Here is a 57671-nt window from a genome sequence, read left to right on the forward strand (position 1 = left end):
GCGGACCACCTCGGCAGGACCTTCGTACCCCGTATTCGACGAGATCGAGCTCTGGGCGCCCTCGCCCGTACCCACCTGGGTGGTGCTGCTGGAGGCCGCGACCGAGGCCGACCGGGACGCCCTGGAGCAGCTCGCCGCGGACGCCGGATTCGCCGCAGAGGACTGGTCCTCCTCGGTGCGGCTGCTGTGCCGGTCCTGTTCCGAGAGCCGGATGCCGAGTGCCGAGGGCGAGGGCGAGCACCTCGACCCGCACGACCACAGCGAGCCGGGCCATCCGGGGCCCCTCGGCCACCGCACCGCGGGCGATCTGTGGTCACCGGAGCGCGAGTGCGGCATCGCTGCGCCCGCCGGGCTTGTCCGTGGGCTGCTGGACGGCTGGGTCGCCGACAGCCCGGACTCCCGTGAGTGGCGGGATCTCGAGGAAGTCTGCTGATCCCTGGCCTTAGGCTGTACGGGATCGGATTCGGGATTTCAGGAAGGCGCAGAAGCGGACATGGCGCAGCAGCAGGCGGGCGAGCAGGTGAACGACGACTTCGTCGTCGACACGGAGGACTGCGAGGAGCGTGAGCTGGCGCACCGCGAGCGAGGTACGGCGCGCCCGATCACGGTCGTCGGCAACCCGGTGCTCCACAAGGAGTGCAGGGACGTCACCGAGTTCGACGGCAAGCTGGCGGCGCTGATCGACGACATGTTCGCGAGCCAGAAGGCGGCGGAGGGCGTGGGCCTGGCCGCCAACCAGATCGGCGTGGACCTCAAGGTCTTCGTGTACGACTGCCCGGACGACGACGGCGCACGGCACACCGGTGTCGTCTGCAACCCGGTCCTGGAGGAGCTGTCGCCGGAGCTGCGCGTCCTCGACGACTCCAATGAGGGCTGCCTCTCGGTGCCGACGGCGTACGCCTCGCTGCCTCGTCCCGACTACGCGGTGGTGCGCGGGCAGGACGCCGAGGGCAAGCCGATCCGGGTGCGCGGCACGGGGTACTTCGCCCGCTGCCTGCAGCACGAGACGGATCATCTGTACGGGTACCTGTACATCGACCGGCTCTCCAAGCGGGACCGCAAGGACGCGCTGCGGCAGATGGAAGAGGGCACGCCGCGCTACGAGACCGTGCCGAACGACTGAGTTCCGGATGTGCCGAGGGGCCCGCTCACGCCGAGCGGGCCCCTCGGCGTGTTCGCCGCCATTGGGCGGACAAATGACGCCGGACCGGGGCCTGTTGACGCGCGTCGACCGTCCCGTCAGTCTCTGCCGTACACCGCACACACGGTATGGAGGCTCGATGTTCCGTCGTACCGCACGACTTCTGTTGTCTCTTGTCATGGTCATGGCCGCCGCCTTGGCGGGGGTCGTGGCGACGGCCGGCACCGCCCAGGCGGACGGCTGCTACACCTGGTCCCGCACGCTCTCCCAGGGCGCGTCCGGCGCCGACGTCACCCAGCTGCAGATCCGGGTCGCCGGATATCCCGGCTACGGCGGGGTGCTCGCCATCGACGGCGACTACGGCCCGGCGACCACCGCGGCGGTCAAGCGGTTCCAGTCGGCGTACGGGCTCGGCGCCGACGGCGTCGCGGGGTCCGCCACCTTCTCCAAGCTCTACGCCCTCCAGGACGACGACTGCACGCCCGTCCACTTCACCTACGCAGAGCTCAACGACTGCAACAGCACCTGGGCCGGCGGTGCCGTGAGCGCCGCGACCGCCAAGTCCAACGCGCTGCGCACCATGTGGAAGCTGGAGGCCATGCGGCACGCACTCGGCGACCAGCCGATCACCGTCACCAGCGGCTTCCGCTCGCACGCCTGCAACGACGCGGTCGGCGGCGCGGCGGGCAGCCGGCATCTGTACGGTGACGCGGCGGATCTGGGCGCGGGCCCGCACTCCCTGTGCAAGCTGGCTCAGCAGGCCCGCAACCACGGCTTCAACGGGATCCTGGGCCCCGGCTACCCGGGCCACAGCGACCACACGCACGTCGACCACCGCGCCAGTCGCTTCTGGTCGGCGTCGAGCTGCGGCATCTGAGCGCTCGGGTCAGGCGGCCCTGCCGGGGGCGACCGGTCCGCGGAAGGTCCTGCGGTAGGCGTTCGGCGTGGTGCCGAGCGTACGGAGGAAGTGGTGGCGAAGTCCGGCCGCGTTGCCGAATCCGGCGCGGCCGGCGATCGCGTCCACCGTCTGGTCCGTCGTCTCCAGCAACTCCTGTGACAGCAGCACCCGTTGGCGCAGCAGCCAGCGGTAGGGCGTGGTGCCGGTCTCCTGCTGGAAGCGGCGGGCGAAGGTCCGCGGCGACATATGGGCCCGGGCGGCGAGCTGCTCGACGGTCATCTCGCGGTCCAGATGCCGCTCCATCCAGGACAGGACGTCCCCGACCGTGTCGCAGGGGGTACGCGGCAGCGGGCGGTCGATGTACTGCGCCTGGCCGCCGTCGCGGTGGGGCGGAACCACCATCCGGCGGGCGATCTGGTTGGCGACCTCGGGGCCGTGCTCCTGGCGTACGACGTGGAGGCAGGCGTCGATCGCCGCTGCGGTGCCCGCCGAGGTGATCACCGCTCCCTCGTCCACGTACAGCACATCGGGGTCGACGAAGGCCCGCGGATAGCGCTGGGCCAGCGCCTGCGCGTGCCGCCAGTGGGTGGTGCAGCGGCGGCCGTCGAGCAGTCCCGCGGCGCCGAGGACGAACGCGCCGGTGCAGACGCTGAGCACCCGGGCCCCGCGATCGACAGCGCTGCGCAGGACGGCGAGCAGCTCGTCGGGGTATTCGCGGGTGGGGTACGAGCCGCCGGTGGGGACGGCGATGAGATCGGCGTCCGCCAGCCGTTCGAGGCCGTAGGGAGTGCTGATGGTGAACCCGGCGTGGGTGGGCAGGGTGGGACCCTCGGCGGAGACGGCCGCGAAGTCGTAGACCGGCAGGCCGTCGTCGCTGCGGTCGTAGCCGAACACCTCGCTGAGGACGCCGAGTTCGAAGGGATGCACATCGGTCAGGAGGACGGCAGCCACATTTTTCAGCATGGAACCAGTGTGGCAGTAATTCGATGATTTATGACAGTCCTGCCACTGATTTCTTTGGCGCGGGAGGACGACAGTGGACGTCATGAACACATTCCTGGAGTACCTGTTCGTGATCGCCCTCTACGCGCTGATCGCCCTTCCTGGCCTGGTCGGGTACGCGAGAGACCGAGCCGTCGATCGCCAGCTGCGTCAGGCCGAGCTGCGTCAGGCGGGGCTCCGTCAGGCGGGGCAGCCTGAGGCACGGCGCCGCTCCGCAAGCCCGAAGTCCAGGGCCTGGTCCCGCCCGGACTTCGAAGCACCGGCGGTCAAGGCCCCGTGCCACTGAAACGGCCGGGCGGGTGCCAGAAAGGCACCCGCCTGCCGTGCACCAGCAAGATCAGAAGTCGTCGTCGAAGCCGACCGAGCCCTCGACCGCGACCTGATAGGCGGAGGGGCGGCGCTCGAAGAAGTTCGTCAGCTCCTGGACGCCCTGCAGCTCCATGAAGGAGAACGGATTCTCCGAGCCGTACACCGAGGCGAAGCCCAGCCGGGTCAGCCGCTGGTCTGCGACGCACTGCAGATACTCGCGCATCGACTCGGTGTTCATACCCGGCAGACCGTCGCCGCACAGATCGCGGCCGAACTGCAGCTCCGCCTCGACCGCCTCCTTCAGCATGTCGGTGACCTGCTGCTCGAGTTCGTCGTCGAAGAGCTCAGGCTCCTCCTTGCGGACCGTGTCCACGACCTCGAAGGCGAAGTTCATGTGCATGGTCTCGTCCCGGAACACCCAGTTGGTGCCGGTAGCCAGGCCGTGCAGCAGGCCGCGGGAGCGGAACCAGTACACGTACGCGAACGCGCCGTAGAAGAACAGCCCCTCGATGCAGGCCGCGAAACAGATCAGGTTCAGCAGGAACCGGCGGCGGTCGGCCTTCGTCTCCAGCCGGTCGATCTTCTCGCCCCCTTCCCCTTCGAGGGCGGCCATCCACTTGAAGCAGAACTGGGCCTTCTCCCGGATCGACGGGATCTCCTCGACCGCGTCGAAGGCGGCAGAACGGTCGTCCGGGTCGGGGAGGTAGGTGTCGAGCAGCGTCAGATAGAACTGGACGTGCACCGCCTCCTCGAAGAGCTGGCGACTCAAGTACAGCCGCGCCTCCGGGGAGTTGATGTGCTTGTAGAGGGTGAGCACCAGGTTGTTGGAGACGATCGAGTCGCCCGTCGCGAAGAACGCGACCAGCCGGCCGATCATGTGCTGCTCGCCCGGCGAGAGCTTGGCGAGGTCGGCCACGTCGGAGTGGAGGTCGACCTCCTCGACGGTCCAGGTGTTCTTGATCGCGTCGCGGTAGCGCTCGTAGAAGTCCGGGTAGCGCATGGGGCGGAGAGTCAGCTCGAAGCCGGGGTCGAGCAGGTTCTTGCTGAGCGCGATCTTTTCTGAGCTGGGCATTACTGGCAGGCCTCGCAGGACTCGGGGTTTTCCAGGGAGCAGGCGACGGCGTCGGGCTCGGCCGCCTGCTGCACGGGGATGGGGGTGGCGGACTGAGCCGCGCGCGCGATCCGTGTCGCCGGGCGGGAGCGCAGGTAGTACGTCGTCTTCAGGCCCTGCTTCCAGGCGTACGCGTACATCGAGCTGAGCTTCCCGATGGTCGGCGTCTCCAGGAACAGGTTCAGCGACTGCGACTGGTCCAGGAAGGGCGTGCGGGCGGCGGCCATGTCGATCAGGCCGCGCTGCGGGATCTCCCACGCCGTGCGGTACAGCGCGCGGACGTCGGCCGGGATCCAGCTGAAGCCCTGCACCGAGCCGCTGGACTCGCGCAGCGCCTCACGGGTCTGCGCGTCCCACACGCCGAGCTTCTTCAGCTCCTGCACCAGGTAGGCGTTGACCTGGAGGAACTCACCGCTCAGCGTCTCGCGCTTGAAGAGGTTGGAGACCTGCGGCTCGATGCACTCGTACACGCCCGCGATCGAGGCGATGGTCGCGGTCGGCGCGATGGCGAGGAGGAGGGAGTTGCGCATGCCGCTGTCGGCGACGCGGGCGCGCAGCGCGCCCCAGCGCTCCGGCCAGTTGAGCTCGACGTCGTAGTGGTCGGGGTGCAGCACGCCACGGGCCGCGCGGGTCTGGGACCAGGCGGGCAGCGGGCCGTTGCGCTCGGCGAGGTCGCAGGACGCCTCGTAGGCGGCGAGCATGATCCGCTCTGCGATCTTCGTGGAGAGCGCCTTCGCCTCTGGCGAGTCGAAGGGGAGGCGGAGCTTGAAGAAGACGTCCTGTAGGCCCATCGCACCCAGGCCCACCGGACGCCACTTGGCGTTGGAGCGGCCGGCCTGCTCGGTCGGGTAGAAGTTGATGTCGACGACCCGGTCGAGGAAGGTCACGGCGGTACGGACGGTCTCGTCCAGCCGCTCCCAGTCGATGCCCCCCGACGCGAGCACGAACGAACCGAGGTTGACCGAGCCGAGGTTGCAGACGGCCGTCTCCCCGTCGTCCGTCACCTCCAGGATCTCGGTGCACAGGTTCGAGGAGTGGACGACCTTGCCCGGCTCGGCGGTCTGGTTGGCCGTGCGGTTGGAGGCGTCCTTGAAGGTCATCCAGCCGTTGCCGGTCTGCGCGAGCGTACGCATCATCCGGCCGTACAACTCCCGCGCGGGGATGGTCTTGCGCGCGAGCCCCGCGGCCTCCGCCTTGCGGTACGCCGCGTCGAACTCGTCGCCCCACAGATCGACCAGGTCCGGCACATCGGCGGGTGAGAACAGCGACCAGTCGGCGTCGGCCTCGACGCGGCGCATGAACTCGTCCGGGATCCAGTGCGCGAGGTTGAGGTTGTGCGTTCGCCGCGCGTCCTCACCGGTGTTGTCGCGCAGCTCCAGGAACTCCTCGACGTCCGCGTGCCAGGTCTCCAGGTAGATCGCGGCGGCGCCCTTGCGCCGGCCGCCCTGGTTCACGGCGGCGACCGAGGCGTCGAGGGTCTTCAGGAACGGCACGATGCCGTTGGAGTGGCCGTTGGTGCCGCGGATCAGTGAACCGCGGGCGCGGATGCGGGAGTACGAGAGGCCGATGCCGCCCGCGTGCTTGGAGAGCCGCGCGACCTGGTGGTACCGGTCGTAGATCGAGTCGAGCTCGTCCAGCGGGGAGTCCAGCAGATAGCAGGAGGACATCTGCGGGTGGCGGGTGCCGGAGTTGAAGAGGGTGGGCGACGAGGGGAGGTAGTCGAGGCGGCTCATCAGCCCGTACAGCGCGGCGACTTCGTCCAGGGCGCGCGCGGAGGCGTCCTCCGCCAGCCCGCAGGCGACGCGCAGCATGAAGTGCTGCGGGGTCTCGATCACCTGGCGGGTCAGTGGGTGCCGGAGCAGATAGCGGCTGTAGAGGGTGCGCAGACCGAAGTAGCCGAAACGGTCGTCGGCGTCCTGGTCGATCAGCGCGTCGAGACGGGCGGCGTGCAGCGTGACGAACTCGGCCGTGCGGTCGGCGATCAGGCCCTCGCGGTGGCCGACCGCGACCGACGCGGAGAAGGACACCGCGCCCTGCCCGGCGGCCTCGTCCGCGATGTGACGGGTCAGCAGGCGGGCGGCGAGCCGGGAGTAGGCCGGGTCCTCGGAGATCAGCCCCGCGGCGGCGTCGGTGGCGAGGCCCCGCAACTCGGCCGCGTCCGACCGGGCGTTGCGGCCGCGCAGCGCGGCGGCGGCGACGCGTCCCGGGTCGGTGTCCGGCAGATCGGCAGTCAGATCGGTCAGGGTCCGCAGAAGCGCGGTCCCGGGGCCGTCGGCAGCCTGCTCCTCGATGCCTGAAACCGGATCGGCTGGCGCGATGGTCACGTGGTGCTCTCCCTCGCTCGGCTCTGGGCCGGCGGGGGAGGGGGAGGGCCGCGGGCGTACGTACCCGGAAATAGGCAGCGCACCGCACGGCATCCACCGACCCAACCGCGAGGCCCGGACGTCTCGGCACCCGGTTCGGTCGAGCCGGATGCACCGTCGGCAGGTCTTCGGACTGATGGGTACGACAAAGCGCACCACAGCACACCGTTGCGGGACAGTTCCGGATTCGCACCGGATTCCCCTGCGGCGACAGCGAGCATGAGCATACATGTGGGGGCCGCTGGATGCGGCACCCCCCACATGTTGTGTCGTGACGGGCTACAGCTCCAACGCGTACGTCAGCAGGGGGAGTCCTGGGATGGGCTCCCAGTCCCGGTCGGGCGAACGGACGAAGCCCAACCGCTCGTAGATCCGGTGGGCGGCGAGCATGGTGGGCTGGGTCGACAGCAGGAGCCGTTCCACGCCGTCGACGGCCCGTGCCTGCTCGATGCAGGCCCGTACGAGCGCCTCGCCCGCACCACGGCCCCGCCCCTCCCGGGCGACCGCCAGCATCCGGAACTCGGCCTCGCCCTCGCGCGCGATGTCGGCCCAGGCGCTGCCCGGGGCGGCGAAGGTCACACCGCCGAGCAGCTCCCCCTCGTGCACCGCGACGAGCACTTCCGCGCCTTCGGCCCGGCGCCCCACGGCCCGCAGCTGGTGGAGGTACTCGTCGTCCTCGCCGAAGTCCAGCAGTCCGTCGTCGAGATAGGCCCGTGCCGTGATCTCGCCGAGACGCTCGTACTCCTCGGGCGTGGCCTCCCTGATCGTGATGTCCATGCTTCGAAGTGTGCACCAGGGGTACGACAACGGGCCGCCGTATTTCCGTCACCGGAAATGCGGCGGCCCGTTGTGCGCGTAACCGTTCAGCAGCAGCGGAACCCTTCGCGCGGATCCGCTTCCCGTGCGTCCGTGCGCTTGCGTTCGAACTCGCGCCGGGTCATGACCTCGGTGGCAGGGTCGCAGGATCTGGCGTGGGCGACGTACTTGTCGTACACGCTCTCGCCGGACACCTCGCGTACGTACCAGCGGATCCAGTCCGCCGCCCGCCGGATGCTCGTCGCCGGGCTCACGGCGAGCCGGTCCCGGCCGGCACGCCGTCCTCGGCGCGGCCGTCGTCGGCGCGGCCGTCCTTGCGGATGCCGCCCTCGGGGCCGACCCCCGCGGCCACGAGCTCGGCCTTCTCCTCCGCCGTGGGGAACAGACCGGCCGGTGCCACCAACTTCGACTCGGTGAACGGGACCTCGGACAGTTTGACGCTCGCGGGGTCCCTGACGGCCTTGACGCAGACCCGTGCCGCATCCGCGATCACCACGATGATGAGGAGGGCGAAAAGGGCGCAAAGCACGCCGTCCACCGTGGAGTTGGTGACGACGGTGTGCATCTCGTCCATGGTCTTGGCGGGCGGCAGCACCTCGCCGGAATCGATGCCCGCCTGGTACTTGTCCCGCTGGGCGAAGAAGCCCACCCGCGGGTCGGCCGAGAAGATCTTCTGCCAGCTCGCGGTGAGCGTCACGGCGGCGTCCCAGGCCAGCGGGACGGCGGTGACCCACGCCCACTTGAGGCGGCCGGACTTGACCAGCAGCGTGGTGCAGACGGCCAGTGCCACGGCGGCCAGCAGCTGGTTGGCGATGCCGAACAGCGGGAAGAGCTGGTTGATGCCGCCCAGCGGGTCGTGCACGCCGACCCAGAGGAAGTAGCCCCAGCCGCCGACGACGACCGCGCTGGCGAACCAGACGCCCGGCTTCCAGCTGACCTGGCGGAAGGGCTTGTAGACGTTGCCCAGCATGTCCTGGAGCATGAAGCGGCCCACCCGGGTGCCGGCATCCACAGTGGTGAGGATGAACAGCGCCTCGAACATGATCGCGAAGTGGTACCAGAACGCCTTCATGCCGGCGCCACCGATGACCGCGGAGAATATCTCCGACATGCCGAGCGCGAAGGTCGGTGCACCACCGGTCCGCGACAGCAGTGAGGCCTCCTCGACGTCCGACGCGGCCTTCGCCAGCGCGTCGGGCGAGATGGAGAAGCCGAAGTTCGTCACGGCCTCGGAGGCGGACTGGACCGTTGTCCCGACCACGCCCGCAGGGGAGTTGATCGCGAAGTACAGACCGGGGTCGATGATGCAGGCCGTGATCATCGCCATGACGGCGACGAAGGACTCGGTCAGCATGGCCCCGTACCCGATCATCCGGATCTGGGTCTCCTTCTGGACCATCTTCGGGGTGGTGCCCGAGGAGACCAGCGAGTGGAAGCCGGAGAGCGCGCCGCACGCGATGGTGATGAAGACGAACGGGAACATCGATCCGGCGAAGACCGGCCCGTCGCCGCGGCTCGCGAACTCGGTGACGGCGGGCATCTTCAGGGTCGGCAGGGCTACGAAGACGCCGATCGCGAGCAGCGCGATCGTGCCGACCTTCATGAAGGTCGAGAGGTAGTCGCGCGGCGCCAGCAGCATCCACACGGGCAGTACGGAGGCGAGGAAGCCGTACGCGATCATCCACATGACCAGCGTGCCCGGCGCCAGGGTGAAGGTTTCGGCCAGCGAGGACTCGGCGACCCAGCCGCCCGCGACGATGGCGAGGAGCAGCAGTGCGACACCGATGACCGAGACCTCGGTGACCTTGCCCGGACGCAGCACCCGCAGATAGACGCCCATGAAGAGGGCGATCGGGATGGTCATGGCGATGGAGAAGACACCCCACGGGGAGTGCGCCAGGGCGTTGACGATCACCAGGGCGAGCACGGCCAGCAGAATGATCATGATGGCGAAGACGGCGACCAGCGCGGCCGCTCCGCCGAAGGGGCCGATCTCGTCACGGGCCATCTGGCCGAGCGAACGGCCGTTGCGGCGGGTGGAGAAGAACAGCGTCACCATGTCCTGCACCGCACCGGCGAAGATCACGCCGACGATGATCCAGATGGTGCCCGGCAGATAACCCATCTGCGCGGCGAGCACGGGGCCGACCAGCGGGCCCGCGCCCGCGACCGCCGCGAAGTGGTGCCCGAAGAGCACCCGGCGGTCGGTCGGATGGAAGTCGATGCCGTTATTGAGCCGTTCGGCGGGGGTGGCCCGGTCCTTGTCGACCTTCAGTACCCGGTTCGCGATGAAACGTGAGTAGAAGCGGTAGGCGATCGCGTACGAACCGAGCGCGGCCGCGAGCATCCAGGCGGCCGAGATCTCCTCGCCCCGGGAGAGCGCCAGCACACCCCAGCCGGCCGCGGCCACGAGGGCGACGAGCGACCAGATGGCGATCGACCTCGGAGTGAGTCGTCTGAGTGGCGTGTTGGGTGGTGCTGACGGCTCTGGCATGTGCACGTCCCCTCGCTGATCACCTGTTGTAATGCGCAGGAAATCTAGGCGAGTGGTCCGCGTACAGTCACCCCCCGTCCGTATATCGGTACGGCAACAGTCTGATGTCAACCGTTCGGCCTGCAACTGCGCGGACGGTCCGACTCCTGGCGGTCCGTCAGCATCCGCTCGATTCCCGTCGGGACGCCACGGTCACGGCTCGCACCTCGCGACACCAGGAGTTCAAGCTCGGGAAGTGTCGGTGAGGAGCGGCCAGCGGATCTGCGTGGCGCACAGGGATACGAGGATTGCCGAGGCGGCAACGGCGCCCATGCCCCACACCAGGCTGCTGGCGCTCGCGATGAAGCCGATCATCGCTGGTCCTGCCAGCAAGCCTGTTGTTCCCATGGCGGCGACCAGAGCCAGTGCGTCCGAACCCTGTCTTGCTGCGGCCACATAAATACATGGAGTCACGGCTGCAGTGCCCAGTCCGACGCAGGCGAACCCGATCAATGCCGGCACCACGCCGCCGACCAACAGGGAAAGCGCCAGTCCTGCACCGGCCAGTGCGCTACCGACGCGGACAATACGTCCGTCGCCCCAGCGGGTGCGCCAGCCATCGGCGAAAATGCGAGCAAGCACCATCATGACTGAGACGACCGCGATGCCCATGGGCGCTATTTCTGACGATGCGTTGACAACGTCCTTCATGTAAAGCGCGGACCAGTCGTTCATGGCGCCTTCGGTCACGGTGCCGAACGCCATTGCGCAACCCATCCATACCGTCACGCGAGACGGCATGGTCAACCTGCGACGGTTCTCCTTCGGAGGCTGGTGGTCTTCCATCAGCAATCCCGATCGGGCGTATCCGACCAGCAGCAACAGAATGACGGTGGCCACACCAAAATGCGCCGCCAGAGCCGGGGTCAACATGTTCACGCCGGACGCGAGGAGTGCAGCGCACAATGCCCCACCGCTGAATGTCGCATGCAATTTAGCCATAGCGGTTCGCTGGTATTTGACTTCGAGAGCGGCTCCTTGCGCGTTCATGGCGACGTTCAAGGACCCGACGGCGATGCCGTCGCAACAAATGATCACAAGAGTGACCGGATAGCTCGGGGCCGCAGCCAACGCAAGCAGCAGCATGCCCAGGCAGAGTGCCGACAGAAATGCGAGGCGCCGGGAGCCCAGTCGCTTCATCAGTATCGCCACGAGCGGGAAAGATGCTGCCGCGCCCGCACCACAGGCCATCAACAACAGGCCCAGTTCCGCTTCGGTCAGGTCAAGCTGAGTTTTGATCGCGGGTAGCCGCGATGCCCAGGTGGCATACTGAAACCCAAGAAAGAAGAACAACGCTGCGATCGCCAACTGTGCCCGTCGGAATTGATCACGAACACGAAACATGTGAATCAGCCTACTTGTCTTCCGGTGATGCTACGGGCAGCGGACAGTCGGTTGGCTTCGACTTCTTGGTTCGCGGACTCCTCACACCGCCTTGGACATGTACACCGCGTTTGTGCCGTAACTCCTCGGGAGAGCGACCTCATGATGGGCCTTATATCCGTTCGCCGACCAGAAGATCTCGCTGCCTGCAACGGCGATCAAGGAGATGCGTTCATACATCTTTGATCTGGCCGTTGCTGTGAGGTGGTGCACGAGATGTTTTGCCAACCCTCTGCCGCGAAAAATTTCGGCGATGACGAGATCGTGCAGATGCAAGTTCCGCGAGTGGAAAACAGTCTCCTCCATTCGGGTTAGATCCGGATATTGGAACATCGGGTAGGGTAATGCGAGCAAGTAGCCCGCTATCTGCTGTTCGAAATCCAGCACAAAGCATGTGGCTGGCGAGGCGCGAGCTCTGGACTCCAGTGCGGCCCGCTCCTCCGACAGTGTGCTGTCGGTGTACGCACTGGCTTCCAGCGCTAAAATGCCGCTCCAGTCGCCGTCGGAGATGTGCCGTATGCGCACGTCGTGGCCCATCTATTCCAGGCCTTCCGGGTCGTTTCTGCCGTTGTTTTCGCCGTGTATCCACGTGTGCGGAAGTGGAGCGAAGCCATTGAACCCCTGTGTCGTGTAGCTGGTGGCATAGGCACCGCTGGAGAGTATCCAGACCGGATCTCCTGATGCGGCCGCTTTGGGCACCGATACTAGATTGTGCTCATGGGCGTAGGAGTCATCACTGTCGCAAGTAGGGCCCGCAATGACAGCCGGCACGTATTCTGTGCCAACATGAGAAGGAAACATCAGCCTGTACTGAAGCTCATCCATCTCATACAAGCCGTTGAATTTTCCACAGCTCAGGTACAGCCAGTATTGACGTTCACCGTTCATTTGTTGTCTCGCTGACAGCCGGGACACGTGTGCCCTAATTGCACCGTGGTCGGCGACTAGATAGCGCCCCGGCTCCATAATGAAGTCCAGGTGAGATCCCGACACCTCCCTGAGCTGCTCCATGCCCTCTCGGATCACGGCGAATATCTTGTCCATTGGAGGGTCCAAAGGCCTGCCCCGCGTGTCGAGATAACCGAGGGCAGGCAGGCCGCCACCGAGATTTATATGGTCCAGAAAGATTCCTCGCTTATTCAGGACCGCGAGCACGTCAGCGAGGTATTCGAAAGAATTTCGCCACGCTTTGGCCGTCATTTGCTGTGAGCCGACATGAACGGACAGGCCTGATGGTGTCAGGCCTGCTGCCCGCGCCGCTTCCATAACTAGTACTGCGTCGGTACCCGAGCATCCGAATTTCTGGCTGAGACCCCAGAGTGCCCCGTCCCCGCTGGTGGCCAGCCTGCAGAACACTCGAGCACCCGCGGCACGGGTTGCAATCGCCGTCACGTCTTCCAGGCTGTCGGTTGCAAAGTCCCTGACACCAAGACGATGCGCATCGACGATATTCCGGTCGGACTTGATGGTGTTGCCGTAATGTATCCTGTCGATCGGTACGCCGGTCCTGATTGCCTGCGCAATTTCATTGGGGCTCGCCGCGTCGAAGCCGGCGCCCTTTCTTGCCAGACAGGCAAGCACCTCGTCCACCGGACAGGCTTTCATCGCAAATCGGACGGAGATGCCGGGCAGCTCCCGTATCAACGATTCATATCGTCCTTCAATCCCTGCGAGATCGAAGATGATCTGGTCCTCGGAAGCGGCTGCCAGGGCCGCGCGCATATGTGTATTCACGTGCATGATGGTCTGCGTCCGGCTACCGGTGCAGTGGGTGGACGCTCGTGGCCCTGCTCGCGTGCATCAGCGGTTCCCACGCTTCCATCAGCAGCGCGAAGTCCTCGATGTCCTCCCGAGCTTCGTCAAGCAGTCGCCGACTGCGTGACGCCAGGATGTCGGCGAACTCGGCGTATCTGCCTCCCAGCTTTCGGTAGGAACGATCGAGGCTGTCCAGCCGCTGTACGTTCTCTTCCCTGTCCAACCGGGTACTTTCCCTGACGAATTCGACGATCGTGGACGCGCGGACGCGATGCCGATCGTCGAGCAGTGACTCGCTGGCCGCCGCCATCCTGCCGTAGATGAAATTGAAGTAGAGCATCGACAGGAAAAACTTCGTCAACCGCATCTGGTAGGCCATGAATCCAAAATCGGTTCTTCGCTCAGCGGTGTAGAAGTTCACGATGTTGCGGTTGTGCAGGACGCCAGGCAATTTGCCGTCGTAGACCAGGTGTATGAGGAAGTAATCGCTCCCGATGGTATTGGTCGCGGGCGGCAGTGGTACGCGCTCGTACACCTCATGATGGAAACTGATGTTGCACATGTCCACCCGCATGGGGTCGACGGTGGTCAGCGTCGAGTGATCGTGGATGAATGATTCGGCGCCGGCCCCCCTGAAGGATTCGTCGACCCACTGCCTTTTCTCATCTTCCGGCCACTCGCTGGGGGCCCACAGGCTTACGACGTCGTAGTAGATGTTGCCGTCGAGCTGATAGATCTCACTGATGTCCACGGACAGCTCACCCACAAAGGAACTGCCCACCAACGCAACTGGCTTGTCGGCATGCGCCGGGTCAAGCGTGGTCTCGGACACGCCATGTGCCGCTTCGGTCGCGCGTTTTCCGAGTGATGTGAGCTCGTGGTGAATGGGAAAGACAGGCTCACCATTCAGGACCTGATAGCTGCTGTCTGAATCCCTGCGGTGTATCGATCGACACCCGAGCGCGCTACCGATCAAGAATGCCCGGTTGGTGCAGGCGCCGTAGGAAACGTCGGCCGGGAGCATGAGATCGAGCATCAGATCCGGCTTGGCGGCGCCTGCCCGGTCGATAACCCTCTGCAGAAAGTTCCGCTGTTCCGCCTCGCCGAGATGGTGCACGATCACGTTCGGGACGCTGTACGCCTCGCTGACCACTTTGGCGTGCTCCGCAAACGCATGCTCGTCAGAAGAGTCCAGGATCAACAGGTGCACCTCGACATCGAAGTGTTTGGCGGCGTAAACCGCTTCCCCGCGCATGGCCGATATCGTGGCGGCGCATGCTCTGTTCGTGGGAAGGGTGAGACAGATTTTATGCATGCCGTAGTTCTCCGGCTGACTGTTCCGGTTCTTGCCCGCTCCAGCATTCGAGCCCCAGCAGTCTTTTGCCGAGGTCATTCAGCGTGGCAGTGCCGTACCTGAGGGATTCGTGCTTCTTCGCGTCGCCGACCAGCGTCTTGTTCCAGTCCGGTGTGCTGAGATGGCGCCATGAGTCGACCCGGGATCGTCTCAGTTCATGGTGTGACTCCAGAGCGGGCATCATGGAGAGGTACTGGACCGCTCGAACGCCGTTCTCCGAGGTGTTGCGTGCCACCCCATGTGCAAGCAGACCGTTCCAGATCAACAGGTCGCCCGCCTTGAGTGCTGGTCGGACCACGGGAAAGTCCTCCCGGTCAGCTTCTGGCCTCAAGGGATCTCGGTCCGCCGGCTGAACAGCCTTCCATTGGTCGAACTGACGGAACAACTCGGGCGCGCACTGGAAACCGCCCAGTTCTGGCTGGGTATCGTTCAGCGCGATGATCCCCTGGACTCTTTGTGGCGGCACACCGAGTGTGGTGTCGACATCCCAATGAAGCTCGATGTCAAACCCTTTGTCCGTGGGCGCGATAAGCGCGCGATCGCGGTTCTTGATGTTGGGCGGGTTGAGGTTGAGCCGGTCCAGGGTCACCCACAGCTCTTCACAGCCCCACACATCGGCGAACGCATCATAGACTCGCTGCGTCTGGCGGCTGTCCCATATGAGCTGGTGGTGGTATGCCTCGACGAATCCATAGATGTGCAGCTCTCTGTCCAAATCCGATCGGAATCGCTGATCTGAATACCAGCTGTCCGGCCGGGCTGGATCGAGCCCTTGGAAGTCCCATGTGAACTCCAGGAGACGTTCCGCCGCAGAAGCGGGGATCGCCTGCTCTACAACGACGTAGCCGTAAGTCTGCCAGAAGGCGAAGTCCTCTTCGGACAGCACTCGAAGCTGCCGTAAGTTTCGGAGATCCTTCAACGGTGTCTGCGCCAGATACGTCTCGCCGTCCGAGCTGAAATATGGGATATCCGAAGCGGCTCGATGCAGATATTGGTCAGGCGTCGGCATGCAATAGCTCCAAGGCTCGAATTTTTTGTGTGGCCAAGCGGACCGATCGCTCACCGCAGTCAGCGCGGAGAACGGCCTCGGCGCGACCGTCGTCGCCAACCGGGATCGATACGGTGCCGCCGACCAAGCGGATCGACTGGCCGACCCAGAGCACAGCGAGGTCACAGTCGGCTGTCGGTAAATCACGCCGCGGGAAGGCTGCCATGCAATGCGGAGTTCATCCGCACAACGGTGGATGTCACTGCCTGAAGACCGGGCAAACACGCGCACGGCAAGAAGACTTAGTTGGATCGCACTGTCGCGCCGGCCGGTCGCCCCGTGGGAACTGTGGTTCTCCGCGAAGACAGAACTGGGATTCCTCCCTCCTTGTACTCGGTGCTGGTCACACGTCGTAGACACCCGAGTTGGACTCGTGGTGTCGGCAAGCCGGCTCGCTACTCCGGCAAGGAGCCACGCCAGGGCCTTCACCTCGCCGAACGCGTGTTCCCACTAAGTTGGACTAGACCAACGCCCGGTGTCAACCCTGAAGTTGGGGGATCACGGGAAGTGTGCGGGTCGGTTGGGCTCTCGGGAATGGTCTGGACCTTTTTCCGGGATTGCGCAACGGGCCGGGGTCTTGATCCCTACAGTCGGATCAGGGGAGCCCGTCGACTGGTGCGCTCGCTGTACCCGCGTGGCCGGTCCGGCTGTGTGGCCCGGCTGCAGTGCTCCGAGGACTGACCGCTCTCACTTGAAGTGCATTCCTGATCGGGAGGATTGACCCCATGACGACACGACAGCGCACGATCGCCCTCGGCACACTGGGATTCGGCACAAGCGTCGACGAGTCGACCTCGTTAGAGATTCTCGATCGCTTCGTGGAATCCGGAGGCACCGTGCTCGACACGGCGAACAACTACTCGTTCTGGATCGACGGCGCGACCGGCGACGAGAGTGAAACGGTGATCGGGCGCTGGCTGGCCGACCGCAACGCCCGTGACAACGTGGTGATCAGCACCAAGGTCGGGGCGCGGCCGGCCGTTCCCGGCACCGGCCTGGAGAACGCCGAGGGCCTCTCCGAGAAGGCCGTCAGGGCCGCTTTCGACGAGAGCCTGCGGCGCCTTGGAACCGACCGCGTCGACGTGTACTGGACCCACATAGAAGACCGGTCCGTGCCGCTCGCCGAGACCGTGGACACGCTGGCCGACCTGGTGGAGACCGGGAAGGCCGGCGAGCTGGGGGCCAGTAACCACGCCGTCTGGCGGACGGAACGGGCCCGCACCCTCGCGGGGGTCCGGCCGCGCTACACCCACCTGCAGTACCGCTACTCCTATCTTCAGCCCCGCTTCGACATCCCGCTGCCGTCCTCGGCCCATGTGCATGTCACCGGGGAACTGCTCGACTACGTACGCTCGGAACCGGATCTTCAGTTGTGGGCCTACAGCCCACTCCTCTCCGGGGGTTACACCCGTGCGGACGTGGAGATCCCCGAGGCGTACGACCACCCCGGCACGCCCAAGCGGCTGGCGGCGCTGCGCGAGGTGGCCGAGGAGCTCGGAGCGACCGTGAACCAGGTCGTACTCGCCTGGCTCCTGGACAACGATCCGCCGATTCTCCCCATCGTCGGCGTCAGCAGGATCAGCCAGGTGGATGAGGCGATGGCCGCCCTCGACATCACGCTCGGCGACGACCAGCGGCGGCGCCTCGACGATGCCGGCGTCTGACACGTCGGCGGAGCGGACCGGGGGCCGGGGCCCGAGAGCCCGGCCGCCGGTCATTTCTTGAGGGACACGACCACGTCCTGACCCCGGTGGTCGGACAGGCCCGCCGGGTCCTCGAACTCGTAGCTGTGGACGCGCAGTCGGTCGTTCGTGAAGACCCAGTCCAGACGCCAGAGTGCGAGGCCCTCGCTGTTCCATGTTCCGGGGTGGACGGAGGTCGAGGCCGGGAGTGCGTCGTTGAAGGTGTCCCGCAGGGCGCGGAGGTCGCCCATGGCGGGAGTGGTGTTGAAGTCTCCCGAAATCAGCAATGGGTTGGAGTTGGCTGCGGCATCCTGTTCGAGCGCCGCGTAGTGGTCCCGGCGCTCGGCGTCGCGTTCCCGTACGGTGTGGTAGAAACCGCTGCTCAGCCAGTTGCGGTCGATGTCGATCTGCACTGGGATGTGCACGTTGTAGACGGAGACCACGCTGCCCCGGACGTTCAGGTCGGTGCGCAGCACTCTGCCCCGCTCGAAGACCTGCTGCCAGGGCGTGTCTGTGTTGATCCCCTCGGCCCGGCCGACCGCGGGCCGGGCGACGATCGGGTAGCGGGAGAGCGTGACGAGCTCCCCTTGGATCGCGATGTGGTAGTCGGGGAACTCCCTTCGGACCCGGGCGAGTTCGTCAATCGGCTTGGGCTGCTTGTGCTCCCAGGCGAGGTACTCCTGGAGCAGGTACACGTCGGCGTCCTTGGCCTTGAGGTAGCGGTAGAAGGCTTCCGAGTCGTCGGAGGTTTCCCAGTACTGGGTGTTCCACGAGAACACCTTCAGCGCGCCCTCGGGTGAAGGTCCCTGGCCGCCGCCCGGCAGCAGAGCGCCCCAGTGGATGCCTGCACGCGGAGCCCCGGACATCAGCAGCAGCAGGAGAACGGGGATCAGCCACCGGCGCACCGGCCTGGCCGTCGGGGCGACGGCGAGCAGCAGTGCCGGCACGGCGAGGAAGAGCAGCGGCGGGGCCAGGTCCGGAACCAGCCACAGCCACCAGCGTCCGCTCAAGGCAAAGTTGAGGATCGTGAAGAGCGCCCAGAGCGCCGTGCCCGTGACGAGCACCCGAGTGGCCGGGGGCCAACGCCGCACGGCCGCCGCACAGGATGACGCCTCCGGCCCGGTGGGCGGAGGCGTCAGGGTGTCGGAGGGAGCCGTCATAAGGGCTTCCCCGGAGTCATGTCGTACATCCGTTTGAGGTACACGCGCACGGAGAGTAGCAGGGCCCTGAACCCTAATTCCTTGTTAACAGCTCCAGCAGCGGGGACCGCCCGCGCCGGACTGTTCGAGTGCGGGGCTGCGACGCCTTTCTGGACCCTGGCCGATGAGGCCTCCACTGAGAGCGGCGCGCGATCGTACTCGTGAGCTTCTGGCGCACGACGCCTTACGTCTTTCTGGCTGCGAGCCCTCGCGGGAGAGCGGTGCGTGCCCCGATGCTCATGGTGGTGGTCGCGTGGGCTCCGGGCGGACGCCTCAGGAGGCCCTGGCCTCGACGTCTCACAACAGAGCGGCGGCGTTCGGCGTCCTCGCGACTTCCACCATCGTCAACACTGCTTGCTTGATCACTCGTTGGTGCCGGTGGTGCGAGCCCACTACACGGAGACCTCTCGATACGCCCGAGCCGCCCGAGCTCCCGCATAGACCGAGGCCCGCGCGGTGCGCTGGTGCCACGAACGGCTAGTGAGGTGGCGGACCAGCCCGGTGGGCCGAGTCCTGGAATTAGGTCGCTGCGTGGCCCGCATGTGCTCGTGACCAGCACAGATACCGTGCCATGGGGAGGGAACATCTTGATCTACTGCGGAATCGACTGGGCCGAGAAGACACACGACGTCGCCTTGGTCGACGACAGCGGCGAGTTACGGGCCAAGCGTCACATCACCGACGACGCGGCCGGCTACAAGCTCCTGCTTGACCTGCTCGCCGAGTACGGCGACACCGAGGAGAACCCGATTCCGGTCGCCATCGAGACCTCTCGCGGCCTGCTGGTCACGGTGCTGCGGCAGGGCCAGCGGCAGGTATTCGCGATCAACCCGCTGGCCGCGGCCCGCTACCGCGACCGGCACAGCGTCTCGCGCAAGAAGTCCGACCCCGGCGACGCCCTGGTCCTGGCCAACATCCTGCGCACCGACATGCACGCCCACCGGCCCCTGCCGGGCGACAGCGATCTGGCCCGCGCCATCGCCGTCCTGGCCCGCGCCCAACAGGACGCCACCTGGAACCGCCAGCAGATGGCCAACCAGCTCCGCTCCCTGCTCCGCGAGTACTACCCCGCCGCCCTTGACGCCTTCGCGACCTGGCAGAACGGCCTGTGCCGGCCCGAAGCCCGCGAACTCCTCAAGGCCGCACCGACCCCGGTCAGGGCCGCGAAACTGACCCGTACCCAGATCATCGGCGCACTCAAACGAGCCGGCCGCAAACGCGGCATCGATGCCGAGGCCGAGCGGATCCGTGAAGTCTTCCGCGGCGACTTCGCCCACCAGCCGCCCCTGCTGGAGGACGCGCTCGGCCAGCAGATGCTCGCCCTTCTGGGCCAGCTGGAGGCCGCCTGCACGGCCACCGACGACCTCGCCAAGGCGGTGGAGGAGGCGTTCCCTCAGCACCCGGACGCTGACGTGATCCTGAGCTTCCCCGGGCTCGGCACCCAGCTCGGCGCCCGGGTCCTCGCCGAAATCGGGGACGACCGCACACGGTTCGCCGACGCTCGCGGCCTGAAGGCGTATGCGGGCTCCTCGCCCATCACCCGGGCCTCCGGCAAGAAGTCGAGCATCACCCGCCGGTGGGTCAAGAACGACCGGCTCAACCACGTCGGCTACCTCTGAGCGTTCTCCGCCATCACCGCCTCACCCGGCGCCAAGGCGCACTACCGGCGACGGCGCGACGAACACGGAGACTGGCATGCGGCCGCCCAGCGCAACCTCTTCAACCGCATGATCGGCCAGCTCTACCACTGCCTCCAGAAACACGAACTGTTCGACGAACAGACCGCGTTCCCAGCCCAACTTGCCGCCGCGGCTTGACACTTAGCCGCGTGAGGTGTCTCAGTGCGGGCGCGGGAATCCGTACGCGTGGAGTCAGCCGGCAATAAATATCGAACTGATATCCCACCAATATGCGGCGCCGCTGAACTGGCGGCATGAGGTTATCTGTGTCGGTCGTCATACCGGCCCACAACGCTGCTCGCACCCTGGGCGCCTGCCTGGATTCGGTCTATGCCCAGACCTGCCCGATCCATGAGGTGATCGTGGTGGACGATGGCAGCACCGACCGGACTGCCGACGTCGCACAGAGCTATCCGTGCACCCTGATCCGCAGCGACGGCAACCGCGGCGTGTCAGCGGCACGGAACGCCGGCATCGCCGCCTCCACTGGAGAGATCGTCTTCTTCCTCGATTCGGACGAGGCGCTCACCCCGGACTCGGTGGCGGGCGCGGTGGAGATCCTGCGCTCCGACCCGGAATGCGGCTGCGTGCACGGGGTGATCGCGCCCGATCCGCTGTTCGACGACGGCCCGGTCGAGCGGTACAAGGTGCTGCACGCCCACTGGTGGCGTGCACGCGGCGTCGGCGAGGTGGAGACCGCGTTCTTCGCCCAAGCCGCGGTCCCACGCAAGGTCTTCGAGCACCTGGGCGGCTTCGACGAGAGGCTGCGCGACTCGGAGGACCTGGAGTTCAGCGACCGGCTCGCGCCGCACTACCGGATCGTCCTTACCGACCGGATCGTGGCATACCACGACGAGGAGCACCGGCTGGCGCCGCTGCTCGCCGAGACGTTCCGCCGGGCGCTGCTGCTGGTGCCGGCGCTGGCCTCCGCACGCCGGGGCGGGCGGAAGAACCTGACCGCCAACAGCCCGGCTTCCGTGGCGGCGGCCGCCTTCGCCCTGGCGACACTACCGTTGGGCTTCTGGTATCCGGTCCTGCCCGCCATAGCGCTCCTGGGATTCTGCGGCGCGAACCTCGGGCTGCTGCGGTTTGTGGCCCGGCACCGGGGCCCGGGCTTTGTGCCGTTCTTCGCCGGTGTTCATCTGCTGCTCCACGGTGCCCTGTTGGCCGGGGCCGCGCTCGGCGGCGCCCGGATGCTCGGGGGGACGGCGGCGCGACGGCGGATCCCCGGCAGTACGGCGGCCGGGCGATGATGGACAAGCTGCGCAGACTGCTCACGCCGGTGATCGTCCTCGCCGCCCTGATCGGCGTGGCCCTTGTGGTCCGTGAAGAGGGCCTGGCGGCCGCCCGGGCGTTCGCCCGGGCGGACGCAATCCCGCTCCTGGCCGCGGCCCTGGCCACCAACGTCGCAGGGCTCGCGCTCGCGGTGCACGCCTGGCGGGTGCTGGTCCCCGGCGAGCATCCGATCCGGGGGCTGTACGCCGCGAAGATCTACTTCCTGGGTCAACTCAGCAAGTATGTGCCGGGACGGATCTGGGGCGTGATCACCCACGTCGCGCACGGCCGGGCGGTCGGGGTTCCCGGAGCTCAGATGACCTCGGCCTATCTACTGAGCGTGGCGCTGACCATCATCACCGGGGCGGGCGTCAGCCTGCTCGCCGCGCCCGCCGCGCTGCCGGACCACTGGCTGTGGCTGTGCCTGCCTGCCCTGTTCTTCCTCGCCTGCGTGGTGCGGCCCACCCTGGCCACCCGGCCTGTCACGGCCCTGGCCCGGCTGGCACGCAGGCCCGTGGAGCCCCCTCCGGACAGCGCGGTCCGACGGGCGATGCTCCTGGCTGTCGCTTCCTGGCTGGCATCCGGCCTGCATCTGTGGTTCCTGGTGTTGGCGCTGGGCGCGCCCGCGTGGGCCGGACTGTGGTCGGCGGTCGGCGCCTTCGCGCTGGCCACCGTCGTCAGCAGCCTGGCCCTGATAGTTCCGGACGGCTGGGGAGTGCGCGAGCTGACCATCACCGCCGCCCTGACCACCGTGCTTCCCGCATCCATGGCCGCCACCGCCGCGATCGCCAGCCGCGTCGTATGCGTCCTGGCCGAGCTCGGCAGCTCGGCCGTCGTTCTCGCCTGGGCCCGGCTCAGGTCCACCCCGATAGGAGACGCCCGTGTACACCCTTGACGACGCCGAACGGCTCGAAGTCGGTGAGGTGCACGACCTTTACCGGCGATACGTGAACAAGAGCCAGGTGTCGCTGATGACCTCGTTCGGGTTCGGCCGGGAGCTGGTCGACCACGCCGAAGGGGCCTACCTGACGCTGGCCGACGGACGGCGGATCCTCGACCTGACCGGCGGGGTCGGAGTGCTCAACCACGGCCACAACCACCCACGGATTCTTGCGGCCCGGGAACGCTTCGCCCGGGACAAGCGGATGGAGGTGCACAAGACCTATTTCTCGCCCTACCTGGCGGCGCTGAGCCACAACCTGGCCGAGGTACTGCCCGAGGACTTGAACATGTCCTTCCTGCCGAACTCGGGGGCCGAGGCGGTGGAAGGGGCGGTGAAGCTGGCGTACAAGTACCACAACGGCAAGCGCGGGACCGTCTTGCGTGCGGACTGCGCGTTCCACGGAAAACTGCTCGGATCCGGCGGACTGACCGGCCAGAACCAGTTCTCCTTCCCCACCATCCCCGGCATCGACACGTTCCAATACGGAGATCTCGAGTCGGTGCGGAACGCTGTCGCCGCCCACCCCGGGGACGTCTACGCGATCCTCATCGAGCCGTTCAGCGCCTCCACCATCCAATGGTGCTCCGAGGAGTTCCTGCGCGGGCTGCGCGAACTGTGCACGCGGAACAACATCGTGCTGATCTTCGATGAGATCTACAGCGGCTGGGGCAAGACCGGCTCCCTGTTCTACTTCATGCGTTACCCGGGCCTGGTCCCCGACGTGCTCACCACCTCCAAGTCCTTCGGCGGCGGCAAGTCCTCGGTCTCGGCGTTCGTCGCCCGGGAGCCGGTCTTCCGCAAGGCCTACGACAACCTCGGCGACGCCCTGCTGCAGTCGACCTCCACCACCTACTACGGGTTCGGCGAGGAGTGTGCCACCGCGCTGGAGGCCATCAACATCGCGGTGGAGGACGACTATCCGGCGCGTGCCCGGGAGATCGAGGCCGTGCTGGAACCCGGGCTCGCGCGGCTGGCCAAGGAGTACCCCGAGGCGATCGGCAAGGTCGCGGGCGCCGGCGCGCTGTGGGGAGTGTTCATCGACGGCGGCCCGAAAATCCTGGACCTGGTGGCGAAGCTGGCGCCCGGGGGGATGGCCCGCGACCCGAGGTTCAAGGCGAAGCTGGTCACCTGTGCGGTGATCAACGCCCTATACCAGGACCACGAGATCTTCGCCTACTACACCCTGAACGGCCGCAACCCCCTGATCGTCGGCCCCTCCCTGGTCACCCAGCCCGCCGAGGTGGAGCGAGCCGTTGACGCGCTCGGCGACGTCCTCGGCCGGGGCCTGAACCACCTGGTGGCGCGTTTCATCAAGCAGAAGGTGAGCTCACAATGGTGATCACGATCACCGGTGCCGCGGGCATGCTCGGCTCGCGGCTCACCGAACGGCTGCTGGCCGACGGCCATCAGGTCCGGGGGGTCGACCTGCGTCCCGGCCCCGGCGTGGAGTTCGTCGGTGACATCCGGGACCGTGCCGTGATGGACCGGGCCTTGGCCGGTGCCGACGTCCTCGTGCACTCGGCGGCCGCGCTGCCCAGCTACCCCGACGAGCAGATCCGATCGATCATCGTCGGCGGGACGGAGAACGTGTTCGCCGCCGCGAGCGCGGCCCGGACAGGCAGGGTCGTGCACATATCCTCCACCGCCGTATACGGCTTGCCCAAACTGGTTCCCACCCCGGAGGAGCATCCCCGGGAGCCGGTCGACACCTACAGCCGGGCCAAGGCCTCCGCAGAGGAGACGGCCGAGCGCTACCGCGACGCCGGGATGTGCGTGCCGATCCTGCGGCCCAAGACCTTCGTGGGCCCGGGCCGGATGGGTCTGTTCTCCATGCTGTTCGAATGGGCCGAGGAAGGCCGGAACTTTCCTGTGCTGGGCAGGGGCGACGTCCGAATCCAGATGTTCGGCATCGACGACCTGGTCGATGCAGTCATCACCGTGCTCACCGCGTCCGACGACGTGGCCAACGACACCTACAACCTTGCGGCGGCCGAATTCGGGACCCTGCGCGAGGACTTCCAGGCCGTCCTGGACGCAGCGGGCCACGGCAAGCGGGTCATCGGGCTGCCCGCACGCCCGGCGCTGACCATATTGGGCGCACTGCAACGGGCCAGGCTGTCGCCGGTGTACGGGCGCCTGTTGCACAAGCTGATGGACGACTCGTACGTCAGCATCGACAAGGCCAAGTCACGGCTCGGGTTCACGCCCCGGCTGTCGAACCAGGACGCGGTCCTGCACACCTTCGAATGGTGGCGCACCGTCCGCCACGACAGCCCTGGTGGCGGCTCGACCGGCCGGACCAGCCGGGACCCGTGGAGTCAGGGCCTGTTGTCCGCCGCGAAGATCTTCTTCTGAGGGGATGCGTCATGACCTTCCTGGGAGAAAAGACCGAGTCCGCCTCGGTCGGCACCACGCCGCGGCTCCCCGCGCCGCTCGCTCTGGTCCGGCCCGGCCAGTGGCCGAAGAACCTGCTCGTGGTGCCCTTACCGTTGCTCGGCGCGGACTGGCAGTGGGACGCGGCCGCCCGGGTGGGCCTCGCCATGGCCGCCTTTGTCCTGGCCTCGTCGCTGGTCTACGTGGTGAACGACATCGCCGACGTGGAACGGGACCGGCGTCATCCGGTCAAGCGGCACCGGCCACTGGCCTCCGGTCGTTTGAGCGTGCGGACGGCGGTGGCGCTGGCGGTGGCGGTGGCCGGGCTGCTCGCTCCGGTGCTGCTCGTTCTGGGGCCGGAAGCGGCATGGCCGGTGCTGCTCTATCTCGTCGTGAACGGCGCCTACAGCTGGAAGTTGAAGCACCTGCCGCTCCTGGACGTGTTCATCGTCGCCACCGGATTCGTCCTGCGCCTGTTGGGCGGCTATCAAGCGAGCGGCCACCCCGTGGCCGGCTGGCTGGTGCTCACGGTGCTGACGCTGTGCCTGGCGCTGATCCTGGGCAAGCGGCGGCATGAGCTGGGCGTGTCCGGCACCGGCCACCGCCCGGCGCTCGTCGGATACTCGGTCCATTTCCTGGATCTCGTGCTGGTTCTGTGCTCGGCGCTGACCATGGTCGGCTACCTGCTCTACCTCCGCACCGAATCGGGATTCGAGGGAGGCGCACTGCTCACGGCTCCGTGCGCGCTGTTCGCCCTGTTCCGCTATCTGCAGATCGTGATCGTGCAGAGCGAGGGCGGAAACCCCGTACGGACCCTGCTTCAGGACCGCGTCATGATCACGAACTCGTCGCTCTGGGCCGGGCTGCTGCTGGTCTGCCAGCTCAACTGAACCGACCCATGTCAACCCTTTCTGAATCAAGGATTCGAATGGCTGAACCCCTCGTGTCGGTGGTCGTTCCCATGTACAACGACCGCCGCACCGTCGACCTGTGTCTGCGATCAGTGCTGGCACAGGCCTATCCCAATGTGGAAGTGATCGTTGTTGATGACGCCAGCACCGACGACTCCGCCCACCTGGCCTCAGCGCACCCCGTCAACCTGGTGCGGGCCGCGCGGAACGGGGGCCCGGGAGCCAGTCGCAACCTGGGCGTCCGGAACGCGAATGGCGAGGTCATCTTCTTTCTGGACGCCGATCTGACCATGCACCCGGACGCGGTAGGGGAGGCGGTCGAGTTGTTCCGCGAAAACCCGTCGTACGGCGCGGTGTTCGGCATACCCGACAAGGAACCCCTGTTCGCCGAGACCCTCGTCGGGCAGTACCGGATCCTTCAGTACTACTACTGGCGCAAGAGCGCCGAAGGCATGGTCAGCGGTGGCTTCTACGCCCTGGGTGCGGTCCGCCGGTCGGCCTTCCTGGAGGCCGGCTGGTTCAACCCGGCGCTGCGGCAGACAGAGGAAATCGATCACGCCGAACGGCTGGCCGCCCGATACCCCATGCTGCTGACATCCCGGATCCGCGGCCGGTTGTCCGACGAGAGCCGAATGTGGCCACTGCTGCGTAAGGCGTTCGTCCGCAGTCGGCTGCGGGTGCCGTTCTACCTGGACCGTGGCCGAGCGATGCAGGGGATGGAGACCGGTGGGCGCGCACTGGCCTCCGTGCTGGCCGGACTGGCCGTCGCGAGCCTGCCCCTGGTCCTCCGGTGGCCGGCGGCCGCTGTGGTCTCGCTGCTCGCGCTGGCAGGTTCCGTACTGGCCGATCTCGGGCAGTACCGGTTCGTACGGAAGGAACGCGGCCTGAGCTTCCTCGCCTTTTTCACCTTCGCGCACCTCATGGTCAACGCGGTCGTGGTGGCCGGACTGGCGGTCGGGCTGGTGCAGTTCGCGGCCAGCCGTCGTTTCCGGCGGATGTACATGCTGGAGGGCACTTCGTGACGATCGAGGACACGACGGCCCAGGACACGGAGGCCGAGAGCGCGAGTGCCGACGAGCAGCCGAGCCGTGCCCGTCGGATCGCCCGCGTCTTCCGGCTGTGGTACGGCCGGATCTTCGTCGCCCTGGCCGGGCTCTGGCTCTTGTACGCGGTGGTCCGGTGGCTGGTGAGCGGGCGATGGCACTGGGCCATCCTGCTGGATTCGGCACCGCCGGTGTTCCTGATGGGGATCCCGGCCCTCCTCCTGCTGGGCAGCGCCGCCTCCTGCGGCCGCCGCCGGCTGTGGTTCGCCGGGATCTCACTGACCGCGCTGCTGCTCGGCCTCACCACCGGCTCCGGGCTGAACTGGCCGGCCCTGTGGCGCGACGAGGGCGCCGTCCCGCCAGGAGCGCTGCATGTGGTGTCGCTGAACACCCAGTACTGGTCCATGGCCACCGGCGAGGACCGGCTTTACGATCTCGTGCACCGGGAGCGGGCAGACGTCTATCTCTTCCAGGAACACGTGGGTTGGAAGCCCGGCCTCGGCGAGGAGGGGTACTTCCGGCTCGACGACGACGAGAAGCTGCGCGCCGAGTTTCCCGGCTACCACATCGCTCGGCGGGGCGAGTTGCTCACCCTGTCCCGCTACCCCATCGTGGCGCAGCCGCCAGTAGGTCCGGGCGCCGCGATCGACGCGGACCCCTCCACCCCCTTCAACCGGGTCTTCGCCCGGGACAAGGTGATGCGCACCGATCTGCGGGTCGGGAGGAAGATTTTCAGCGTCTACAACGTCCACGTCACCGTGCAGCTGGCCCCCGACAACCTGAACCCATTCTCAGGCTTCGACTTCGACTCCTACTTCCGCCGCAAGTTCAACTGGCGCCAGGAGGAGTTTCGCGGCCTGGACCAGGACATGGCCCGCAACCCCCACCCGATGCTGATCTCGGGTGACTTCAACTCCACTGCGGCGATGCGCGACCTGGACCGGCTGCGCTCCAGGGCTGATGACGCGATCCGCGCCAACACCGACTTCCTGCCGCTGAGTTGGAAGTTCCCCGCCCCGGCGGGGTTCGAGTGGGACAGCGTGTTCAATCGCGCGTACCCGTTCTGGCGCGTGGACTGGAGCTTCACCGCCGGCCCGGTCGAGGTGCACCGCTACAAATTCCGTCCCACCGATGGCATATCCGAACACCGAATGCAGGACCTGTGGGTCTCCCTTTGAAGAGTGGACGTCGTGCGGCGCGGTGCTGCTGCAATCGATATGCGGCTTCAGCCCAGCACATCTCGACGCTGCCGCACGACCCGTCCGCACTTCGCCACCACGATGCGCGACCAGGGCGCACCGGTCCGCCGGATCACAACCTCATGGACAGAGCCGAACATTGGTCTCGCGCACATTCACCTTCTCAAGGCCCAGCAGGATCGCCTCTTCGAGATCGCTCAGTTCCTGCCCGGGTTCGATGCCCAGCTCCTCGACCATGGTCAGGCGGAGCTTCCGGTAGACGGCCAGGGCCTCCGCCGTGCGGTGTGACCGGTAAAGGGCGAGCATGAGCTGACCGTGCAGATGCTCCCGGAACGGGTGCTCGGCGGCCAGTTCGATGAGCTCGCCGATCAGATCCTCGTGCCGTCCGAGGGCGAGTTCCAGCCGCACGCGCTCTTCGATGGCGCGCAGGCGTCCCTCCTCCAACCGGCGCGCGCCGGACTCCAGCGCCGGGCAGGACAGGCTGGCCAGGGCCGGGCCGGTCCACAGGGCCAGCGCGCGGTGTATTTCCAGGACGGCCTCCGCTGTCAGGCCATCCGAGGCTAATGACCGCGCGTGGCTGACCAGAGTGTCGAACACCGCGGCATCGAGGTCTGAGTCGGCCAACCGGAGGCAGTAGCCGGACCGGTAGGTCTCGATCAGTTCCGGCGCGCCGGCCTCGGCGAAGGCGCGCCGCATCATGGAAACGCAGATCCGGATCTGCGTACGAGCGCTCGCGGGCGGAGACGTGCCCCACACCGTGTCCACCAGGCGGTCCAGTGGAACAGCCCAGTTGGCCTCCAGCGCCAGGACGGCCAGGATGATGTGTGTTCGTCTCCCCCCGAGAGGTACTGGAACTCCGTTGACGGCAACGCGCGGCGGGCCGAGGACATGAACGAGCACTGTGAAGACTCCCCCGTCTATATCTTCCAGGTAGCCGTCAGTGCCGTCCGGTGAACCCGCTCCCCGGCTGAACCGGCTGCTCCCGCCCTCCACGTGGCTTGACCCCAAGTCACGCCTGGGGGAGGGGGGTTGACTTGACTGCCTAGATCACGTTGGTAGCTTGGTATAGGCCAATAGGAGTGTCAAGGGAGTTCTGGCCGCGGGGCGTCGGGTAGCCCCGGCGGCCCCCACCCGCCTATTGTCTAGACCTATTGACACCGCTGGGCCGGCGATCTTACTGTCTCCGTCGCTGCTTGTGCCAAGCAAACGATCAGGGATGGGGGATCCGTGAACAGTGCTGGTGAAGTTCCGAACATCGACGTGGCGGCTCCGCGGAATCGGGATGGTCTTCCGGTGGTGAGCCTCGATCAAGCGCACTCCCCGCAGAAGGTGTTAGCACACGGAAACCTGCTGAAGAGCTTCGTGGAAGGCTCCGAGATCAAGCCGGTACACATGAGGATCGGCATCATGGGCGCCTGCAATATGCGGTGCAATTTCTGCAACTTCCACTCTCCGAACGAAGAACAGTTCTATGACCTGTTCTCGTTCAAGGACTCCATCGCCACGGACAAGGCCGTCACGCTGCTGCGGGAATTCGCAGAGAACGATGGGCGTGCGGTGACCTTCTGCGGGAGCGGTGAGTGCACCATTCATCCGGGGTACTCCGAGATAGCCCGGGCCGGACACTCCGCCGGCTTACGCCTCGGGCTGATCACCAATGGTTCACGCCTCGGCCGCCCTGCGGTCGCCGACTGCGTGGCGGCAACCCACACCTGGGTGCGGATCGGTCTCAACGCGGGGACGGAGGCCACCTTCGACGCGATCACCAGAGACCGTGAGCACACCTTCACCTCTTTCCTGGGCTCGGTGGGCCGACTCCGGGAGGCCGCCGTCGATCCGGAGTTCCGCATAGGGTTCAACTATGTGATCACCAAGCAGAATTACCGGGAGATCCTCGAAGCCGCCCGCATCGCGCGCGAGTCCGGTGCGCACTACGTACGGTTCGAGCCGGAGTTCTACAGTGCGCTCGGACACGAGACCATCGAGTCCGTGATGGCGGAGGTCTCCCAGTCCCTCACCGAGGCCGCAGCACTCTCCACCGACGGCTTCGAAGTGTCGGTGCCCAAACTGGACCGTGGTCCGATGGACCAAGTGGAGGAGGTCGAAGGGGACTTCGAGCGATGCCACTACAGCCGGTTTGTCACCGCGGTCGGCGCGGACGGCAACCTCTATCCGTGCCCCCAGGTCCACTTGAACAGCCGCTATCTGATCGGGAACGTTCTCGAGCAGGGCTACGCCGGAGTGCTGGAAGGCGGGCCGCGCGCCGAGTGGGAGGACTCCAACCCCAGGCGAACCGACCTCTGCAAATCATGCTTCTACCGGCCCCAGAATGAGCTCCTCGAACTGCTCAAGCGAGGCCAGATCAAGCTGGACGAGGCGCTTGACGCATACGCGGTCGAGGTACCCAGCACCCTGCACGCGGACTTCGTCTGATGCAGACCAACCATGTACGCCGGCTGCTGGCTGCCGACCCGTCGCTGCGTTGTGCCCCAGGGGCCGCTCAGCACGCCGCCTGGTCCCACCGCCTCCGTACGGTGGTGGAGCGACTGGCCCGCGTCGACCGGGCACCGCTCGCCGCCGAGTCCGGAGAGCCGGTGGTACGCCATGGACTCCAGCGCCTGGCAATGTCCTTCGATTCGCCGGTGAGGGGCCGGTTCCGCGGCACTCTGCTGGCGCCCGACGGCAGTGGGCGAAGGCCGGCGGTTCTGGTGTGCGGTGGGAAGAACGCGCGCCTCGACCAACTCACCGGTGGGGTGAAGCCGGACCATCCGGACCGCAACGTCGCGCAGCAGCTGGCGCAGGCCGGCTTTGTCACCCTCACATTCGAGTACGGCATCAGCGGCGGCCTCGACGCGGACCGGCTGGCCTCGCGGGACGAAGGGGGGCTGCTGGCTCATGCCTTCGCGCTCACAGGCCGGTCCCTGTTGGGCGCCCTCGTCGGTGATGCGCTGGGTGTACTCGATGTGCTGTCCGCCCATCCGCTTGTGGATCCGGACCGCATCGGGCTGTTCGGCCACAGCTTGGGCGCGGCCGTCGCCCTGCACACCGCACTGCTGGCACCACGGCCGCTGCCGGTCTGCGCGGCAAGTCACCTCGGCAGCTATCCGGCCCTCTACGAGAGGCTGCTGACGGGCCATGAAGGGGCCGTGCTACCCGGCATCCTGGAGTACGCCGATCTGCCCGATCTTTACGCAGCCCTCGCCCCGGCGCCCCTTCAGCTGCAGTACGGGACGAGCGATCCATACCTGGAAGCGGCCGATGCCAGGGCCGCCTCGGCAGCGGTCGGGGCGGCCTATGCCTCGGCCTCGGCCGGCAGCGAGGTCGGCATCGAAGTACTCGAACTCCCCATGGGACACGGCACCCACACGGGCCACGCAGAGGACTTCTTCACCCGTGCGTTCTCCGGGCCCGTCGGCCGCACCGCGGACGTCCCCGCCCAGCGCATCCACTTCGATGTCGCCGACCGGCGGACCGTGCTCGACCGTGTCGACTCCGCGATCGCTTCGGGCCTGCTCACCCAGGGCCCGCAGGTGGCCCGCTTCGAGGAACTTCTCCAGACCTGGACCGGTACCGGCGGGGCCGCCGTCGCATCCGGCTCTGCGGCCTTGGAGATCGCGCTGCGCATCCTCGATGTGGCAGGCCGCACCGTGCTCGTACCGGTGAACACCTTCTTCGCGACCGCTGCGGCCGCAGCGCGCGCACAGGGCACGGTGCGGTTCGTCGACGTGGAACTCGACGGGCTCGGCATGGACCCCGACGCTCTGCGGTCCGCGCTGTACCAGTACCCGGATACGGCAGCCGTCCTGCCGGTCCATATCGGCGGCATCGTCTCGCCTGCGGTCGACGACGTGCTCGAGCTGTGCGGGCAGCGCGGCATCCCCGTGGTGGAGGACGCCGCGCACGCCCTCGGAAGTGCGCTCGGCGGCCGCCCGGCGGGAAGTCTCGGCCGGTTCGGCGCGTTCTCCTTCTTTCCCACCAAGGTCGCGATCAGCGGCGAGGGCGGACTGCTGACCAGCGCTTCATCCGACGATCTGGAGCAGGTACGACGCTGGCGCGACCATGGCAAGAGTGCCCAGGGGTCGACGCTGCACGACCGGCCCGGGAGCAACTGGCGGCTGAGTGAACTCCATGCTGCCGTAGGCACGGTGGACCTGGAGCGCTTCGCAGACACCCTCGCCGCCCGCAAGGTCGCCGCCGCCCGTTACGATGCGCTGCTCGACGGGGTGTCCGGCATCAGGGCGCACCGCGTACCGGCCGGTGCGGCGAGCAACTACTACAAGTACATCGCCTATCCCGACCGGCCCGTCGACCGGGCACTGCTGAAGAAGCGGCTGCGGGAACGGCACGGAGTCTCGCTGGCCGGAGAGGTCTACGACCACCTGCTGTGCGACCACCCCTACTTCGGGGGGCGCGGAGAGCCGGCCGCAGGCAGTGAGCCCTTCGGGCGAGGCCGCTGGTTCGCCCGTCACCACATCGCGCTACCGCTGTATCCCTCGCTCACGGAGGCCGAGCAGATACGAGTGGTATCCGCGCTCCGCAGCGAGCTGTCGTGACGCCGGCCGTCAGCGCCTTCCGCAGAGGGGAATGGCACACCTCCCTGGATTCGGTGCACCTTCCCGGACCTACTGGAACGTGTGTCGCTCTTGTCCCGGAGATCGTGGCCGACGCCGACCGGAAACGGTGGGGAGCCGTCCGGCCCGGCCTGCCCGCATTCGCCCCGGCCAAGCGGCGTGAACTGATCCTCAGCGCCTTGGAGTTGTTTCATTCCGGGAGCGTCACCGTGGGGGGACTCGGCCGGCAGAACGCCGATGACTTCCGTGTGTCGCTGTGGGAGACCGCCGGGCTGCCCGCCCCTCTGGTCGACCGCTGGAGCACCACGCTGCGCGCGAGCTTGATACAGCGGGAAATCCCGGTGTCCGACGAGGCATTGGCCCTGGTGTCCCTGCCCGGAAACACCTTCACCTGCCTGGACTCCGTACTCGACCAGGCCGAACGCTCGGCGGGCGTATGGGTGCGCCCGAGCCGCCGTGAGCCGCTCTCCGCTGCTCGGCTGGTCGCCGCCCTGCTGGCCGTGGGCTGGCCGCCGGACCGCCTCGGTTTCTATCCGGCCGGGCATCGCACACTGCACGGCCTCGTCCGACGCACGGACCGGCAGATCGTCTACGGCGGGGCCGGGCTCGCCGCATCTGTGCGCGACTCCGCATCCCTCACCCTGCACGGGCCCGGCCGCGGCTGTGCGTTGGTGCCCCCGGGGATGGCGGTGGGCGAGGCCGTCGACTGGCTGCTGCCTCTGATCGCGGCCGATTCGGGCCGGTTCTGCAGCAATGTCCGCACCGTCGTCTGCGCGGATGAACCAGAACCGCTGGCGTCCGCGCTGGCCGCGGCGCTCGACGCGATCCACCCGGACCCGGGTAACCGGGACTGGCCGCTCACCGTCTTCCGTGAACCGGACTCGGCACAGCAGGCCGCCGGGTCCGTATCGGGCCGGATGCGCGCCGGGGACCGTCTCCTCACCCGCAGGCCCCCGATCGTCCGGGAGGCGGGCGGCGGCACCTACGCACTGCCGCAACTCGTGCTGCTCGGCAGTGATGCCATCCGCTCCGGGCTCCACCCACTGATCGGGCACGAGGTGCCGTTCCCGTTCAGCACCGTACTGCGGGCCCGGGGCGAAGTCGCGGCGGCCATCGCGGACGAGTCTCTGTTCGTGTACCGCGGGGCGCCGCACCGGACGGGAATCGAGGACTCCCATGACGGCTGACCGGCAGGTCACCTTCGGAACGCTGCACAACACCCTGCGCCGGCGGGTGCCGGAACTCGCCATGGACATCGACACCTGGACGCGACGCATGATGCGGTGGCATTTCGAGCCGGAGACCGGGTCCCCGTTCTGGGTGACGCGGCGCCCGTCGCTCGGGTTCGACCCGCTGAAGGACATTGACGGTTTCGCGGCCCTGGAACTCTTCGGGCTCTTCGACAAGGCCGAATTGCGCGCGGCGCGCGCCCGTGACCTGCGCCCGCGTGGCTATCAGGACCGCCCCTTCCGGGTCTTCGAGACCGGCGGGACGACCGGTGCGCCCTGCCGGATCGTCAACGTGACCCGGCTCGCTTACGACGTGGAGATCTACCGCACCGTGCTGGAGGCCCGTGGTGTCACCGGCGGCGATGTCCTGGCGATGACTCCGAGTGGCCCCCATGCGTACGGCCACTTCGTGGAGGGTCTCGCAGACAGCTGGAACGGCGCCGTGTACGCCATCGACTTCGATCCCCGCTGGGTGAAGACCGCGCTGCGGTCCGGAGGTGAAGCGGAGGCATACACCGGCCATTTGGTCGACCAGACGCTCAACCTGCTGTCCGTGGAGCGGCCGGCACTGTTGTTCACCACCTCCCGGCTGCTCCTGGAGCTGGCCATGAGGCTGCCGCGCCCTCTGCACACGTACGGCGTACGGGCCGTCTGCACGGGCGGCACCTCGTGCACCGCCGCCGAGGCGGAATTCCTGCGGCAGGAGCATTTGGCGGGGCTGCAGTGGATCGATACCTACGGGAACACCCTGGTCGGGCACGCTCTGCAAGCCGACGCGGTGCCCGGAGAGCCCGATGTGCCGGGCGGCACCGGATGTTCGTACCACTTGCCGCCGCCCTTCGCGGTGATGAAGGTCGTGGATCCGTCGGACCCCTGGCGTGAGTTGCCGGTGGGGCAGCGAGGCCGGGTGCGGGTCACCACGCTCCTGGAGGACCTCTTTCTGCCGAATCTGCTGGAACGGGACAGCGCGATCAGGACCGGGCCGCATCCATGGTTTCCCTGGGACGGAGTGGCGGCGGTGCAGCCGTTTCTCGAGGACTCCGCCGGGGCCGTGGAGGGCGTCTACTGACGCGCCGAGGCTCACGTACCCACCGCATCGAAGGATCCACCGTGAACCTCTCGTCGAATGATGTGCCCATACCCTTCTCGCCCGAGCTCTTCGGCCCTCTTAGACCCAGCGCGTACCAGTTGTCCGACCCCGCCGCACTGCGGGAGCGGCTGCACAGCGACGGATATCTGTACCTTCCGGGAGTGCTCGACAGAGAGGAGGTGCTGCGGTTACGCGGTGGGTACTTCTCGCAGTTCCCGTCCGGCTATCTCGCTGCGGGCAGCCGATCCGAGGAAGGCGTGTTCTCCGGCCGAGTGCCCCAGGGGCTGCCCGCGTACGGTGTGGCCGGACACCCCGCGCATTCCTTTGTGCGTTCGGCCGCCTTCCACCGGTTCCTGAACAATCCCCGACTCTCCGGGCTCGCGGGGAACCTCCTCGGTGGCAGCGTCGAGATGCTGCCCCGCCGCATTCTGCGTCACTTCCATCGCGGCTTGGGCCTCGCCTCCCGTGCCCATCTCGACTTCGATTACATGAATGAGGGCTCATCCAGGGTGCTGACCCTGTGGATCCCTGTCGGCGACTGCCCGCCGCAGACCGGTGCGCTGGTCTATCTGGAGGACTCGCACCGTCTGCGGCCCGAGGAGTACGCCGCCCTGCGCGACACCACGGACCGCCCCGGCGACCGACGTCCGATCTGCCATGATCTGGAGCTGACCGCTCGTCACCTGGGCCGACGATGGCTGTGGGCTGATTTCGCCGCCGGGGACGTCATGGTTCACCTGCCGCAGATCATCCACGCCTCCCTCGACACGACAACCAACGCCATGCGCCTGTCCGTCGATGTCAGATTCGTCCGCTCAGGCGATACACCGGACCGGCGCTGGCTGCGGTCCTGGTCGGCGGACGACGGCGCCTGACCACCCTCTGTCCACCGCCGATTGGAGTGCGAACGTGTCCGAAGTCTCCGAACTGGACTGCTCAAGGCTCGCTCAACGCCTCACCGCATACGCTGTGCTGGCACACGACCCGGCGGTGCCCGGCATCGCCGCGGACTACTGGGAAAAGAGCGAAACCCACTACCGGACCGTCGACGGCACGCTGCGCACGTTCATCGCCAAGGCGCCCGACGCGGAGCGGCGGTATCAGGAAGTCCTCGCGTCGCCCACGTCCACCGGCCCGCAGCACGCCCTGCGCGAGAGCCTCACGAGCCTGCTCGAAGAGAGCCCCGCCGATGCGGAAGGGCTGGCAGGTGCCGTGGCGGAGGCCGACCAGCACATCTGGATCGACTACCACCTCGGCACGGAGAGCGGCGGCGACCGGACGGTCGGCACGGCAGCGGCCACGGAGCCCGCACCGAGCCGGGAACCGGCCGAAGTCCGCATCGTGATCCCTTTCCGGGACCGTGAGAGCGGCCTGCGCACCCGAAATCTGCTGGCCTGTCTGCAGGCTCTCGAGGACCAGGAAGGCGGCCTGGCGCACCGGGTGACGGTGGTGGAGTCGGACACGGAGCCCCGGACGCGGCAGCAACTCGAACCTCTCGTGGACCGTTATGTCTTCGCTCCCAAGGAGGGTTTGTTCAACAAAGCTTGGGCGGTGAACGTCGGAGCCGTCGACGCCGCCTCGGATGCCCCGTATCTGTGCGTCCTGGACGCCGACATTCTGGTGGACCGCGCCTTTGTCGCCCGTAACGCCGCGCGCCTGCGCGAGGGCGGACACGGCATCCATCTGCCGTTCCGGTGGTCGCTTTCGCTCGACGAGGCGTCCACCCGGCATGCGATCGGTCTGCGTACCTCAAGGGGCGACGCCGATGTGCCCGATGCGGTGCTGCGCGGACTGCTCCTGCGGGAGCCTCCGGGCGGCTGCGTATGGCTGCGTACAGAGATCTTCCATGCTGTGGGTGGTTTTGACGAGCGGTACGAGGGATGGGGCGGCGAGGACGACGATGTGATCGCCAGGCTGACCGGGGCCGCGCCGCTGAGGCGCTTCGACGACCAGCTCCTTCATCTCAACCACCCCAGGCCAGAGATGACGCGGGACGATGGAGTGCCGTTCAACGCCGGTATCGAACCGCTGAGCTGGCACTCGGGCTTCGGGTACGGCGACCCGGGGAAGTTCACTCCTGCCAAGGCCTGACGGGCTGCCCGCCGGCCGCGTCCGAGCGGCCCGCGGCCACGATGATCTCGTCGACAAGGCGGGCCTCGGCGACCGGGCAGGCCGGGAGCCCGCCGGTTTCGGCGGCCTTCGCGAAGTCGGCGATCAGCGGCTGATGGGGGTTGGCCGCGGGTGGCAGCGTCAGCCCCACCGCGGAATCGGGGCTGTCCAGGCGCAGCTGCCCGGAGTCGAGCGGGTCCAGGGTGATGGTGCGGGCTCCGCAGGTGACGGTGATGAGGTCAACGGGCGGCTCGTCGCTCCACTCCATCAGACAGTGCGCGCGCATTCCCGAGGGCCAGCGCAGGACGAGTTCGGCTCGGCGCTCCGCACCCAGGGGAAAACGCCGACTGAGCCGACCCTGCACTTCGAGCGGGCGGCCGAAGAGCGTCAGCAGCAGGTCGAGCCGGTGACTTCCGGCATCGGCGAGCACCCCGCCGCCCGACACGGCAGGGTCCGTCCGCCAGCGCATGGGGTGTTCTGGTCCCGGAGCAAAGGAACAGCGGAACCGCACTTCCACGTGCTCGGCCCCAGACCCGGCGAGTTCGCGGCGCAGCCGACGGACTGCGGGGGCAAGCCTGCGGTAGTACGCGACGCCCGCGCACCGCCCCGCGGTGACAAGGTTCCCGCCCGGGTGAAGCCCACCGGCCAGCGGCTTCTCGACCAGTACATGGAGCCCGGTCCCCAACGCGGCTTCGGCCAGCGGAACATGGTGGACAACCGGTGTGGCGACATAGACGGCGTCAGCCATCCCGAGCAGGATGTCCGGATCGCTGCCGGAGGCGGCGATGCCGTGCTGCTCGGCGGTGCGGGCCGCCCGGCCCGGGTCGCGCCCCCACAGGGCTACGGGCTCCTCGCCCAGAGCCCGCAGAGCCGGCAGCACCCGGCGCACCACGACGTCGCCATATCCGGCGATGCCCCACTTCACGCGTGGTGCCTCCGGGTCACGGGACGATCGCCACCTTCAGCGTCTCGGGCGGCGGGCCGTCGTACGGAGCCCGTCCGGTGTCGGGGTAGAGGGAGCGGCTGGCGGAGAGCTGTTCCATGGCCTTGGGGAGCTCCTCCAGGGCATACGTATGGGTGTGGATGTCCCCGATCTGCAGAGTTTCGGTACGCGTGCGGGCGAGGCGTTCGGCGACCGTGCGAGCTTCCTCGCGGGCGGTGTCCAGCGGCTCCGCGGAGCTGTGGACTCGCAGCCCCTTCCGCTCCCAGGCCACCAGGTCGACGGTGACATGGGTATCCACATGATGGGTGCCGAGCATGACGACAAGACCGTTCTGCCGCACCAGCCCCACGCAGGCGTTGAGCGTCGTGGGGGTGCCGACGGCATCGATGGCCACATCGAACCCGGCCCCGATGGCGGTGAGTTCGTCGGCGCTTCCGAGGACACGGTGGACGGAGTCGGCTCCGGACCGGGCGGAGCGTTCGAGCCGCCAGGCGTCGAGATCGACCGCGGCGATCTCCGAGGCTCCGCGCTGTGCCGCCATTCTCAGCGCCATCAGGCCGACCGGCCCCTGCCCGATGATCACGACACGGTCGCCGAGCCGGATGCCGCGGGTGGCATGCACCGCCAGGGGCAGCAGCTGCAGGATCGAGCCGTGCTCGAAGGGGACGGAGTCCGGCAGGGCGCCCACGGATATCTCGCGGGCCAGGGCAAACTCCGCGTAGCCGGTGGTCAGTGGTGTGCGCACGAAGACGCGCTGTCCCGGGGCCACCCGGGTCACTCCGGGGCCGGTCGCCTCGACCACCCCGGCGATCTCATGGCCGAAGCAGCCCTGGGCGCAGTGTTCGCGCAGCCCGAAGTAGTGGAAGTACGCGAGGTCGCTGCGGTTGCAGACCGTGCAGGACCGCACACGGACCAGTACCTCCAGCGGTCCGGGCGCCGGCACCGGGGCGTCGGTGACCAGCCTGATGTCCTGTCGGCCGACCAGCTCATACCGCCGCATGGTCCTTCTCCTCTGTTCGCGGAAGCCCGATTCTGCGGGCGAGTGGACAGGCCGCGGCGGCCACGGCGAGGGCTGTCGCGAACACCGCGGCGAAGGCGGGCGTGTCCTGCCCCGCATGGGTATGTGCGGCGTTGAACAAGGCCCCGCACAGGCCGATGAGCAGCACACTGCACAGGCTGTCCGCGAGCTGCAACGCGGCCGAGTTCACGCCTTGTTGGTCGCGTCCCGAATGCTCGAGGGTGAGTATTCCGACACCGGGCAGCAGCAGTCCCATGCCGAATGCGGCGATGACGAGACCGGCGCCGGCCGTCGGCGCGGGGAGGGTGCGCAGCACCCCGGACAAGGTCAGTGCCGCTCCGGCCAGATGGATCACCGCCCCGGTGAATACGACGCGCTCGCGTGACCACCGCAGCTGTGGACGGCCCTGGAGCCAGGATGCCCAGGCCCAGGTGAGTGCTGCCCCGGTGAGTGACATCCCGGCGGCTGTCGGCGACCACCGGCGCTCGTTGACCAGCATCAGCGGGATGTAGGACTCGATGGTGAAGTACGCGCCTGCGGAGACTCCGCGCAGCAGTATCAGAGAGGGGATGCCGCGCCCCGCGGTCAGAGTTCCTGCGGGCAGCAGCTTCCGCAGACCGAAGGCGATCAAGCAGAGCCCGGCCACGGCCAAGGTCGCCGTACGCTGGGAAGGTTCGGCCCCCGTGTACTGGAGGAGCGCGGCTCCCACGGCCACCGACACGGCCGGCACGGTCTTGGAGCCGGCCGGCTCGGAGAGTTCGCCGGAGCCCGGGCGTAATCGCGCCAGCGGGCGGGCCAGCACCGCAAGGGCGAGCAGGGTGAGCAACGCGATGCCGTGGAACACCCAGCGCCAGGAGTGGTGTTCGGTGACCGAGCCCGCAACCGCGGGACCCAGCATGGACGGCAGAATCCAGCAGGCCGTGATCAGGGAGAACATGCGCGGCCGCAGCGCGGCCGGATAGGCGTGGCCGACGACGACGTATAAGGCGACGGTCACCGCACCGCCACCGAGACCCTGGATAAAACGCCCTGCCAGGAAGGGCAGAATTGAGCCGGAGAGGCCCGCGAGCAACGAGCCCCCCGCGAAGCACAGCATTCCCGCGTACAGCGCGGGGGCGGGTCCGCGCCGGTCGGCCCAGCCGCCTGCGAGGGCGGTGCCTATGATGCTCGTGGCCAGGAAACCGCCGAACGCGAGGCTGTAGAGCGGAAGTCCGCCCAGGTCCTGGACGGCGACGGGCATGGCAGTGCTCAGGGCGAGTCCGGCGAAGGCGACCAGGACGAAGGTCGCGCCGACCGCGAGGGTGCAGGATCGGCGGGACGGGGAGAAAAGCCCCTGCGCGTCCGGTCCGGTCATTCATCCCCCGTAGAAGTGAGTGATGGCCGTGCGTCCCGCTTCAGCGGTGGGCCACCGGGAGGCTTCCATAGCTCGTTCGGGTGAGTCAATCAAGTTGTGAGGGTTCCTCAACAGGCGTTTCGCCGAGCGGGATTCGGCCCTATGGGTGGTTCGTACCCCCTTGACACCCCCGATTGGTCTACGCCAATATTCCATTGGCCTGTACCAACTTGTCCGCCGGTCGGATCGGCTGGCCATGTGTCTTCGGAGGTCCCGCCATGGCGTCAAGCAGTCACCCGGAATTGGAGCGGCTTGCCCTCTCTGTGCTCCAGCCGGGGTTTGTGGGGACGACCGCACCCGACTGGATACGCCGCCGGATCGCCGGAGGACTCGGCTCTGTCGTGCTGTTCGGGCGGAACATCGTGGACCCCGAGCAGGTCGCGAAGCTCACGGATTCACTGCGGGCCGAGAACCCCGACCTCATTGTCGCCATCGATGAGGAAGCCGGCGATGTGACCCGGCTCGAAGCGTGGACCGGGGCCTCGCGGCCCGGAAATCTCGCCCTGGGGGCCGTCGATGACGTCGAACTCACTGAGTCGGTCGCGCGCGATATCGGACGTGAACTCCACGCGGTCGGCGTCTCTCTGGACTACGCGCCGAGTGCGGATGTCAACTCCAACCCCCTGAACCCGGTGATCGGCGTCCGCTCCTTCGGGTCGCGCACCGACGTCGTCTCGCGGCACACCTCCGCATGGATCCGGGGCCTTCAGGCGGCAGGGGTCGCCGCCTGTGCGAAGCACTTTCCCGGGCATGGTGACACGGCTGTCGACTCGCACCACGGCCTTCCCCAGGTGAAGGCGAGTGCCGAGGAGATCGCGCGGACAGCGCTCCCGCCGTTCATCGCGGCGGTGGAGGCCGGTGTGCGTGCGGTCATGACTGCCCATCTGCTCGTACCGGCGTACGACGCCGACCTGCCCGCCACCCTCAGCCACCGCATTCTTGTGGAGCTGCTGCGTGGGGAACTGGGCTTTGACGGCCTGATCGTGACGGACGGCATCGAGATGGGGGCGGTCGCGGACCGCTACGGAATCGACGGAGCGACCGTCAGGGCCGTCGCCGGCGGCGTGGACGCGGTGTGTGTCGGTGGCGAGAGCGCCGAGGAGTCCATCGTCGACCTGCTCTCCGGGGCGCTCACGAAGGCGGTGCGCGACGGAACGCTTCCCGAGGAGCGGCTGGTGGAGGCGAGTACGCGAGTACGCGAGTTCGCCGCCTGGTCGGGTGCGCGGGCAAGGGCCGTGACGCGTGATCCGGCCAAGTCCGACATCGGCCTTGTCGCGGCCAGGCGAGCGGTGCAGGTGCGGCGGAGGCCAGGCGCCGGGAGCGAGCTTCCGGTCGCGGGCGCCCTGCACGTCGTGGAACTGTCCCCGGTGATGAGCCTCGCGATTGACGGCCAGACCCCCTGGGGGGTGGCTGGCCCCCTGCACGACCTGAAGCCCGGGACCACCTCCGTCCGCCTGACGGAGTCCGACCTTTCCGGTGCGGAAGACCTTCCGGAGCGGGCAGCACTGGCTTCCGCCGCGGACCGGGCACTTGTTGTCGTGGTGCGCGACGCGGCCCGGCACCGTTGGATGTCCGACGCCCTGGCCCGCTTGCTGCGGCTGCGTCCCGACGCGCTCGTGGTGGAGATGGGCGTCCCCACGGCGGACGCGCTCGGCGCCGTACATCTGGTCACGCACGGTGCGACCCTGGTCTCCGGCATTGCCGCGGCCGAGGTGCTGGTCGGCTGAGCCGGAAGGTGACCGGCGCAGGTCGGCCGAGCCGAAGGTGACCTGCGCCGGACCCTCAACGGGTCTACTCCACCGGCCTCTTCAGATTGGCCACGAACTTGTACCGGTCGCCCCGGTACACCGAGCGCACCCACTCCACCGGCTCGCCCTGGGCGTCCAGCGAGTGGCGCGAAAGCATCAGCATCGGCAGACCCACGTCCGTCCCCAGCAGCCCGGCCTCGCGCGGGTTCGCCAGCGAGGTCTCGATCGTCTCCTCGGCCTCGGCCAGATGGACGTCGTACACCTCCGCCAGCGCCGTGTAGAGCGAGGTGTACTTCACCAGGCTGCGGCGCAGTGCCGGGAAGCGCTTCGCGGAAAGGTGCGTCGTCTCGATCGCCATCGGCTCGCCGCTCGCCAGCCGCAGCCGCTCGATCCGCAGCACCCGTCCACCGGTCGAGATGTCCAGCAGTCCGGCCAGGGTGTCGTCGGCCGTGACGTACCCGATGTCCAGCAGCTGCGAGGTGGGCTCGAGGCCCTGGGCCCGCATGTCCTCGGTGTACGAGGTCAGCTGGAGGGCCTGCGAAACCTTGGGCTTGGCGACGAACGTGCCCTTGCCCTGGATGCGTTCGAGGCGGCCCTCGACGACCAGCTCCTGCAGCGCCTGCCGCACCGTCGTACGCGAGGTGTCGAACTCCGCGGCGAGTGTGCGCTCCGGCGGTACCGGAGTGCCGGGCGGCAACGTTTCCGTCATGTCCAGCAAGTGGCGCTTGAGCCGGTAGTACTTGGGCACGCGCGCGGTACGGGTCTGTGCCCCGCCCTCGGTCTCCGTACCGCCCCCGTCCTTGGTCATGGCCCGCCTTCCCGACTCCTGTGCTGCTGCCGTCACCGGCTCCTCCGTCTGTTGCGGCTCACATGGTGGCACGCTCCGGTCACGGGTCGTCGCCCTCCCTGTCAGGTGTCGGTCCGATAACGGACGCGACAGCCTTCTTATACACCCTTGACACCCCTAAAGGTCTAGGCCAAGCTCCCGGTACTGGTCTAAACCATTAAAGGCCAGCTCCCAGCCCCTCGAGTAGACCTCGGCGTATCTCTTTGCGGTGGGCAGGGGTTGCAGGCATCCCTGAGGAGGGTGGCGTGAAGCGCAAGCTCATTGCGGCGATAGGCGTCGCGGGCATGGTGGTCGGTCTTGCTGCGTGTGGCGATTCGGACAAGGGCGGGGACAAGGCCGGCGGCGACGCGAAGGAACTGACGGTCTGGCTCACCGTCGACGCCCAGAACAACTGGCCCGACCTGGTCAAGGCGGCCGACGCCGCCATCGTCAAGAAGCACCCGGGCATCAAGATCAAGCACGAGTACTACGGCTGGCCGGACAAGAACGCGAAGCTTGACGCCGTGCTCGCCACGGACAAGGCGCCGGACGTTGTCGAGATGGGCAACACCGAGATGCTCGGCTACATAACGAAGGGCGCCTTCGCCGAGGTCGACCCGAAGAAGTTCGAGCAGTCGGATGCGTGGCTGGACGGCCTCAAGGAGTCCACCCAGTACGAGGGCAAGACCTACGGTGTCCCGTACTATGCCGGTGGCCGTGTGGGCACGTGGCGCAAGGACATCGCCGCCGAGGTCGGTGTGAAGACCACCCCGAAGACATATGCCGAGCTGACAGCCGCCCTCGACAAGATCCAGCAGAAGAAGGGCGACAAGTTCAGCGCCTGGTACCAGCCTTCGCCGGACTGGTACGCCGCGACGTCCTTCGTGTACGACGCCGGTGGCTCCATCGCCAAGAAGGACGGCGACAAGTGGAAGGCCAACCTCTCCTCGCCCGAGTCCCTCAAGGGCCTCAATGAGTACAAGTCGATCCTCGACAAGTACATGCACGGAGACAAGACCAAGGACGAGTCCGACCGTCCGGTCGTCTTCGGGCAGGGCAAGTCCGCGACCATTTTCGCCGCGGCCTGGGAGGGTGGCACCGCCGCCGACCCGAAGAACGACAAGGTCGGCAAGCTCGCCGACAAGCTCGAGAACTTCGTGGTGCCCGGCCCGTCCGGCAAGCCCCTGCCCGTCTTCCTCGGCGGCTCCGACCTTGCCATCCCGGTCAAGTCCAGGGCACAGGACGTCGCGGCCGAGTGGATCAACGCGTTCACCGGCGCTCAGGGTCAGAAGGGGCTGCTCGCCAAGGGCAACCTGCCCAACAACAAGACGGACCTGGCGACCCTGAAGAACGATCCGAAGACGGTCGTCCCGGCCACCGCGGCCGAGTCCAGCTGGTTTGTGCCGATGGCGCCCGGCTGGGGTCAGGTCGAGAAGGCTCAGATCCTCAAGACCATGCTGCAGGAGATCGGCACCGGCAAGAAGTCGGTCGCCGACGCCGCGAAGACCGCGGACGCAGCGATCGACAAGGTCATCAACACCAAGTGACCTATGGGCAGGGCCCCGTCGAATCGACGGGGCCCTGCCACCCGTACCGGGAGAGGGACCGCTGAGGAGCACGGGATGAGTGCCGCAGAGACAACCACCGCCAAGGTGCCGCCGACGCGGCAATCACCGCCGCTGGGCACCGGCGCCGCCGTGCCTCCCAAGCCGGGCAGAAGGCCGACATCGGGTGGGGCCGGAGTTCCCTGGCTGCTGCTCGCGCCCTGCCTCCTCGTCCTGCTGCTGGTTCTCGGCTATCCGCTGGTGCGGCTCGTCACCCTCTCCTTCCAGAAGTTCGGGCAGCCGCAGTTGTGGGGCTTCGAGGACCCGGAGTCGGTCGGCTTCGGCAACTTCTCCAAGGTTCTCGGGGACAGCGAGTTCTGGACCGTCGTCGCGCGGACAGTGGTCTTCGCCGTCAGCGCCGTGGTCCTGACGATGGTCATCGGCATGTTGATCGCCCTGCTGCTTCAGCGGGTGTCCGGCTGGGTCAAGGTCCTGATCAACATCGCGCTGGTGGCGAGCTGGGGCATGCCCATCATCGTGGCAACCGCGATCTTCAAATGGCTCTTCGACGCGGACTACGGCGTGCTCAACTGGCTGCTGTCCAGGCTTCCCGGCGTCGACATGGTCGGCCACAACTGGTTCGCCAGCGGCCCCCAGGGTCTCGCCGTGATCATCCTGCTGGTGGTCTGGGGAGCCGTGCCCTTCGTCGTCATCACGCTCAGCGCCGGCCTCACCCAGGTGCCCAAGGAGCTGGAGGAGGCAGCCCGTCTCGACGGCGCCGGCGCCTGGGGTGTCTTCCGCTGCGTCACCCTGCCCATCCTCAAGCCCATCATCGTCATGCTGACGACGCTGTCGGTGATCTGGGACATGGGGGTCTTCCCGCAGGTCTTCGTGATGCGCAACGGCCACCCCGAAGCCGAGTTCCAGCTCCTGACGACGTACTCGTACGACAGGGCGTTCGTCGTCAATGACTACGGCACCGGGGCGGCGATCGCCCTCGTCACCGTGATCCTGCTGCTCGCCGTGGTCGCGGTCTACATGCGCCAGATGCTCAAGATCGGAGAAGTCGAGTGAGCGCAGTGAACGTACAAAGCGGCGTGACCTCGACCAGCGCGGCTCCCGCTGCCCGCCGCCGCCGCAACAGCAAGCTGGGCTGGAATCTGCTTGGCCTCCTTGTCTTCATCACAGCGGGCTTCCCCGTGTACTGGATGCTGAACACGGCGTTCAAGCCGGCCAAGGACGCCATCGACCCCAACCCGCACTTTTTCCCCAACATCTTCACGCTGGCGAACTTCCGGCGCGCCCTGGACATCGCCGACTTCTGGGGACCGGTCGGGCGCAGCCTCGTCGTGTCGCTGGTCGTGGTCGTCATCGGTATCGCCGTCGGCATGCTGGCTGCCCTCGCGATCTCCAGATTCGCCTTCCGTGGGCGCAAGATCGTGATCGTCGGCATTCTGGCGGTCCAGATGGTCCCGTTGGTCGCCATGATCATCCCGGTTTTCCTGCTGTTGAACGACCTCGGTCAGTACGACAAGCTCAGTGGCCTGGTCATCACGTATCTGACCTTCATCCTCCCCTTCACGGTCTGGACGCTGCGCGGCTTCATCGTCAACATCCCGAGGGAGCTGGAGGAGGCGGCGATGGTCGACGGCTGCACCCGCACCGGCGCATTCATCCGTGTGGTCTTCCCGCTGCTCGCCCCGGGCATGGTGGCCACCTCGGTCTACGGCTTCATTCAGGCATGGAACGAGTACCTGTATGCGCTGATGCTGATGAGCCAGCAGAACCAGACCGCGACCGTCTGGCTCGGCAACTTCAGCACCAAGAACGGCACCGAGTACGCCCCCATGATGGCCGGCGCCACGATGATGGCCATCCCCATCGTGATCCTTTTCCTCCTCGTTCAGCGCAAGATGGCCGCGGGTCTGACGGCCGGCGCAGTGAAGGGATGACGCCGTCCACATGACGACTCTCGTACGCAGCACAGACACCCTGACCCGCGACGCCCTCGCCGTCCTCCAGCCGGGATTCACCGGCACCACCGCACCCGACTGGCTGCTGCGCCGGATCGGCGAAGGCCTCTCCGCAGTGGGCCTGTTCGGCCGCAATATCGTCACGCCCGGTCAACTGTCGGCGCTCGTCGCGCAGTTGCGGGCCGAACGGGGCGATGTGCTCGTCGCGATCGACGAGGAGAGCGGGGACGTCACACGCCTCGAGGTGCGTAACGGATCTTCCTTCCCCGGGAACTACGCGCTGGGGGTGGTGGACGATACCGACCTCACCCGGGCCGTCGCCCGTGAACTGGGCCGCCGGCTCGCCGAATGCGGGGTCGACCTCAACTGGGCACCCTCCGCCGACGTCAACTCCAACCCGAACAACCCGGTTATCGGCGTACGGTCGTTCGGCGCCGACACCGCTCTCGTCGCCCGGCACACCGTCGCGTACATCGAAGGTCTCCAGGCCGCGGGAGTCGCCGCGTGCACCAAGCACTTCCCCGGACATGGCGACACCAACGTGGACTCGCACCACGCAGTGCCTCAAATCGATGTGGATCTCGACACTCTGCGCGCCCGTGACCTGGTGCCCTTCCGCGCGGCCATCGCGGCGGGTTCCAAAGCGGTGATGAGCGCGCACATTCTGCTTCCCGCGCTCGACCCGGACCGCCCGGCGACGCTGAGCCCGCAGATCCTCACCGGCCTGCTGCGCGAGGAGTTGGGCTACGAGGGCCTGATCGTCACCGACGGCATGGAGATGCAGGCCATCTCGGCGGTGTACGGCATCGAGCACGGCTCCGTCCTCGCGATCGCCGCGGGAGCCGACGCGATCTGCGTCGGCGGCGGCCTGGCCGACGAGGAGACCGTACTGCGACTGCGCGACGCGCTGGTCACGGCGGTACGGGACGGCGAACTGCCCGAGGAACGGCTGGCCGACGCGGCGGCGCGGGTACGCGCGCTCGCCGACTGGACACGGCGGGCCAGGTTGGCCGCGGGGGAGTCGGGCGCGGCTTCGGAGGCGGGGGTCCCCGTGGCGCAGCCGGGGGAAGGGGCCGCGCCCGGCGCCGACATCGGGCTGGTCGCGGCGCGCCGGGCGGTGCGGGTGACGGCGGGACAGCTGCCGTACGAGCCGGTGGCGGTCGCCCCCTATGTCGCCGCCTTCACCCCGGTCGCGAACATCGCGGTGGGGGACGAGACCCCGTGGGGGGTGGCGGCAGAGCTGACGGCGATGCTGCCCGGCACAGGGACCGGCACCTACGACAGCGCGACCACCTACGACGGCAGGACCGGGACCTCCGGCTTGGTCGGAAATGTGCTGGCTGCCGCGGCGGACCGTAGGATCATCGCTGTAGTACGCGACGTTCACCGCCACCCCTGGATGGCGGACGCTCTGGACGCCCTGATCGCCGCCCGGCCCGACACGGTCGTGGTCGAGATGGGCGTGGACCGGGCGGAGCCGAGGGGCGCCCTGCACATCGCGACCCATGGCGCCGCTCGCGTCTGCGGACGGGCCGCCGCCGAGGTCATCACCGGCAAGGGCGCCGGGGTCTGACCGACGCGGACCGTGCACGAGGAATGCCACCAGGAGGAGGCACCCCGCATGTCCGAACAGCCGGGCCGGATCATGGCCGGTGAGATGGCAGAGCAGCCCGCGGTGCTGCGGCGCATCCTTGAGGAGGGCGCGCCGAGGATCCGCGAGGTGGCGTCGGCGATCGCGGCGCGCAGTCCGCGGTTCGTGCTGCTGACCGCGCGCGGCACGTCCGACAACGCCGCGCTGTACGCGAAGTACCTGCTGGAGATCCAGCTGGGTCTGCCGTGCGGACTGACCTCCATGTCCACGACGACGGCATACGGCGCGCGGCCCGACCTGACCGACGTCCTGGTCATCACGGTCAGCCAGTCCGGCGGCTCACCGGACCTGGTGGCCTCGACGAAGGCGGCACGCGAAGCGGGCGCGATCACGCTGGCGGTCACCAACAACCCGGACTCCCCGCTGGCGGCGGTCTCCGAATTCCACATCGAGATCCTGGCAGGGCCGGAGAAGGCGCTCCCGGCGACGAAGACGTACACCGCGTCACTGCTGGCGCTCTATCTCTTCGTGGAAGGGCTGCGGGGCGGCGACGGCGCGGCGGCGAAGGTCCTGCCGGACCTGGCGGCGCAGGTGCTGTCCCGCCAGGACGAGGTACGGCAGCTGGCGTCCCGCTACCGCTTCGCCGAGCGGATGGTCATCACGTCGCGGGGGTACGGCTACCCCACGGCGAAGGAGGCCGCGCTGAAGCTGATGGAGACGAGCTACATCCCGGCGCTCTCGTACTCCGGCGCGGACCTGCTGCACGGCCCGCTGGCGATGGTGGACAACATCTCCCCGGTCATCGCGGTGGTCACCGACGGCAAGGGCGGCGAGGCCCTCCAGCCGGTCCTCGACCGCCTCCGCGACCGCGGCGCGGACCTGGTGGTGGTCGGCCCGTCCCCCAAGGTCGAGGCGGCCTCGGCGGGCTTCGTCCTCCCGACGGACGGGGTCCCGGAGGAGCTTCAGCCGATCCTGGAGATTCTCCCGCTGCAGCGCCTGGCGTACGAGGTGACGATCGCCCGCGGCCAGGACCCGGACGCGCCGAGAGCACTGGCAAAGGTCACGGAGACACGCTGACGGGGCGGAGCCCGCGCGGCGAAGGCGCAATCAGAAGCAGCCGCACGCACCCGCGGGCCGCGGCGCCTGACGGGACCCTCAGCCCGTCCGGCACCGCAGCCCGGAGTTGCTCCGGCCGGCAGGTGTGCGGTCCCGCGCGGCCGTATCGGAGGTCTCGGCGCAGTCAGGGCAGAGAGCGCCGGGTACCTCGTTCCACCCTCCTGTGCGGGGAGGATGGAGGCTTTGACACAATCATTGTGGACTAGACCATTCTCGGCTGTCCATCCATCTGCAGAGCTTACTTCTCGGCCCGTCCTCCAACACGGCCGGGCAACTCAACTGGTTCACCCCGCAGGTAGGCTCGCAGATGTGCCCTCCATGAACGACCTCGTACGCCAGCACACAGCCCTCAGTGAATCCGACCTCGAGTGGCTGCATCTGCTGGTCTCGGAGTGGCAGCTGCTCTCCGACCTCTCCTTCGCCGACCTCGTCCTGTGGGTTCCCACCCGCGACGGCACCCGCTTCGTCTCCGTCGCCCAGATGCGCCCCAACACCGGGCCCACCTCCTACCAGGACGACATGGTCGGCCATCTCGTTCCCCGGGGCCGGCGCCCGTTGCTCGACGCCGCGCTCGACGAGGGGCGGATCGTGCGCGAGGGCGACCCGGAGTGGCGTGAGGAGGTTCCGGTACGGGTCGAGTCCATCCCCGTACGCCGCGAGGGCCGCGTTCTCGGCGTCATCGCCCGGAACACCAACCTCCTTACCGTCCGTACACCCAGCCGGCTCGAGCTCACCTACCTCCAGAGCGCCTCCGACCTCGCCCAGATGATCGCCGCCGGCTCCTTCCCCTTCCCGGGGCAACAAGTCGACATGGACGCTTCCCCGCGCGTCGGTGACGGGCTGATAAGGCTCGACGCGGACGGTGTCGTGCAGTACGCCAGCCCCAACGGCCTCTCCGCGTACCACCGGCTCGGCCTCGCCTCCGACCTCGTAGGACACCACCTCGGTCAGATCACCGCCGAACTCGCCCCCTCCCGCGGCCCCGTCGACGAGGCCCTGGTCAAACTCGCCAGCGGCTACGCGCCCCGTGAGACCGAGGTCGAGGGCAACGGCGGTGTCATCCAGCTGCGCGCCATCCCGCTCAAGCCCAAGGGCACCCGGATCGGCTCCCTCGTGCTCTGCCGCGACGTCACCGAACTCCGCCGCCGCGAGCGCGAGTTGATCACGAAGGACGCGACCATCCGGGAGATCCACCACCGGGTGAAGAACAATCTCCAGACGGTCGCGGCCCTGCTGCGGCTGCAGGCCCGCCGGATGGATTCCGTACGCGGCCGGGAGGCGCTCAACGAGGCGGTGCGGCGCGTCGGTTCTATCGCGATCGTCCACGAGACCCTCTCCCAGAACCTGGACGAGCGCGTCGAGTTCGACGAGATCGCCGACCGGGTCATCGCGATGGTCGCCGAGATCTCCCCGGGCAAGGTCGAGTGCCGCCGTACGGGCCGCTTCGGCATCCTCGACGCCGAGGTGGCCACCCCGCTCGCCATGGTCCTGACCGAGGTGCTGCAGAACGCCCTGGAGCACGCCTTCGCACAGGGGGAGCACGGCTCGGTCGAGGTCTCGGCCGTACGGGGCGATCAGCGCACGGACAGCCGGCTGCTGATCACCGTCCAGGACGACGGGCGCGGGCTGCCCGAGGGCTTCGACCCCCAGCAGACCGGCAATCTGGGGCTGCAGATCGTACGGACTCTGGTGGAGGGGGAGTTGGGCGGAACCTTCGACATGGTTCCGGCTCCCGGGCGGGGCACCAGGGTTGTCCTCGACGTACCCGTACAGGCGCAGAAGCCGTAGCCACAGCCGTAGTCGGCCGGAAACAGCCAGCCGTAGTCGGCCGGAAACAGCAGCGAGCCCCGGACCGTATGTTCACGGTCCGGGGCTCAGAGCTTTGTGCGCTTCGGGGTACTGCGCGCTGCGGCTCGGGAGGCGGTGAGTGCGTACTCTCTGTACGCGCCGCCAAGCTCAGGCTCGTAGCAGGGGGCGTCAGGCGCTGGCGTTACGCGCCCGGTTGCGAGCGGCACGACGCTTCATAGCGCGGCGCTCGTCCTCGCTGAGGCCACCCCAGACGCCGGAGTCCTGGCCGGACTCGAGCGCCCACTGCAGACACTGCTCCATGACGGGGCAGCGACGGCAGACGGCCTTGGCTTCCTCGATCTGCAGCAGCGCAGGACCAGTGTTGCCGATGGGGAAGAAGAGCTCGGGGTCTTCCTCGCGGCAAACGGCGTTGTGACGCCAGTCCATGGCTGCTACCTCTCCTTGGTATTACATGCGGGTTGCTTGTGAATGTGAACGCTTTCACGAATCCCCCCGCAAGGGAAGGGCCGACTGCCAGCAGCACTGGCGTGGTCCTGTGGTTTGAGGAGGGGTTCTGGCGGTCTGTGGGGCCGATGTTGCGGGCCGTCCCGATCGCCATGTAGAGATTCGCAAACCTCGGCGGCGGATACAACCCCTTCCGGAAACTTTTTTTTGATTCCTCGGTGTCGGCTAGGTCACAGCCGTACTTCTATGGGGTGGAGCCCAGCCCATACGTTCGAGTTAAAGGCCTTTCGGCTCTTCCGCTCACACAATCACACGCAGTGCACGGCGTACGCCTGTGAACGTCACGCTCGTGCGTAGCCCCAGGTGGTCACCGTCCATCTGGAACGGGAGGGGAACCTTCGAATTCAAGGTGAAGTCGGTGAGGTCATGCAGAGTGACCGCGTGCTTGCCGTGCGGTCCGCGCTCGGGGCTGGAAGTGAGCAGCTGAGTCGCATAACGGGCCACGGCGGAGGTCGACATCTTGGACAGTGCGACGACGTCCAGGGCGGTGTCGAAGGAGGCCTCCGGGGACGCGTACACCGGGCGATTGCCCAGGTAGGTCCAGGGGGAGGTGTTGCAAATTATGGACAGCACCAGTTCGGTGACCGGGTCCTCGCCCGGGCGCTCCAGGGTGATCGGGCCGTTCCGGCGGTGCGGCTCGTCAAGGAACTGGCGTACCACCTGGCGCATATAGAGCGCGTGCGTGGACCGCTTGCCGCGCTCCCTCTGTTGTTCGACTCGTCCGATGACGCTCGCGTCGAAGCCGAGTCCGGCGCAGAACGTGAACCAGCGGGAGGGGACCGCCTCGTCTTCGGTGCCCGGGGTGCCGGCCGCGAGACCGAGTCCGACCGTCCGCTCGGTCTGGTCGCGCAGTGCGTCCAGGATGGCGCCGGTCGCCTCGACAGCGTCGTTCGGGAGACCGAGGGCGCGGGCGAAGACATTCGTCGAGCCACCGGGGACGACGGCGAGGCGGGGGAGGCGGTCGGGGTCGGGGCCGTGGTGGAGCAGACCGTTGACGACCTCGTTCACGGTGCCGTCGCCGCCGAGGGCTACGACGAGATCCGTGTCGTCGGACTCCGCGGCCCGGCGGCCGACGTCGCGGGCGTGCCCGCGGTACTCCGTGTTCACGACCTCCAGCTTCATCTCGCTGGCGAGGGCGTGTATGAGTACGTCGCGGGTGCGGGCACTGGTGGTGGTTGCTGCCGGATTGACCACGAGAAGTGCGCGCATGCGCAGCAGCGTACCCAGTGGGATTTACCTGGCCCAGCCCAGGGTTCCGCACGACGGCTACCCTGCTGGGGTGAGCACTGACCAGACCCCCCGCCCTGCCCGCCTGACTGCCGCGGCCGCGGTGTCCGGACTGGAAGGCCTGGCGCTGGTCGCATGCGGCGTCTACATGCTCGTGATGGGCCTGCTCGGCCGGCCGGACAGTCCGTCACAGGCGGAGACGGGCGGAGTGACGTTGATCGCACTCGGCGTGATCCCGCTGGCCGCGGCGCGTGGCCTGCTGGGACGCCGCAGCTGGAGCCGCGGCCCGGCGATCATCACGCACCTGATGGCTCTGATCCCGGCCTGGACGCTGCTGCGCGCGTCCGGAGCGCTGATCTTGCTGGGCATCGCGCTGGCGGCGGTCGCGGTGACGGGCCTGGTGCTGCTGGTGAACCCGACGACGACCGAGGCCCTGGGCATCCGCGGCCCCGCGCGCGACGCGTAGCCGCTCGCGCGGGGGCGGTACTTCCTCCCGGTGGAGAGGGCCGCCCCCACGCCGCGGTCACTCCCCTGCGGCTACTCCTCCACCAGGAGCTTCTCGCGGAGCTGTGCCAGCGTGCGGGCCAGCAGGCGGGAGACGTGCATCTGGGAGATGCCCACCTCCTGCGCGATCTGCGACTGCGTCATGTTGCCGAAGAATCTCAGCAGCAGGATCCGCTTCTCGCGCGGTGGCAGGTCCTCGAGCAGCGGCTTCAGCGACTCGCGGTATTCGACGCCCTCCAGGGCCTCGTCCTCCGCGCCCAGTGTGTCCGCCACCGCCGGGGACTCGTCGTCCGTGTCCGGGACGTCCAGGGACAGCGTGGAGTACGCGTTCGCGGACTCCAGACCCTCCAGGACCTCCTCCTCCGAGATGCCCAGGCGCTCCGCCAGCTCGTGGACCGTGGGGGAGCGGCCGTGCTGCTGGGACAGTTCCGCCGTCGCCGTGGTCAGGGCGAGCCGCAGTTCCTGGAGGCGGCGCGGGACCCGGACCGCCCAGCCCTTGTCGCGGAAGTGGCGCTTGATCTCGCCGACCACCGTCGGCGTCGCGTACGTCGAGAACTCGACGCCCCGATCCGGATCGAACCGGTCCACCGACTTGATCAGGCCGATCGTGGCAACCTGCGTCAGGTCGTCCAGCGGCTCGCCGCGGTTGCGGAAGCGCCGCGCCAGATGCTCGACCAGCGGCAGATGCATACGCACCAGCTGGTTGCGCAGCTCCGCCCGCTGCGACGAGCCGTCGGGCAGCTTGCGCAGCTCGATGAACATCGCCCGCGCCCCGCTGCGGTCATGTGGATCGTGGTGCTGCTGCTCTTGCACGTGCTCGCTCATACGGTCCGCCCTCCCCCAGAGCTTCGCCTGGGAGGTACCCACCTGCGCCTGCTCCGCCGCGGCCGTCCGGCCGTCAAGTCCGTCCACCGGGTGCGGCCGCGCCTGCTGTTCCGGGATGCCCGTCACCGCGGGTGGCTCGTTCCGCACCGGACCGTCCCCGTTCCTCACGCCGGCCCGGGTCCCGCGCCGCGCTGTTTGTACAGGCTGATGGTGACCGTACGGTCATCGGCGACCGACGAGTCGACCTTGCCGGCCAGTGCCGAGAGCACCGTCCAGGCGAAGGTGTCACGCTCCGGCGCCCGGCCGTCCGTCGTCGGCGCCGAGACCGTGACCTCGAGCGAGTCGTCGACGAGCCGGAACACGCAGCTGAGTACGGAACCGGGGACGGCCTGCTGCAGCAGGATCGCGCACGCCTCGTCTACCGCGATCCGCAGATCCTCGATCTCGTCGAGGGTGAAGTCCAATCGTGCTGCGAGGCCGGCCGTGGCCGTACGCAGCACGGACAGGTAGGCGCCCGCAGCGGGCAGCCGGACTTCCACGAAGTCCTGAGTCCCGGGCTCGCCTGCGATCTGGGACACCCTCACCTCCAAGGTGGCACAAGCTCTTTCGGGGCTACGGGAGGGGAGATCCCGAAGCCGTCGCTACGTAGTCGTTGCGTCTGTACGTAGCCGGTACTGGCCCGGCGACGCTATCGCGATCCATAGTGCCCTGTCGCCGGGACCCCCAGTCGATGGCTGTCACTCATGGTAAGCATACGAGCACACACAGTGGCTAGAGGTCTGCGTCACCCAATTACGAGGAACCGGCGGAGGGTTGACGTACCCACGCGTCAGACGATCGAACCGTCGACAAAGCACCAACGCCACCTTTCACCCGGTTCGAAGCTCCGCATCACCGGGTGCCCGGTCTGCGTGAAGTGCGCGGTGGCATGCCGCATGGGCGAGGAGTCGCAGCAGGCCACGAGGCCGCAGATCAGGCAGAGTCGCAGCTGTACGGGGTGGCTGCCGGCCGCCAGACACCCCAGGCAGGTCTCGCTCTGCGGGACCGGTTCGGGGTGGGGCAGTTCTGCTACATGCGGGCACTCGCTCATGATTGCCAGATTACGACGCGGGTGACCGACGTACGGACGGACGTGAGGGACGGCGAGATGGACGCACTGCCACTGGTCGGGCTGATCGCGGCGAGCGCCGCCATCGCCGGGGCGGCCCGCAGGACACCGGTGCCGGCGCCGCTGCTGCTGGTGACCGTGGGGCTGATCGGCGCGTATGTGCCGGGGATGCCGGACTACACGCTCGACCCGCACATCGTGCTGCCCCTGGTGCTGCCGCCGCTGCTGCACACGGCCGCGCTCGACAGCTCGTACCTCGATCTGCGGGCGAATCTGCGGCCCGTCGCACTGCTCTCGGTCGGCTACACCCTCTTCGCGACCGTCGCCGTGGGCTATCTCGCCTATCTGCTGGTGCCGGATCTGCCGCTGACCGCCGCGCTGGTGCTGGGCGCGGTCGTCGCCCCGCCGGACGCGGTCGCCGCGACCGCGATCGCCCGGCGGCTGGGGCTGCCGAGCCGGGTCACGACGATCCTGCAGGGCGAGTCACTGGTGAACGACGCGACCGCGATCACCGCGTACAAGGTGGCGCTGGCCGCGGCGGTCGGCGAGGGCGCGAGCTGGGCCGGCGGCATTGGGGAGTTCGCGCTGGCGTCGCTCGGCGGGATCGGCGTCGGCCTGGTGCTGATGGTGCCGATCCACTGGATGCGTACGCATCTGAAGGAAGCGCTGCTGCAGAACACCCTCTCGCTGCTGATTCCCTTCGTCGCCTACGCCGCCGCCGAGCGCGTCGGGGCGTCCGGCGTGCTCGCCGTGGTCGTCGTCGCGCTCTACCTGGGGCACCACTCCTGGCAGGTCGACTTCGCGACCAGGCTGCAGGAGGGGGCGGTCTGGAAGATGGTCGCGTTCATCCTGGAGTGTTCGGTCTTCGCGCTGATCGGGCTGCAGCTGCCGTTCGTGGTGCAGGGCCTCGGCGGCTACTCGGTGGGCGAGACGCTCTGGTACGCGGCCGGGGTCTTCGTCGCCGTAGTGGCGGTGCGGTTCATCTGGGTCTTCCCGGCCACCTTCCTGCCGCGCGCTCTTTCGCCGCGGATCAGGAAGCGCGAGCCGGACACCAACTGGACCGCGCCGATGATCGTGGGCTGGGCCGGGATGCGCGGAGTCGTCTCGCTGGCGATCGCCTTCTCGATCCCGCTGACCACGGCGGCCGACCAGCCGTTCCCGGCGCGGAACCTGGTGCTGTTCCTGACCTTCACGACGGTGATCGGGACGCTGGTGATCCAGGGGCTCACCCTCCCGGCGCTGATCCGGGCGCTGAAGGTGCCCGGGCGTGACCCGCAGGCCGAGACGCTCGCCGAGGCGCAGGCGCAGAGCCAGGCCTCGCGGGCGGCGGAGCAGCGGCTGGAAGAGCTGCTGGCGGACGAGCGCAATGCGCTCCCGCAGCCGCTGGCGGACCGGCTGAGGAACGTGCTCGAGAGACGGCGGAACGCCGTGTGGGAGCGGCTCGGGGCGGTGAACCCGGTGACCGGGGAGTCGGCGGACGACACGTACCGGCGGCTGGCGCGGGAGATGATCGGTGCCGAGCGCGAGGTCTTCGTACAGCTGCGGGACCAGCGGCGGATCGACGACGAGATGATGCGCACGCTGCTGCGCCGTCTCGATCTCGAGGAGGCGGCGGCCTACCGGGAGGAGGCCTGAGCGGTGATGACGGCGGCGACGGCGGTGCCGGGAGGGAAGGCGCCTTCGGCGGCGAGGGTGGTCAGGCCGTAGAGCATCTTGGCGACGTAGACACGCTCGACGGGGAGCTGGTGGCGGGCCTCGAAGTCGTCGGCGAAGTCGTCCAGTCCGGGGGCGGTACGGGCGTATCCGCCGAAGTGGAAGCGGTCGTCGAGTGCCCAGTCGCCGACCGGTCCGCCGAAGGCCTCGTCCTGGAGGCTGCGTATCTCCGTGGCGAGGAAGCCGCCCCTGAGGACGGGGAATCCGATTGCGTGCTGCCCGGGCGCGAGTCCGGCGGCGAGTCCGGCGAGGGTCCCGCCGGTGCCGCACGCGACGGCGACGACGTCCGCGAGGTGGTGGAGTTCGCGGCCGAGGGCGGCGCAGCTCTGTGCGGCGAGGGCGTTGCTGCCGCCCTCGGGGACGACGTATACGTCGCCCGGGACCGACCGCAGGATCTCGGCCAGCGTCTCCGGTTCGTCCTTCGCGCGGTACGTCGCACGGTCGACGAAGAGCAGGCGCATACCGTCCGTCGCGCACTGGCTCAGGGACGGGTTCAGGGGGCGGGAGGCCAGTTCGTCGCCGCGGACCACGCCGATCGTCTCAAAGCCCAGCAGGCGGCCCGCCGCGGCCGTCGCGCGGAGGTGGTTGGAGTACGCGCCGCCGAACGTCAGGAGCGGGCGGCCCGCCGCCGCGTGGAGGTTCGGCGCGAGTTTGCGCCACTTGTTGCCCGGGAGGTCCGGGTGGATCAGGTCGTCGCGCTTGAGCAGGAGACGTATGCCGTGCCGACTGAAGCGCTCGTCCTCGACCGGCTGCAGCGGCGACGGCAGTCGCGGCCGCAGGGCCGTGGTGAGGTCGAGCGCTTCCCGGGTCACC

At 67.9% G+C, this 57671-nt stretch carries 49 protein-coding genes, 2 pseudogenes and 1 riboswitch (1 of these 52 running past the window's edge); of the genes and pseudogenes, 28 read left to right on the forward strand and 23 right to left on the reverse strand.

Going from position 1 to position 57671, the window contains the following annotated elements:
- The 3 genes from ACFYWY_RS02975 to ACFYWY_RS02985 form a co-directional block, all read left to right on the forward strand.
- Nucleotides 1-433, forward strand: partial view of a tetratricopeptide repeat protein gene (locus tag ACFYWY_RS02975; RefSeq protein WP_389179563.1) — the 3' end only. Its footprint begins 548 nt before the window's first position; the window shows 433 of its 981 coding nt (coding positions 549-981); its start codon lies off the left edge, out of view; the stop codon is at nucleotides 431-433.
- Nucleotides 434-493: 60 nt separating this feature from the next.
- Nucleotides 494-1123, forward strand: a complete 630-nt coding sequence (def, locus tag ACFYWY_RS02980) for a peptide deformylase (protein WP_389178710.1) — start codon at nucleotides 494-496, stop codon at nucleotides 1121-1123.
- Between the two features lie 157 nt (nucleotides 1124-1280).
- Nucleotides 1281-2018, forward strand: coding sequence for a D-Ala-D-Ala carboxypeptidase family metallohydrolase (locus ACFYWY_RS02985; RefSeq protein WP_389178713.1), 738 nt, complete (start codon nucleotides 1281-1283; stop codon nucleotides 2016-2018).
- Nucleotides 2019-2027: 9 nt separating this feature from the next.
- On the opposite strand, the gene ACFYWY_RS02990 is transcribed toward ACFYWY_RS02985, so the two are convergent.
- The gene (locus tag ACFYWY_RS02990; RefSeq protein WP_389178717.1) at nucleotides 2028-3002 is read right to left on the reverse strand and encodes a GlxA family transcriptional regulator; all 975 of its coding nucleotides are present in this window, start codon (nucleotides 3000-3002) and stop codon (nucleotides 2028-2030) included.
- An 82-nt stretch (nucleotides 3003-3084) separates the two neighbouring features.
- Here ACFYWY_RS02990 and ACFYWY_RS02995 point away from each other — a divergent pair, with 82 nt between their 5' ends.
- On the forward strand, nucleotides 3085-3327 hold the full coding sequence (locus ACFYWY_RS02995) for a hypothetical protein (RefSeq protein ID WP_389178720.1): 243 nt from the start codon (nucleotides 3085-3087) through the stop codon (nucleotides 3325-3327).
- Nucleotides 3328-3378: 51 nt separating this feature from the next.
- Here the strand turns inward: ACFYWY_RS02995 and ACFYWY_RS03000 are convergent, their stop codons facing one another.
- The 10 genes from ACFYWY_RS03000 to ACFYWY_RS03045 form a co-directional block, all read right to left on the reverse strand.
- Nucleotides 3379-4422, reverse strand: coding sequence for a ribonucleotide-diphosphate reductase subunit beta (locus tag ACFYWY_RS03000; protein WP_389178723.1), 1044 nt, complete (start codon nucleotides 4420-4422; stop codon nucleotides 3379-3381).
- A complete protein-coding gene (locus ACFYWY_RS03005) occupies nucleotides 4422-6785 on the reverse strand; it encodes a ribonucleoside-diphosphate reductase subunit alpha (RefSeq protein ID WP_389178726.1) in 2364 nt (787 codons plus the stop codon). The genes ACFYWY_RS03000 and ACFYWY_RS03005 overlap by 1 nt, the downstream gene beginning before the upstream one ends.
- A gap of 140 nt (nucleotides 6786-6925) precedes the next feature.
- A riboswitch (cobalamin riboswitch) is annotated at nucleotides 6926-7058 on the reverse strand.
- Between the two features lie 45 nt (nucleotides 7059-7103).
- Nucleotides 7104-7601 carry a GNAT family N-acetyltransferase gene (locus ACFYWY_RS03010; RefSeq protein WP_389178729.1) on the reverse strand — a complete coding sequence of 166 codons (498 nt, stop codon included), beginning with the start codon at nucleotides 7599-7601 and terminating at the stop codon, nucleotides 7104-7106.
- An 86-nt stretch (nucleotides 7602-7687) separates the two neighbouring features.
- Nucleotides 7688-7894 (reverse strand): YbdD/YjiX family protein, encoded by a 207-nt coding sequence (locus tag ACFYWY_RS03015; RefSeq protein WP_389178732.1) that lies wholly within the window; start codon nucleotides 7892-7894, stop codon nucleotides 7688-7690.
- A complete protein-coding gene (locus ACFYWY_RS03020; protein ID WP_389178735.1) occupies nucleotides 7891-10134 on the reverse strand; it encodes a carbon starvation CstA family protein in 2244 nt (747 codons plus the stop codon). Before ACFYWY_RS03020 ends, ACFYWY_RS03015 begins: the two co-directional genes overlap by 4 nt.
- Before the next feature lie 222 nt (nucleotides 10135-10356).
- Nucleotides 10357-11517 (reverse strand): MFS transporter, encoded by a 1161-nt coding sequence (locus ACFYWY_RS03025; RefSeq protein ID WP_389178738.1) that lies wholly within the window; start codon nucleotides 11515-11517, stop codon nucleotides 10357-10359.
- 81 nt (nucleotides 11518-11598) lie between these two features.
- Nucleotides 11599-12093, reverse strand: coding sequence for a GNAT family N-acetyltransferase (locus tag ACFYWY_RS03030; RefSeq protein WP_389178741.1), 495 nt, complete (start codon nucleotides 12091-12093; stop codon nucleotides 11599-11601).
- On the reverse strand, nucleotides 12094-13296 hold the full coding sequence (locus ACFYWY_RS03035; RefSeq protein WP_389178744.1) for a type III PLP-dependent enzyme: 1203 nt from the start codon (nucleotides 13294-13296) through the stop codon (nucleotides 12094-12096).
- A gap of 16 nt (nucleotides 13297-13312) precedes the next feature.
- A complete protein-coding gene (locus tag ACFYWY_RS03040; RefSeq protein ID WP_389178747.1) occupies nucleotides 13313-14626 on the reverse strand; it encodes a DUF6271 family protein in 1314 nt (437 codons plus the stop codon).
- Entirely contained in the window at nucleotides 14619-15674 is a 1056-nt protein-coding gene (locus ACFYWY_RS03045) for a phytanoyl-CoA dioxygenase family protein (protein WP_389178750.1), read from the reverse strand. The genes ACFYWY_RS03040 and ACFYWY_RS03045 overlap by 8 nt, the downstream gene beginning before the upstream one ends.
- Nucleotides 15675-16438: 764 nt before the next feature.
- Here ACFYWY_RS03045 and ACFYWY_RS03050 point away from each other — a divergent pair.
- Complete coding sequence (locus ACFYWY_RS03050) at nucleotides 16439-17377, forward strand: aldo/keto reductase (protein ID WP_389178753.1); 939 nt, start codon at nucleotides 16439-16441, stop codon at nucleotides 17375-17377.
- Between the two features lie 50 nt (nucleotides 17378-17427).
- On the opposite strand, the gene ACFYWY_RS03055 is transcribed toward ACFYWY_RS03050, so the two are convergent.
- Entirely contained in the window at nucleotides 17428-18555 is a 1128-nt protein-coding gene (locus tag ACFYWY_RS03055; protein ID WP_389178756.1) for an endonuclease/exonuclease/phosphatase family protein, read from the reverse strand.
- Nucleotides 18556-19160: 605 nt separating this feature from the next.
- On the opposite strand from ACFYWY_RS03055, the pseudogene ACFYWY_RS03060 reads away from it, so the two are divergent.
- From ACFYWY_RS03060 to ACFYWY_RS03095, 8 genes and pseudogenes are all read left to right on the forward strand, one after another.
- A pseudogene (locus ACFYWY_RS03060) lies at nucleotides 19161-20411 on the forward strand (IS110 family transposase).
- A gap of 116 nt (nucleotides 20412-20527) precedes the next feature.
- Nucleotides 20528-21526, forward strand: a complete 999-nt coding sequence (locus ACFYWY_RS03065) for a glycosyltransferase family 2 protein (protein WP_389178759.1) — start codon at nucleotides 20528-20530, stop codon at nucleotides 21524-21526.
- Nucleotides 21523-22443 carry a hypothetical protein gene (locus ACFYWY_RS03070; protein ID WP_389178762.1) on the forward strand — a complete coding sequence of 307 codons (921 nt, stop codon included), beginning with the start codon at nucleotides 21523-21525 and terminating at the stop codon, nucleotides 22441-22443. Before ACFYWY_RS03065 ends, ACFYWY_RS03070 begins: the two co-directional genes overlap by 4 nt.
- Nucleotides 22430-23830, forward strand: a complete 1401-nt coding sequence (locus ACFYWY_RS03075; protein ID WP_389178765.1) for an aspartate aminotransferase family protein — start codon at nucleotides 22430-22432, stop codon at nucleotides 23828-23830. The genes ACFYWY_RS03070 and ACFYWY_RS03075 overlap by 14 nt, the downstream gene beginning before the upstream one ends.
- Nucleotides 23824-24846 carry an NAD-dependent epimerase/dehydratase family protein gene (locus ACFYWY_RS03080; protein ID WP_389178768.1) on the forward strand — a complete coding sequence of 341 codons (1023 nt, stop codon included), beginning with the start codon at nucleotides 23824-23826 and terminating at the stop codon, nucleotides 24844-24846. The genes ACFYWY_RS03075 and ACFYWY_RS03080 overlap by 7 nt, the downstream gene beginning before the upstream one ends.
- Nucleotides 24847-24857: 11 nt before the next feature.
- Complete coding sequence (locus ACFYWY_RS03085) at nucleotides 24858-25754, forward strand: UbiA prenyltransferase family protein (protein ID WP_389178771.1); 897 nt, start codon at nucleotides 24858-24860, stop codon at nucleotides 25752-25754.
- 38 nt (nucleotides 25755-25792) lie between these two features.
- Nucleotides 25793-26797, forward strand: coding sequence for a glycosyltransferase family 2 protein (locus tag ACFYWY_RS03090; protein WP_389178774.1), 1005 nt, complete (start codon nucleotides 25793-25795; stop codon nucleotides 26795-26797).
- Entirely contained in the window at nucleotides 26794-27996 is a 1203-nt protein-coding gene (locus ACFYWY_RS03095; RefSeq protein WP_389178777.1) for an endonuclease/exonuclease/phosphatase family protein, read from the forward strand. Before ACFYWY_RS03090 ends, ACFYWY_RS03095 begins: the two co-directional genes overlap by 4 nt.
- Nucleotides 27997-28137: 141 nt before the next feature.
- Here ACFYWY_RS03095 and ACFYWY_RS03100 read toward each other — a convergent pair whose 3' ends face one another.
- Complete coding sequence (locus ACFYWY_RS03100; protein WP_389178779.1) at nucleotides 28138-29010, reverse strand: BTAD domain-containing putative transcriptional regulator; 873 nt, start codon at nucleotides 29008-29010, stop codon at nucleotides 28138-28140.
- 303 nt (nucleotides 29011-29313) lie between these two features.
- Here ACFYWY_RS03100 and ACFYWY_RS03105 point away from each other — a divergent pair, with 303 nt between their 5' ends.
- The 6 genes from ACFYWY_RS03105 to ACFYWY_RS03130 all read left to right on the forward strand — a co-directional run bounded on the left by ACFYWY_RS03105 (nucleotide 29314) and on the right by ACFYWY_RS03130 (nucleotide 36998).
- A complete protein-coding gene (locus tag ACFYWY_RS03105) occupies nucleotides 29314-30450 on the forward strand; it encodes a radical SAM protein (RefSeq protein ID WP_389178783.1) in 1137 nt (378 codons plus the stop codon).
- Complete coding sequence (locus ACFYWY_RS03110; protein WP_389178786.1) at nucleotides 30450-32570, forward strand: DegT/DnrJ/EryC1/StrS family aminotransferase; 2121 nt, start codon at nucleotides 30450-30452, stop codon at nucleotides 32568-32570. The genes ACFYWY_RS03105 and ACFYWY_RS03110 overlap by 1 nt, the downstream gene beginning before the upstream one ends.
- Before the next feature lie 104 nt (nucleotides 32571-32674).
- A complete protein-coding gene (locus ACFYWY_RS03115; RefSeq protein WP_389178789.1) occupies nucleotides 32675-33775 on the forward strand; it encodes a hypothetical protein in 1101 nt (366 codons plus the stop codon).
- Entirely contained in the window at nucleotides 33765-34886 is a 1122-nt protein-coding gene (locus ACFYWY_RS03120; protein WP_389178792.1) for a hypothetical protein, read from the forward strand. The genes ACFYWY_RS03115 and ACFYWY_RS03120 overlap by 11 nt, the downstream gene beginning before the upstream one ends.
- A gap of 41 nt (nucleotides 34887-34927) precedes the next feature.
- Nucleotides 34928-35782 (forward strand): phytanoyl-CoA dioxygenase family protein, encoded by an 855-nt coding sequence (locus tag ACFYWY_RS03125; protein WP_389178795.1) that lies wholly within the window; start codon nucleotides 34928-34930, stop codon nucleotides 35780-35782.
- A gap of 34 nt (nucleotides 35783-35816) precedes the next feature.
- Nucleotides 35817-36998, forward strand: coding sequence for a glycosyltransferase family 2 protein (locus ACFYWY_RS03130; RefSeq protein WP_389178798.1), 1182 nt, complete (start codon nucleotides 35817-35819; stop codon nucleotides 36996-36998).
- On the opposite strand, the gene ACFYWY_RS03135 is transcribed toward ACFYWY_RS03130, so the two are convergent.
- Genes ACFYWY_RS03135 through ACFYWY_RS03145 form a run of 3 tightly spaced genes read right to left on the reverse strand, consistent with a single transcriptional unit; the run spans nucleotide 36979 to nucleotide 40331 of the window.
- Nucleotides 36979-37941 (reverse strand): Gfo/Idh/MocA family protein, encoded by a 963-nt coding sequence (locus ACFYWY_RS03135; protein WP_389178801.1) that lies wholly within the window; start codon nucleotides 37939-37941, stop codon nucleotides 36979-36981. The two genes, ACFYWY_RS03130 and ACFYWY_RS03135, sit on opposite strands and share 20 nt — an antisense overlap.
- Before the next feature lie 16 nt (nucleotides 37942-37957).
- Nucleotides 37958-38959: a zinc-binding dehydrogenase gene (locus ACFYWY_RS03140; RefSeq protein ID WP_389178803.1), complete on the reverse strand. Its 1002-nt coding sequence runs from the start codon at nucleotides 38957-38959 to the stop codon at nucleotides 37958-37960.
- Nucleotides 38946-40331 carry an MFS transporter gene (locus tag ACFYWY_RS03145; protein ID WP_389178806.1) on the reverse strand — a complete coding sequence of 462 codons (1386 nt, stop codon included), beginning with the start codon at nucleotides 40329-40331 and terminating at the stop codon, nucleotides 38946-38948. The genes ACFYWY_RS03140 and ACFYWY_RS03145 overlap by 14 nt, the downstream gene beginning before the upstream one ends.
- A 257-nt stretch (nucleotides 40332-40588) precedes the next feature.
- Between ACFYWY_RS03145 and ACFYWY_RS03150 the strand changes: the two genes are divergently transcribed.
- On the forward strand, nucleotides 40589-42097 hold the full coding sequence (locus tag ACFYWY_RS03150) for a glycoside hydrolase family 3 protein (protein WP_389178809.1): 1509 nt from the start codon (nucleotides 40589-40591) through the stop codon (nucleotides 42095-42097).
- Between the two features lie 64 nt (nucleotides 42098-42161).
- On the opposite strand, the gene ACFYWY_RS03155 is transcribed toward ACFYWY_RS03150, so the two are convergent.
- The gene (locus ACFYWY_RS03155) at nucleotides 42162-42926 is read right to left on the reverse strand and encodes a GntR family transcriptional regulator (RefSeq protein WP_389179566.1); all 765 of its coding nucleotides are present in this window, start codon (nucleotides 42924-42926) and stop codon (nucleotides 42162-42164) included.
- Between the two features lie 284 nt (nucleotides 42927-43210).
- Between ACFYWY_RS03155 and ACFYWY_RS03160 the strand changes: the two genes are divergently transcribed.
- From ACFYWY_RS03160 to ACFYWY_RS03185, 6 genes are all read left to right on the forward strand, one after another.
- Nucleotides 43211-44491 (forward strand): extracellular solute-binding protein, encoded by a 1281-nt coding sequence (locus tag ACFYWY_RS03160; RefSeq protein ID WP_389178812.1) that lies wholly within the window; start codon nucleotides 43211-43213, stop codon nucleotides 44489-44491.
- 75 nt (nucleotides 44492-44566) lie between these two features.
- Nucleotides 44567-45562 (forward strand): carbohydrate ABC transporter permease, encoded by a 996-nt coding sequence (locus ACFYWY_RS03165; protein ID WP_389178815.1) that lies wholly within the window; start codon nucleotides 44567-44569, stop codon nucleotides 45560-45562.
- Between the two features lie 23 nt (nucleotides 45563-45585).
- Complete coding sequence (locus ACFYWY_RS03170) at nucleotides 45586-46440, forward strand: carbohydrate ABC transporter permease (RefSeq protein WP_389179569.1); 855 nt, start codon at nucleotides 45586-45588, stop codon at nucleotides 46438-46440.
- A 10-nt stretch (nucleotides 46441-46450) separates the two neighbouring features.
- A complete protein-coding gene (locus tag ACFYWY_RS03175; protein WP_389178818.1) occupies nucleotides 46451-48034 on the forward strand; it encodes a glycoside hydrolase family 3 protein in 1584 nt (527 codons plus the stop codon).
- Between the two features lie 48 nt (nucleotides 48035-48082).
- A complete protein-coding gene (locus ACFYWY_RS03180) occupies nucleotides 48083-49129 on the forward strand; it encodes an SIS domain-containing protein (RefSeq protein ID WP_389178821.1) in 1047 nt (348 codons plus the stop codon).
- 357 nt (nucleotides 49130-49486) lie between these two features.
- Entirely contained in the window at nucleotides 49487-50956 is a 1470-nt protein-coding gene (locus ACFYWY_RS03185; protein ID WP_389179572.1) for a sensor histidine kinase, read from the forward strand.
- Between the two features lie 189 nt (nucleotides 50957-51145).
- Here the strand turns inward: ACFYWY_RS03185 and ACFYWY_RS03190 are convergent, their stop codons facing one another.
- Together ACFYWY_RS03190 and ACFYWY_RS03195 are read right to left on the reverse strand one after the other, a co-directional pair.
- Nucleotides 51146-51403 (reverse strand): WhiB family transcriptional regulator, encoded by a 258-nt coding sequence (locus ACFYWY_RS03190; protein ID WP_003953983.1) that lies wholly within the window; start codon nucleotides 51401-51403, stop codon nucleotides 51146-51148.
- A gap of 318 nt (nucleotides 51404-51721) precedes the next feature.
- A complete protein-coding gene (locus tag ACFYWY_RS03195; RefSeq protein WP_389178824.1) occupies nucleotides 51722-52690 on the reverse strand; it encodes a diacylglycerol/lipid kinase family protein in 969 nt (322 codons plus the stop codon).
- 70 nt (nucleotides 52691-52760) lie between these two features.
- Between ACFYWY_RS03195 and ACFYWY_RS03200 the strand changes: the two genes are divergently transcribed.
- A complete protein-coding gene (locus ACFYWY_RS03200) occupies nucleotides 52761-53174 on the forward strand; it encodes a hypothetical protein (RefSeq protein WP_389178827.1) in 414 nt (137 codons plus the stop codon).
- Between the two features lie 71 nt (nucleotides 53175-53245).
- On the opposite strand, the pseudogene ACFYWY_RS03205 reads toward ACFYWY_RS03200, so the two are convergent.
- From ACFYWY_RS03205 to ACFYWY_RS03215, 3 genes and pseudogenes are all read right to left on the reverse strand, one after another.
- A pseudogene (locus ACFYWY_RS03205) lies at nucleotides 53246-54232 on the reverse strand (RNA polymerase sigma factor SigF); the annotation flags it as partial.
- A complete protein-coding gene (locus ACFYWY_RS03210; protein ID WP_266487247.1) occupies nucleotides 54202-54615 on the reverse strand; it encodes an anti-sigma regulatory factor in 414 nt (137 codons plus the stop codon). The pseudogene ACFYWY_RS03205 and the gene ACFYWY_RS03210, both read right to left, overlap by 31 nt.
- 251 nt (nucleotides 54616-54866) lie before the next feature.
- Nucleotides 54867-55127: a UBP-type zinc finger domain-containing protein gene (locus ACFYWY_RS03215; protein WP_389178830.1), complete on the reverse strand. Its 261-nt coding sequence runs from the start codon at nucleotides 55125-55127 to the stop codon at nucleotides 54867-54869.
- Nucleotides 55128-55184: 57 nt separating this feature from the next.
- On the opposite strand from ACFYWY_RS03215, the gene ACFYWY_RS03220 reads away from it, so the two are divergent.
- Nucleotides 55185-56780 (forward strand): Na+/H+ antiporter, encoded by a 1596-nt coding sequence (locus ACFYWY_RS03220; RefSeq protein ID WP_389179575.1) that lies wholly within the window; start codon nucleotides 55185-55187, stop codon nucleotides 56778-56780.
- On the opposite strand, the gene ACFYWY_RS03225 is transcribed toward ACFYWY_RS03220, so the two are convergent.
- Nucleotides 56762-57670, reverse strand: a complete 909-nt coding sequence (locus tag ACFYWY_RS03225) for a 1-aminocyclopropane-1-carboxylate deaminase/D-cysteine desulfhydrase (protein ID WP_389178833.1) — start codon at nucleotides 57668-57670, stop codon at nucleotides 56762-56764. The genes ACFYWY_RS03220 and ACFYWY_RS03225 overlap by 19 nt on opposite strands.
- Between the last annotated feature and the right edge of the window lies 1 nt (nucleotide 57671).

The organism is Streptomyces sp. NPDC002870, assembly GCF_042888505.1.
In the GTDB taxonomy this organism is placed as follows: domain Bacteria; phylum Actinomycetota; class Actinomycetes; order Streptomycetales; family Streptomycetaceae; genus Streptomyces.

Coding starts and splice junctions, on each gene's coding strand:
- def (WP_389178710.1), top strand. CDS start 494: ATGGCGCAGCAGCAGGCGGGCGAGCAGGTGAACGACGACTTCGTCGTC.
- ACFYWY_RS02985 (WP_389178713.1), top strand. CDS start 1,281: ATGTTCCGTCGTACCGCACGACTTCTGTTGTCTCTTGTCATGGTCATG.
- ACFYWY_RS02990 (WP_389178717.1), bottom strand. CDS start 3,002: ATGCTGAAAAATGTGGCTGCCGTCCTCCTGACCGATGTGCATCCCTTC.
- ACFYWY_RS02995 (WP_389178720.1), top strand. CDS start 3,085: ATGAACACATTCCTGGAGTACCTGTTCGTGATCGCCCTCTACGCGCTG.
- ACFYWY_RS03000 (WP_389178723.1), bottom strand. CDS start 4,422: ATGCCCAGCTCAGAAAAGATCGCGCTCAGCAAGAACCTGCTCGACCCC.
- ACFYWY_RS03010 (WP_389178729.1), bottom strand. CDS start 7,601: ATGGACATCACGATCAGGGAGGCCACGCCCGAGGAGTACGAGCGTCTC.
- ACFYWY_RS03020 (WP_389178735.1), bottom strand. CDS start 10,134: ATGCCAGAGCCGTCAGCACCACCCAACACGCCACTCAGACGACTCACT.
- ACFYWY_RS03025 (WP_389178738.1), bottom strand. CDS start 11,517: ATGTTTCGTGTTCGTGATCAATTCCGACGGGCACAGTTGGCGATCGCA.
- ACFYWY_RS03030 (WP_389178741.1), bottom strand. CDS start 12,093: ATGGGCCACGACGTGCGCATACGGCACATCTCCGACGGCGACTGGAGC.
- ACFYWY_RS03035 (WP_389178744.1), bottom strand. CDS start 13,296: ATGCACGTGAATACACATATGCGCGCGGCCCTGGCAGCCGCTTCCGAG.
- ACFYWY_RS03040 (WP_389178747.1), bottom strand. CDS start 14,626: ATGCATAAAATCTGTCTCACCCTTCCCACGAACAGAGCATGCGCCGCC.
- ACFYWY_RS03045 (WP_389178750.1), bottom strand. CDS start 15,674: ATGCCGACGCCTGACCAATATCTGCATCGAGCCGCTTCGGATATCCCA.
- ACFYWY_RS03050 (WP_389178753.1), top strand. CDS start 16,439: ATGACGACACGACAGCGCACGATCGCCCTCGGCACACTGGGATTCGGC.
- ACFYWY_RS03055 (WP_389178756.1), bottom strand. CDS start 18,555: ATGACGGCTCCCTCCGACACCCTGACGCCTCCGCCCACCGGGCCGGAG.
- ACFYWY_RS03065 (WP_389178759.1), top strand. CDS start 20,528: ATGAGGTTATCTGTGTCGGTCGTCATACCGGCCCACAACGCTGCTCGC.
- ACFYWY_RS03070 (WP_389178762.1), top strand. CDS start 21,523: ATGATGGACAAGCTGCGCAGACTGCTCACGCCGGTGATCGTCCTCGCC.
- ACFYWY_RS03080 (WP_389178768.1), top strand. CDS start 23,824: ATGGTGATCACGATCACCGGTGCCGCGGGCATGCTCGGCTCGCGGCTC.
- ACFYWY_RS03085 (WP_389178771.1), top strand. CDS start 24,858: ATGACCTTCCTGGGAGAAAAGACCGAGTCCGCCTCGGTCGGCACCACG.
- ACFYWY_RS03090 (WP_389178774.1), top strand. CDS start 25,793: ATGGCTGAACCCCTCGTGTCGGTGGTCGTTCCCATGTACAACGACCGC.
- ACFYWY_RS03110 (WP_389178786.1), top strand. CDS start 30,450: ATGCAGACCAACCATGTACGCCGGCTGCTGGCTGCCGACCCGTCGCTG.
- ACFYWY_RS03120 (WP_389178792.1), top strand. CDS start 33,765: ATGACGGCTGACCGGCAGGTCACCTTCGGAACGCTGCACAACACCCTG.
- ACFYWY_RS03140 (WP_389178803.1), bottom strand. CDS start 38,959: ATGCGGCGGTATGAGCTGGTCGGCCGACAGGACATCAGGCTGGTCACC.
- ACFYWY_RS03145 (WP_389178806.1), bottom strand. CDS start 40,331: ATGACCGGACCGGACGCGCAGGGGCTTTTCTCCCCGTCCCGCCGATCC.
- ACFYWY_RS03150 (WP_389178809.1), top strand. CDS start 40,589: ATGGCGTCAAGCAGTCACCCGGAATTGGAGCGGCTTGCCCTCTCTGTG.
- ACFYWY_RS03155 (WP_389179566.1), bottom strand. CDS start 42,926: ATGACCAAGGACGGGGGCGGTACGGAGACCGAGGGCGGGGCACAGACC.
- ACFYWY_RS03165 (WP_389178815.1), top strand. CDS start 44,567: ATGAGTGCCGCAGAGACAACCACCGCCAAGGTGCCGCCGACGCGGCAA.
- ACFYWY_RS03175 (WP_389178818.1), top strand. CDS start 46,451: ATGACGACTCTCGTACGCAGCACAGACACCCTGACCCGCGACGCCCTC.
- ACFYWY_RS03180 (WP_389178821.1), top strand. CDS start 48,083: ATGTCCGAACAGCCGGGCCGGATCATGGCCGGTGAGATGGCAGAGCAG.
- ACFYWY_RS03185 (WP_389179572.1), top strand. CDS start 49,487: ATGAACGACCTCGTACGCCAGCACACAGCCCTCAGTGAATCCGACCTC.
- ACFYWY_RS03190 (WP_003953983.1), bottom strand. CDS start 51,403: ATGGACTGGCGTCACAACGCCGTTTGCCGCGAGGAAGACCCCGAGCTC.
- ACFYWY_RS03195 (WP_389178824.1), bottom strand. CDS start 52,690: ATGCGCGCACTTCTCGTGGTCAATCCGGCAGCAACCACCACCAGTGCC.
- ACFYWY_RS03215 (WP_389178830.1), bottom strand. CDS start 55,127: ATGAGCGAGTGCCCGCATGTAGCAGAACTGCCCCACCCCGAACCGGTC.
- ACFYWY_RS03220 (WP_389179575.1), top strand. CDS start 55,185: ATGGACGCACTGCCACTGGTCGGGCTGATCGCGGCGAGCGCCGCCATC.